50 protein-coding genes, 1 tRNA gene and 2 pseudogenes (1 of these 53 running past the window's edge) are annotated in these 57,263 nt (G+C 69.1%); 24 read left to right on the top strand and 29 right to left on the bottom strand.

Annotated features, from left to right (window positions below; translation table 11 throughout):
• The 3 genes and pseudogenes from VED21_RS14505 to VED21_RS14495 all read right to left on the bottom strand — a co-directional run.
• On the bottom strand, nt 1-2,767 hold the 5' portion of the coding sequence (locus tag VED21_RS14505; RefSeq protein ID WP_324883126.1) for a PAS domain-containing protein. It extends 1,589 nt beyond the left edge of the window; only the first 2,767 of its 4,356 coding nucleotides appear in the window; it begins with the start codon at nt 2,765-2,767; its stop codon lies beyond the left edge, outside the window.
• Nucleotides 2,768-2,927: 160 nt separating this feature from the next.
• Nucleotides 2,928-3,320, bottom strand: a complete 393-nt coding sequence (locus VED21_RS14500; protein WP_324883125.1) for a response regulator — start codon at nt 3,318-3,320, stop codon at nt 2,928-2,930.
• A pseudogene (locus VED21_RS14495) lies at nt 3,290-3,511 on the bottom strand (transposase domain-containing protein); the annotation flags it as partial. The pseudogene VED21_RS14495 and the gene VED21_RS14500, both read right to left, overlap by 31 nt.
• A 306-nt stretch (nt 3,512-3,817) precedes the next feature.
• Here VED21_RS14495 and VED21_RS14490 point away from each other — a divergent pair.
• The 5 genes and pseudogenes from VED21_RS14490 (at nt 3,818) to VED21_RS14470 (ending at nt 7,140) form a co-directional block, all read left to right on the top strand.
• Entirely contained in the window at nt 3,818-4,003 is a 186-nt protein-coding gene (locus VED21_RS14490; protein WP_324883123.1) for a hypothetical protein, read from the top strand.
• Entirely contained in the window at nt 3,987-6,062 is a 2,076-nt protein-coding gene (locus VED21_RS14485; RefSeq protein ID WP_324883121.1) for a recombinase family protein, read from the top strand. The genes VED21_RS14490 and VED21_RS14485 overlap by 17 nt, the downstream gene beginning before the upstream one ends.
• Nucleotides 6,063-6,081: 19 nt before the next feature.
• Nucleotides 6,082-6,312, top strand: a pseudogene (locus tag VED21_RS14480) (transposase domain-containing protein); the annotation flags it as partial.
• Between the two features lie 6 nt (nt 6,313-6,318).
• Complete coding sequence (locus VED21_RS14475) at nt 6,319-6,531, top strand: hypothetical protein (protein WP_324883119.1); 213 nt, start codon at nt 6,319-6,321, stop codon at nt 6,529-6,531.
• Between the two features lie 42 nt (nt 6,532-6,573).
• Nucleotides 6,574-7,140, top strand: coding sequence for a site-specific integrase (locus VED21_RS14470; RefSeq protein ID WP_324883117.1), 567 nt, complete (start codon nt 6,574-6,576; stop codon nt 7,138-7,140).
• 9 nt (nt 7,141-7,149) lie between these two features.
• On the opposite strand, the gene VED21_RS14465 is transcribed toward VED21_RS14470, so the two are convergent.
• The 11 genes from VED21_RS14465 to VED21_RS14415 all read right to left on the bottom strand — a co-directional run bounded on the left by VED21_RS14465 (nt 7,150) and on the right by VED21_RS14415 (nt 18,624).
• A complete protein-coding gene (locus VED21_RS14465; protein WP_324883134.1) occupies nt 7,150-8,049 on the bottom strand; it encodes a restriction endonuclease in 900 nt (299 codons plus the stop codon).
• Between the two features lie 73 nt (nt 8,050-8,122).
• A complete protein-coding gene (locus VED21_RS14460) occupies nt 8,123-8,743 on the bottom strand; it encodes a hypothetical protein (RefSeq protein WP_324883115.1) in 621 nt (206 codons plus the stop codon).
• 130 nt (nt 8,744-8,873) lie between these two features.
• Nucleotides 8,874-9,614: a SprT family zinc-dependent metalloprotease gene (locus tag VED21_RS14455; protein WP_324883114.1), complete on the bottom strand. Its 741-nt coding sequence runs from the start codon at nt 9,612-9,614 to the stop codon at nt 8,874-8,876.
• Nucleotides 9,615-9,618: 4 nt separating this feature from the next.
• Nucleotides 9,619-12,642, bottom strand: a complete 3,024-nt coding sequence (locus tag VED21_RS14450; RefSeq protein WP_324883112.1) for a type I restriction endonuclease subunit R — start codon at nt 12,640-12,642, stop codon at nt 9,619-9,621.
• Between the two features lie 24 nt (nt 12,643-12,666).
• Complete coding sequence (locus VED21_RS14445) at nt 12,667-13,923, bottom strand: restriction endonuclease subunit S (RefSeq protein ID WP_324883110.1); 1,257 nt, start codon at nt 13,921-13,923, stop codon at nt 12,667-12,669.
• A complete protein-coding gene (locus VED21_RS14440; protein ID WP_324883108.1) occupies nt 13,920-14,942 on the bottom strand; it encodes a virulence RhuM family protein in 1,023 nt (340 codons plus the stop codon). The genes VED21_RS14445 and VED21_RS14440 overlap by 4 nt, the downstream gene beginning before the upstream one ends.
• A gap of 7 nt (nt 14,943-14,949) precedes the next feature.
• Nucleotides 14,950-16,449 carry a type I restriction-modification system subunit M gene (locus VED21_RS14435; RefSeq protein WP_324883106.1) on the bottom strand — a complete coding sequence of 500 codons (1,500 nt, stop codon included), beginning with the start codon at nt 16,447-16,449 and terminating at the stop codon, nt 14,950-14,952.
• Between the two features lie 109 nt (nt 16,450-16,558).
• On the bottom strand, nt 16,559-17,008 hold the full coding sequence (locus VED21_RS14430) for an IS1096 element passenger TnpR family protein (RefSeq protein WP_324883104.1): 450 nt from the start codon (nt 17,006-17,008) through the stop codon (nt 16,559-16,561).
• A 36-nt stretch (nt 17,009-17,044) separates the two neighbouring features.
• Nucleotides 17,045-17,914, bottom strand: a complete 870-nt coding sequence (locus VED21_RS14425) for a hypothetical protein (protein ID WP_324883102.1) — start codon at nt 17,912-17,914, stop codon at nt 17,045-17,047.
• A 46-nt stretch (nt 17,915-17,960) separates the two neighbouring features.
• Complete coding sequence (locus VED21_RS14420) at nt 17,961-18,371, bottom strand: DUF6538 domain-containing protein (RefSeq protein ID WP_324883100.1); 411 nt, start codon at nt 18,369-18,371, stop codon at nt 17,961-17,963.
• Nucleotides 18,372-18,548: 177 nt separating this feature from the next.
• A tRNA-Ala gene (locus VED21_RS14415) sits at nt 18,549-18,624 on the bottom strand.
• 185 nt (nt 18,625-18,809) lie between these two features.
• Here VED21_RS14415 and VED21_RS14410 point away from each other — a divergent pair.
• The 5 genes from VED21_RS14410 (at nt 18,810) to VED21_RS14390 (ending at nt 22,801) form a co-directional block, all read left to right on the top strand.
• On the top strand, nt 18,810-19,106 hold the full coding sequence (locus VED21_RS14410; protein WP_324883098.1) for a YggT family protein: 297 nt from the start codon (nt 18,810-18,812) through the stop codon (nt 19,104-19,106).
• Nucleotides 19,103-19,420 (top strand): DUF167 domain-containing protein, encoded by a 318-nt coding sequence (locus VED21_RS14405; protein WP_324883096.1) that lies wholly within the window; start codon nt 19,103-19,105, stop codon nt 19,418-19,420. Before VED21_RS14410 ends, VED21_RS14405 begins: the two co-directional genes overlap by 4 nt.
• An 8-nt stretch (nt 19,421-19,428) precedes the next feature.
• On the top strand, nt 19,429-20,331 hold the full coding sequence (gene folD, locus VED21_RS14400) for a bifunctional methylenetetrahydrofolate dehydrogenase/methenyltetrahydrofolate cyclohydrolase FolD (RefSeq protein WP_324883094.1): 903 nt from the start codon (nt 19,429-19,431) through the stop codon (nt 20,329-20,331).
• A gap of 25 nt (nt 20,332-20,356) precedes the next feature.
• Nucleotides 20,357-21,346: a magnesium transporter CorA family protein gene (locus VED21_RS14395; protein WP_324883092.1), complete on the top strand. Its 990-nt coding sequence runs from the start codon at nt 20,357-20,359 to the stop codon at nt 21,344-21,346.
• A gap of 69 nt (nt 21,347-21,415) precedes the next feature.
• Nucleotides 21,416-22,801 carry an ATP-binding protein gene (locus VED21_RS14390; protein ID WP_324883090.1) on the top strand — a complete coding sequence of 462 codons (1,386 nt, stop codon included), beginning with the start codon at nt 21,416-21,418 and terminating at the stop codon, nt 22,799-22,801.
• 2 nt (nt 22,802-22,803) lie between these two features.
• On the opposite strand, the gene VED21_RS14385 is transcribed toward VED21_RS14390, so the two are convergent.
• Nucleotides 22,804-23,106: a 4a-hydroxytetrahydrobiopterin dehydratase gene (locus VED21_RS14385; RefSeq protein ID WP_324883088.1), complete on the bottom strand. Its 303-nt coding sequence runs from the start codon at nt 23,104-23,106 to the stop codon at nt 22,804-22,806.
• Nucleotides 23,107-23,193: 87 nt separating this feature from the next.
• Between VED21_RS14385 and VED21_RS14380 the strand changes: the two genes are divergently transcribed.
• From VED21_RS14380 to VED21_RS14365, 4 genes are all read left to right on the top strand, one after another.
• Entirely contained in the window at nt 23,194-23,610 is a 417-nt protein-coding gene (locus VED21_RS14380) for a metallopeptidase family protein (RefSeq protein WP_324883086.1), read from the top strand.
• 18 nt (nt 23,611-23,628) lie between these two features.
• Entirely contained in the window at nt 23,629-24,384 is a 756-nt protein-coding gene (locus VED21_RS14375; protein ID WP_324883132.1) for a class I SAM-dependent methyltransferase, read from the top strand.
• Between the two features lie 69 nt (nt 24,385-24,453).
• Nucleotides 24,454-24,687, top strand: a complete 234-nt coding sequence (locus VED21_RS14370; RefSeq protein WP_324883084.1) for a hypothetical protein — start codon at nt 24,454-24,456, stop codon at nt 24,685-24,687.
• Nucleotides 24,688-24,900: 213 nt separating this feature from the next.
• Nucleotides 24,901-26,448: an HD domain-containing phosphohydrolase gene (locus VED21_RS14365; RefSeq protein ID WP_324883082.1), complete on the top strand. Its 1,548-nt coding sequence runs from the start codon at nt 24,901-24,903 to the stop codon at nt 26,446-26,448.
• Here VED21_RS14365 and VED21_RS14360 read toward each other — a convergent pair.
• Together VED21_RS14360 and cobB are read right to left on the bottom strand one after the other, a co-directional pair.
• Entirely contained in the window at nt 26,445-27,023 is a 579-nt protein-coding gene (locus tag VED21_RS14360) for a uracil-DNA glycosylase family protein (RefSeq protein WP_324883080.1), read from the bottom strand. The genes VED21_RS14365 and VED21_RS14360 overlap by 4 nt on opposite strands.
• Nucleotides 27,024-27,032: 9 nt before the next feature.
• Nucleotides 27,033-27,764, bottom strand: coding sequence for a Sir2 family NAD+-dependent deacetylase (gene cobB / locus VED21_RS14355; protein WP_324883078.1), 732 nt, complete (start codon nt 27,762-27,764; stop codon nt 27,033-27,035).
• A gap of 85 nt (nt 27,765-27,849) precedes the next feature.
• On the opposite strand from cobB, the gene VED21_RS14350 reads away from it, so the two are divergent.
• The 3 genes from VED21_RS14350 to VED21_RS14340 all read left to right on the top strand — a co-directional run bounded on the left by VED21_RS14350 (nt 27,850) and on the right by VED21_RS14340 (nt 30,434).
• Entirely contained in the window at nt 27,850-28,323 is a 474-nt protein-coding gene (locus VED21_RS14350; RefSeq protein WP_324883076.1) for a low molecular weight protein-tyrosine-phosphatase, read from the top strand.
• Nucleotides 28,320-29,168 (top strand): fructosamine kinase family protein, encoded by an 849-nt coding sequence (locus tag VED21_RS14345; protein ID WP_324883074.1) that lies wholly within the window; start codon nt 28,320-28,322, stop codon nt 29,166-29,168. Before VED21_RS14350 ends, VED21_RS14345 begins: the two co-directional genes overlap by 4 nt.
• A gap of 81 nt (nt 29,169-29,249) precedes the next feature.
• Complete coding sequence (locus VED21_RS14340) at nt 29,250-30,434, top strand: sensor histidine kinase (protein WP_324883072.1); 1,185 nt, start codon at nt 29,250-29,252, stop codon at nt 30,432-30,434.
• A gap of 65 nt (nt 30,435-30,499) precedes the next feature.
• Here the strand turns inward: VED21_RS14340 and trxA are convergent, their stop codons facing one another.
• The 7 genes from trxA to VED21_RS14305 form a co-directional block, all read right to left on the bottom strand.
• The gene (trxA, locus tag VED21_RS14335) at nt 30,500-30,823 is read right to left on the bottom strand and encodes a thioredoxin TrxA (protein WP_324883070.1); all 324 of its coding nucleotides are present in this window, start codon (nt 30,821-30,823) and stop codon (nt 30,500-30,502) included.
• Between the two features lie 118 nt (nt 30,824-30,941).
• Nucleotides 30,942-34,442: a double-strand break repair helicase AddA gene (gene addA / locus VED21_RS14330; RefSeq protein ID WP_324883068.1), complete on the bottom strand. Its 3,501-nt coding sequence runs from the start codon at nt 34,440-34,442 to the stop codon at nt 30,942-30,944.
• A complete protein-coding gene (gene addB / locus VED21_RS14325) occupies nt 34,439-37,435 on the bottom strand; it encodes a double-strand break repair protein AddB (protein WP_324883066.1) in 2,997 nt (998 codons plus the stop codon). The genes addA and addB overlap by 4 nt, the downstream gene beginning before the upstream one ends.
• Entirely contained in the window at nt 37,432-38,175 is a 744-nt protein-coding gene (locus tag VED21_RS14320) for a nucleotidyltransferase family protein (RefSeq protein ID WP_324883064.1), read from the bottom strand. Before VED21_RS14320 ends, addB begins: the two co-directional genes overlap by 4 nt.
• Entirely contained in the window at nt 38,175-39,206 is a 1,032-nt protein-coding gene (locus VED21_RS14315; RefSeq protein ID WP_324883062.1) for an aminoglycoside phosphotransferase family protein, read from the bottom strand. The genes VED21_RS14320 and VED21_RS14315 overlap by 1 nt, the downstream gene beginning before the upstream one ends.
• Nucleotides 39,203-39,691, bottom strand: coding sequence for a tRNA (adenosine(37)-N6)-threonylcarbamoyltransferase complex ATPase subunit type 1 TsaE (gene tsaE / locus VED21_RS14310; RefSeq protein WP_324883060.1), 489 nt, complete (start codon nt 39,689-39,691; stop codon nt 39,203-39,205). Before tsaE ends, VED21_RS14315 begins: the two co-directional genes overlap by 4 nt.
• 65 nt (nt 39,692-39,756) lie before the next feature.
• Nucleotides 39,757-40,158, bottom strand: coding sequence for a hypothetical protein (locus VED21_RS14305; RefSeq protein ID WP_324883058.1), 402 nt, complete (start codon nt 40,156-40,158; stop codon nt 39,757-39,759).
• A 232-nt stretch (nt 40,159-40,390) separates the two neighbouring features.
• Here VED21_RS14305 and VED21_RS14300 point away from each other — a divergent pair, with 232 nt between their 5' ends.
• Entirely contained in the window at nt 40,391-41,410 is a 1,020-nt protein-coding gene (locus tag VED21_RS14300) for an NAD(P)/FAD-dependent oxidoreductase (RefSeq protein WP_324883056.1), read from the top strand.
• 6 nt (nt 41,411-41,416) lie between these two features.
• On the opposite strand, the gene VED21_RS14295 is transcribed toward VED21_RS14300, so the two are convergent.
• Together VED21_RS14295 and VED21_RS14290 are read right to left on the bottom strand one after the other, a co-directional pair.
• Nucleotides 41,417-41,839: a C40 family peptidase gene (locus tag VED21_RS14295; RefSeq protein WP_324883053.1), complete on the bottom strand. Its 423-nt coding sequence runs from the start codon at nt 41,837-41,839 to the stop codon at nt 41,417-41,419.
• A 175-nt stretch (nt 41,840-42,014) separates the two neighbouring features.
• Complete coding sequence (locus VED21_RS14290; protein ID WP_324883051.1) at nt 42,015-42,587, bottom strand: Spy/CpxP family protein refolding chaperone; 573 nt, start codon at nt 42,585-42,587, stop codon at nt 42,015-42,017.
• A gap of 201 nt (nt 42,588-42,788) precedes the next feature.
• Between VED21_RS14290 and VED21_RS14285 the strand changes: the two genes are divergently transcribed.
• Both VED21_RS14285 and VED21_RS14280 read left to right on the top strand, forming a co-directional pair.
• Nucleotides 42,789-43,520: a response regulator gene (locus VED21_RS14285; RefSeq protein ID WP_324883049.1), complete on the top strand. Its 732-nt coding sequence runs from the start codon at nt 42,789-42,791 to the stop codon at nt 43,518-43,520.
• Nucleotides 43,520-44,881, top strand: coding sequence for an ATP-binding protein (locus VED21_RS14280; protein WP_324883047.1), 1,362 nt, complete (start codon nt 43,520-43,522; stop codon nt 44,879-44,881). The genes VED21_RS14285 and VED21_RS14280 overlap by 1 nt, the downstream gene beginning before the upstream one ends.
• 157 nt (nt 44,882-45,038) lie before the next feature.
• Here the strand turns inward: VED21_RS14280 and VED21_RS14275 are convergent, their stop codons facing one another.
• Both VED21_RS14275 and VED21_RS14270 read right to left on the bottom strand, forming a co-directional pair.
• On the bottom strand, nt 45,039-47,417 hold the full coding sequence (locus tag VED21_RS14275) for a PAS-domain containing protein (RefSeq protein WP_324883045.1): 2,379 nt from the start codon (nt 47,415-47,417) through the stop codon (nt 45,039-45,041).
• Between the two features lie 108 nt (nt 47,418-47,525).
• The gene (locus VED21_RS14270; protein ID WP_324883043.1) at nt 47,526-51,056 is read right to left on the bottom strand and encodes a response regulator; all 3,531 of its coding nucleotides are present in this window, start codon (nt 51,054-51,056) and stop codon (nt 47,526-47,528) included.
• A 172-nt stretch (nt 51,057-51,228) separates the two neighbouring features.
• On the opposite strand from VED21_RS14270, the gene VED21_RS14265 reads away from it, so the two are divergent.
• On the top strand, nt 51,229-52,254 hold the full coding sequence (locus VED21_RS14265; RefSeq protein WP_324883041.1) for an amino acid ABC transporter substrate-binding protein: 1,026 nt from the start codon (nt 51,229-51,231) through the stop codon (nt 52,252-52,254).
• 7 nt (nt 52,255-52,261) lie between these two features.
• On the opposite strand, the gene VED21_RS14260 is transcribed toward VED21_RS14265, so the two are convergent.
• Nucleotides 52,262-53,917 (bottom strand): sensor domain-containing diguanylate cyclase, encoded by a 1,656-nt coding sequence (locus tag VED21_RS14260; protein WP_324883039.1) that lies wholly within the window; start codon nt 53,915-53,917, stop codon nt 52,262-52,264.
• Nucleotides 53,918-54,336: 419 nt separating this feature from the next.
• Here VED21_RS14260 and trpB point away from each other — a divergent pair, with 419 nt between their 5' ends.
• The 3 genes from trpB to accD all read left to right on the top strand — a co-directional run.
• Nucleotides 54,337-55,548, top strand: coding sequence for a tryptophan synthase subunit beta (gene trpB / locus VED21_RS14255; RefSeq protein WP_324883130.1), 1,212 nt, complete (start codon nt 54,337-54,339; stop codon nt 55,546-55,548).
• Nucleotides 55,545-56,387, top strand: coding sequence for a tryptophan synthase subunit alpha (gene trpA, locus VED21_RS14250; protein WP_324883037.1), 843 nt, complete (start codon nt 55,545-55,547; stop codon nt 56,385-56,387). Before trpB ends, trpA begins: the two co-directional genes overlap by 4 nt.
• An 18-nt stretch (nt 56,388-56,405) precedes the next feature.
• The coding region (accD, locus tag VED21_RS14245; RefSeq protein ID WP_324883035.1) for an acetyl-CoA carboxylase, carboxyltransferase subunit beta at nt 56,406-57,263 on the top strand (858 nt) is incomplete at its 3' end.

Genomic DNA, 57,263 nt, shown 5'->3' with positions numbered 1-57,263 from the left:
GCTCGCCATAGGTGATCCGGCCCATGGCCATGGCCCAGCGCACCCGGCCGCCCGGATGAACGACGCGGTACTCGGACTGGAAATCTGACCGGTGCGCGGCAAAGTCAGCATGTCTCTTGTTGATCAGCCGCTCCCGGTCCTCGGGATGAACAATGCTCAGCCAAGTCTCGTAGCTGGCTTTGTGGCGCTGGGGATCAAGTCCGAAGATGCGGTAGCTCTCCTCCGACCATGTCACGGTCCCCGAGCGCATGTCCCAGTCGAAGGTTCCAGCCCGCGCCGAGGCGAGGGCGAGGCTCAAGTTCTCTTCGCTCCGGCGCAGCGCCTCCTCCATGCGCTTGCGCGCGGTGATGTCGAGGCTGACGCCGGTCAACCGCAGCGGTGCACCACCGCGGTCGCGCAAGACCCGGCCGACGCCCATCAGCCACCGCTCGCCCCGCTGCGGATGAAAGATTCGATGCTCGATCCTGTACTCGTCGCTTGTCGAGGCCAGAGCCGAGAGCACGGTGTTCTGCACGCGCTCGCGGTCGTCCGGGTGAACGAAGGGCAACCAAGATTCGTAGCTCGGTGTGAAGCGCTCCGGTGAGAGGCCGTGCAGCGCATACATCCCTCCGCACCAGGTCAGGTCACCGCTTGGGACGTCCCAGTCCCAGGTGCCCGCACTGGCCGACTTCAAGGCAAAGTTCAGCCGTTCCTCGCTTCGGCGCAGAGCCTCTTCGGCCGTCTTGCGCGCGGAAATATCGAGATACAGACCGCTCGCCCGGATCGGCGTCCCATCGTCTCCAAAGACAAAGCGCCCTCGCACCGCGACCCAGACGGCGCGGCCGTTCGGTCGAAGCACGCGATGCTCGACATCATAGCGGGGATCTACCTCGCGCAGGATTCGCTCCCGTTCGGCCAGAACGCGGTCCCGGTCATCGGGATGGATCAGGCCAAACCAGGTGTCCAGGCTGATGCCCTCTTCTCCCGGTTCCATGCCAAACAGACGGAAGCTTTCCTCGGACCAGAGGATTCTGCCGGTCCGCAGATCGGTATCGAAGGTTCCGGCCTGTGCCGATGCGAGGGCGAAGGCTAGGCGCTCCTCGCTCTGGCGCAGCGCCTCGTCCATGCGCTTGCGCTCGGTGATGTCATGGAAGATGGCGACCGCCATTACCGTGCGCCCATTCGAGTCCTGCACCGGTGCCGAACTCACGGCGAAGGTGGTCAAGGTCCCGTCGCCACGACGGTAGAGCATCTCCTCCTGGACCACGGTTTCGCCGTGCAACAGCGCGCGCGCCAGCGGGTACTCCCCAGGCTTGTACGGGGAACCATCCGGATGGATCGCGCCATGCGCAGCGTAGTCGCCGATGCTGAAAGTGGTGCCGACGGGATGGCGGACGAGACGTTCAGCCGCCGTGTTGTGCAGCAGGAAACGACCGTCCGGCGCGGCGACCGCGAACACGCCCGAGGGCAGATGCGCGAGCACGCCCTTGAGCAGCGTCCGCTCCTTGTCCAACTCCCGGGTCAGCCGCTCGCGTTCCTGTTCGGCCAGCTTGCGCACGGTGACGTCCTGGAAAAAGACGGCCAAGCCATCCTTGGAGGGGAACGCTCGTGCGGCGTAGCAGCGTCCCGACCACGGTCCGATCACCTCGAACTCACAGGCATCCTGGGCGTCCATGGCCTGCTGGCAGCAGGACCATGCCTCGGTGCCGACCAGTTCAGGATACGCCTCCCAAAACACTTGGCCCAGCAGGTTGCCGTGGTGTGCCAGGATGGACTTGGCGCGCTCGTTCACGAAGGTTACCCGCCAGTCACGGTCCACCTCCATCACGGCGTCGTTCGTGCTCTCCAACACCGTGGCCATCTTCAGGGCGGCCCGGACCGTCTCCTCGCGCAGTTGGGCCACGTGTCTCACGGCCCAGACGGTCACCAGCACCGCCAAGCCGAGCAGCCCGACGAACACCGCCAGTGTACGCCACATGGCCCGCTCTACTGGCCGCATGGCGTGGTCCTTGCCTAAGCCGACCCAGACCATCAGGTCAGCCACATCGGCCCGCACCGGCGAGTACGCCACCACGCGCTCGATGCCGTCAATCCCCACCACCTCGGCGATACCCCGTTGCGTGCCTTCCAACATGAAGCGGTACTGCTGGGGTAGCGGCTGGCCGACCAACCCCGGCATCTCGGGCACGCGGGCGAGGGTTGTGCCATCCCGGTCGGCCAGCACGATCGCCGCCTCGGGCGGCATGGGTTTGCGGGCCAAGTAGTCCTTCAGCCAACGCACGTCGAGCAGCGCGGTGAGCACTCCGGCGGTTTGCCCGTCCGGGCCGGTGTAGGGCAGGCCGAAGGTGAAAATGGTGTGACCAACACCCTGCGCGATGCTGTAGCCGCCCACCGCGAAGGCTCCGGTGGCGAGCGCCCGCTGCACGTTGGCGCGGTCGCCGATAAAGGCACCCAAGGCCCGGCTGTTGGTGCTGCATCGCACGATGCCCTGCTGGTCGGCAAACTGGACGATCAGGTGGTCGGGCAGGTGCGGCTTCATGCGTTCGAAGGCCGCTTGGCAGCCCGGAGCGCCAAGCTCGGCGCCTCCGACCGATGCGACGGTGCCAAGGACATGACGGATGTCCTCGACCAGACGCAGCTGTTCAGAAGCCACGAGGTCCAACAGGCGCATGGCCTCTTGGCGGGCCTCCACTGCCCGCGTGTCACGCAGGCCAACCTGTGTGGCGCCCTCGAACACGAGCAGCGGCAGCACCGCTAAGGAGAGGAGAAGGAAGAAGCGGCTGGGCATCACTTGGTATATGGGGTTTACCTGTTATGGCAGAAAACATGAAAAGCACCCGATATCCTACTTTTTGTGTGTACCTAACCCTTCTTTGCGCCTTTCGGCGTGGCGGCAGATTGGTATCTGAAACGCTACCATAATCTGCCTTTCAAGGAATTGAACGCCCTTAGGAATGGAGGGATGAAAGTGCGTCGGCGACAACTTTGGTCAACTCGGCCGCAGTGTACGGCTTGGTCAGATAGCCGACGGGATTGATTGCCATTGCTTTTGCCCGTGTCGCGCTGTCGGCTTGGGCCGTAACGAAGACAATGGGCATGTTATAGAGCTCCTTCAGACGGGCGGCCGTCTCAATGCCGTTCATTGCGCTGCGGATGTTGATGTCCATGAGCGCCATGTCGGCACTGTGCTGCTCGGCGAGATGCAAAGCGCGCTCAGCGGTGGCGGCGACCCCGACGACCTCATGCCCTTGGCTGAGGAGAACGGTCTTGATGCCAAGAGCGACCGTAAGCGGAGCGTGATTGCACCGGATCAGGAGTTGACGGCCGGCTTCCAACTCCACGGGAGCAACTCGGCGACGCGGTTGGCGGGATAGCCGTTCACCATGCGCTCCAGGATATCGCGGAGATAGGCGAAGGGTTCGACGCCGTTGAGCTTGCAGGTTTCCACCAGCGAGGCGATCACCGCCCAGCGGTGGCCGCCGCCTTCGGAGCCCGCGAACAGGCTGTTTTTCCGGCCCAAAGCCATCGCCCGTCCATTCTGCCCATGTCGGGCAGGATGTTGACATCCATTACCGCTGGCATCCGCTGCATGGCCGTCGCGTCCGGGTGAAGTGGAGCGAGGCGCGCGCCACCGGCCGCCTCGTTTTTGTCGAGGCGGCGCCCGGCATCATCACGGTGCTGCCCGATTGGATGCTGGACCCGATCGTCTGCGCCGGCATGGAACTCGGCGCACCGCGGGTTACGGCGGAAGCGCTCATCAGCCTTCAGCGTCAGCTGAGCGACGGCGGATTCAGGCGAAGCTCCCCGGACGATGCGATCATCGTTCGGGAGGAGCGACATGAAGATGCCGTCAGCATCAATACGGCGGGCCAGGGCCCGGCGCCAGCTCAGCATGGCCTTCGACACCACAAGGCTGCGGACGATCAGCCCGGCCGATCGCGCCGAGGCGGTGGTGCAGCTGGCTCTTCTCCTGATGGAAGCCGCGGGTGCCGGAACCGGGGAGCTTGATGATGGCGAACACTGATCTCCTGCCGCCGTCGGTCCTCAAGCGCAAGGCCGTGGTCTACGTCCGCCAGTCCTCCCCGGCGCAGGTCCAGACCAACCTGGAGAGCAAGCGGCGGCAGTACGAACTCGTCGATGCGGCCAAGCGCCGTGGGTTCCGTCGGGTCGAGGTGATCGACGACGATCTCGGGCGCTCCGCCAGCGGCACCATGGCGCGCCCCGGGTTCGAGCGGCTGGTGGCGTCGCTCTGTGCCGGCGAGATCGGCGCCGTGCTGTGCCTCGACGCCTCCCGGCTCGCCCGCAACGGACGGGACTGGCACCACCTGCTCGAACTCTGCGGGCTCGTCGAGGCCAGGGTCATCGACCTGGACGGCGTCTACGATCCAGGGCGGCCGAACGACCGGCTGCTGCTGGGCATGAAGGGCAGCATGAGCGAGTTCGAACTGGGAGTGCTGCGCACCCGGATGCTCGATGCCGCCCGCAGCAAGGCGCGGCGGGGCGAACTGCGCATCAGCGTGCCGATCGGCTACATCTGGCACCGTGAGGTCGGCCTGGGCTTCGATCCGGATCTGCGGGTGCAGGAGGTGATCCGCCTGATCTTCGCCCGCTTCCGGGAACTGGGCAGCGCGCGCCAGGTCCTGCTGTCTCTGGCGGCGGAAGGGGTCTGCTTCCCGCGGCCGTCCGACGGCAAGAGACTGATCAGCTTCGACTGGACGCCGATCCGCTACCGCAACGTCATCAGCGTGCTCAAGAACCCCTTCTACGCCGGCGCCTACGTCTACGGGAAGAGCGAGAAGCGCACCGCAATCGTCGAAGGGCGGGCGCGGAAGAGCTATGGCCACGGCAAGCCGCTTGAAGAGTGGGAGGTTCTGCTGAAGGATCACCACGAGGCCTACGTGGACTGGGACGAGTTCGAGCGTAACCAGACGCTGCTCGCCGCCAACGCCTACGGCCGGGTCGGCGGCGCGAAGTCGGGGCGCGGCGGGCGCGCCTTGCTGGTCGGCGTCCTGAGCTGTGCGCGGTGCGGGCGGCGCCTGACGGTGTCCTACCGTGGCCGCAGCCCGAGCCAGGCCGGCTATCGCTGCGACCGCCCGAACCAGATGCTCGGACTGCCACGATGCCTCGGGTTCGGAAGTTCCCGGGTGGACGAGGCGGTCGCCGGCGAACTTCTTCGGGCCGTCGAGCCGATGGCGATCGAGGCCGCGCTGGAAGCTGAGCGGAGGCATATGGAGCACCAGACCGAACGACGGCGGATGGCGGAGCTGGACCTTCAGAAGGCGCGCTACGAGGCGGCGCTGGCGGAACGGCGCTATGCCGCCTGCGATCCCGACAACCGGCTGATCGCCGCGCAGTTGGAAAAGAACTGGGAGGCGGCGCTTCAGCGTGTCGAGGCGTGCGAGGCGCGGGTCGCGTCCGTGTCGGCTCCCGTTCCGGCTGCCGTGGTGCCGGACTTCGCCGGGCTGGCGGACGACCTGCAGGCCGCCTGGAACGCGCCGGGGGTGACCACCAGGGCGCGTCAACGGCTGCTGCGGACGTTGATCGTCAACATCATCGCCGACGTCGACGAGGCGGCGCGCGAGGTCATCCTCACCATCCACTGGCGCGGGGGCCAGCACTCGCAGCTGCGTTTCACCAAACCGCAAACCGGGGAGCACGGCTGTCGGACGCCGGAGGAAGCGATGGCGGTGATCCGCAGCATGGCGACGCGCTGGTCGGATGCGGACATCGCCGCGCAGCTGAACCGGATGGGCATGCGCACCGGGCAGGGGAAATCCTGGACCGGGCACCGTGTCAGCTCGTTGCGCCGGGTCCATGGCATCCGGGCTTATCGGTCGGCCGAGAAGGATGGCGAATGGCTGACCCAGTACGAGGCCGCCGCGGCGCTCGGCATCTCGCGCCACCGACTTCGGCGCCTTATGGATGCCGGCCTGATCGTCGCCGAGCAGGTCGTGCCCGGCGCTCCCTACCAGATCCGCGCCTCCGACCTTCGGGAGCAACGGGTTCTTGCCGCCATCGGGCGGAAGGGAGAACCGTGCCGCCTCGCTTCCGAGGGTCAACTTTCAATGTTTCCAGACACTTGAAGAAGAGGGGCGCAATGAACGCACCATCGCCCTCGGCAGGAAAGCGTGGCTGTTCTGCGGATCGGATCGCGGCGGACAGCGCGCTGCCGCGATGTACAGCCTGATCGTGACCGCCAAGATGAACGACATCGATCCCCAGGCGTGGCTGGCCGACGTCCTGGCCCGCATCAACGATCTGCCGCAGACCAGGCTGCACGAGTTGTTGCCCTGGGAATGGAAGCGGTTGCACGACACAACCACAGCGACCTGACGGACCATGGCCAGAACCCGCAACCTCGTGACCATGGAGCGTGTCGCTGAGACCCTTGGCGAAGACGTCGATTGGCTGATCGACATCGCCATCGAGTTGGAGCCGGAGGACGGTTGCCTGACCGTGTTCGGCCCAGGCGAGCAGTGGTTCTACGCCCTGACCGAGGACGGCGTCGAGAACCTCAAGGAACTGATCCAAATCCACCGAACGCGACGCTGACCGCTTCGATCCGCATCCGCGTCACTCACCGGATGCGTACGCTTGTTCTCGGGCATGCGGCTCAACGAGATCTGCCAGATGAACACCGAGGATGTCCGGGTAATCGACGGCACTCTGTGCTTCGTCGTCACGGCCGAGGCGATCAAGGGGACCGACGATAAGCGGCTCAAGACCGGCAGCAGCGAGCGGGTCATCCCGGTCCATCCGACGCTGCTCGCGGCGGGATTCGAGGAATACGTCAGCGAGCAGCGGCGAAAGAGGAACGCCAAACTGTTTCCGGAACTACTTCCGGCAAAAACCGGATATTACTCCGACGTATTCTCGAAGTGGTTTCGTCGCTTCCTTCAGAAAGCAGGAGCATCGGCGGGCCGGACTTGCTTCCATAGCTTCCGCCACAATTTCCGCGATGCTCTCCGGGAGGCTCGGGTTGAACGCGAGCTTGCACTGGCTCTTGGCGGTTGGGCCGGTGACAACGGCGATATGGGCTCGGAAAGTGCCGAGTTCTACGGCCGGGGGTTCCGGGCATCCACCCTTCTGGAGGCGATCTCCAAAGTCGGCTACCCGGAACTGGACCTTGGCCACCTGATGCTCGCCCCGTTCCCGGCGTAGGCCCGGCTGCTACTCGAAGAAGTCCTCGTCCACCCTCTTGATGTGCAGGGTCTCCTCGATCCTGCATCCGACCTCGTGCCGGATCATGAGCTTGGCCAGTTGGATTCCGTCGATCAGCACGATGCGGGTGCCCAACCGGTCGGCCGTCTCCCTTGCCGACGCGGTGAAGGCCGAGGTGGTGACGAACAGCCCCTTGGTCGCCTTGAACAGGTTCAGGCTGCCGAAGAAGTCGCGGATCGCTCCCGCCCCGACGGTGTTGCCGTCGGCGTACCGCTTGGCCTGAACATAGACCCGGTCCAACCCGAGCGGGTCCTGGTCGATGACGCCGTCCACGCCGTCGTCGCCAGACTTCCCGACCAGAGCCTTGTCGAGTTCCGTGACCGAACCGCCATAGCCCATGGTGATCAGCAGGTGGACCACGGTCTTCTCGAAGAAGGCAGGCGTGCCGGATCGCACCCGCTGGAGGATCTCCTCCGCCAGCGACTCCTCGATCCGCAGATGGGCCTGCCGCATCACCTCATCGGGGGTCAAGGGACTCTCGGCGACCGGCAGCACGACCTCGGCACTCTGAGCAGCCTCAGCCGTTTCCGCCTCGCCGTCGCGGAAGCCCTTGAAGCTTGGGAATTGCTCCAGGAAGCGGATGGTGATCCGCTCCGGCGGCGAGTTCAGCACGTCCCGGCCTGCCGGCGTGATGCGGAAATGTGCCCGCCGGGTGAGGTCCACCAGCCCGGCTTTGGTCAAGTAGCTCTTCGCCCAGTGGACCCGGTTGGCGAAGGTCGTCTGCCGCCCCGACGGCAGAAGCTGGGCTCGTTCCTCGTCGGTTAAGGCGAACACGTCGGCAAGCTGGTCCACCACATCGCCGATGCGAACCTCGCCACCCCCGGCGGTGGTCTTCAGCACGGGGAGCATCAGGGCCTGGAAGTCAGGAATAGGCACAGATTTAGTCCTTCAACCCGATTGTCTCTCGCCAACGAAAACACTACTAGAAGTAACATTGCTCTTCATGCTCAGCATCTGCCAAAATCTGACGAATTCTTATTTGAGTGTCGATGGGAAGCCTTTCAAAGGCAGCCGCCGCTTCTTGCCGGAATTCTTCATCGTTTCGCCCATAGTAACTCGGGTGCATCAGACGGATGACCGGTATCCCATGAAAGACCGCGGGATGCTCGGCAATCCAATTTCGGACAGCTTCTCCAAGCGGAATTACCGCAAGCGGCTGCCATTCCCGAATTTCGCGAGTCAGATGCAGTTCTACACAACGATCCACCGTTTGTGGCGAGGCCATCCCGTCACCCGGTGTAGTACACTTAAAAAGCTCCGTAAAAACGGCGAACCTCATAGCGACTTCAGTCGGTACATTGAGGAAGGCGGAAACCTGTAATTTCAGCTTACGATGGAAGCCTCGTCTCGGTCTGTTAAATTGCTCATCTAGAAAAGCACGATGAACGTCGAGAACATTACGAGGATGATTCACTGCGTAATACCCAGGCGGTTCGAGTAACCCACCCCTCCCGCCTCCAGGATTCATCGCCAAGAACATCAACACTGGCTCTCCTGGCTGAGCATCTGAATAAAAGCCACGGGGAATGTAGCGGTCGTCCACTCTCGGGTTGGTATTGGCATTAAGAACATCGTTGCAGGGAGCCCGACACGAGACGCAAGGCTCATAGAGATCCTCGAACGGGGGCATCGCTTGCTCTCCTATAGCGGTACGCAATTGTCGGGAATGGCCATCAGGTCGGCTCCACGCGTCGCAACGTCAGGAAATGCTCGTTCTGGTCCAGCCAAGCCTTCCTGGCCTCCCAGTCCGGCAGGATGGTTCCGACCAGCCCCCAGAAGGAGCGGTCATGATTGCGGTGCCGCAGATGGCAGAGTTCATGGACCACCGCGTATTCCAGCACCGTCCGGGGGGCGAAGACCAACTGCCAGTTCAGGTTCACGACGCGGTCGATCCCGCAGCTTCCCCAGACGTGCTTCTGGTCCTTGACCAGGACATCCTTCGGCTTCAGCCCGTTCGGCTCGCCGTGCCGGCGGACGAGGTCGGCGACATCCTGGCGGAGCCGCTTCCTCAGCCACAGCCGCAACGCCGACTCGATCAGGTCATCGTGGAAGGAAGGAGCGACAGACTGCGGGCAGCCGACCAGGAAGCCGTTGCGGTAGGCGACGCTCACCAGCGTGTCGTCGCTCGGCTCGACCCGCAGCCGCATAAGCCGGCCGCGGTAGGGGATCTTGGCCCCGCTGACGAACCGCCGGACGGCGTTGGAGTGGGCCATCCGCTCGGCCATGTTGCGGGTCTGCTCGTACAGCCATGCCCGGCGGCGATGGAGCACGCCGGCAATCTCGTCCTCGGTGGCGGCAGTGGGCACGACCACCTCGACGCTGTCCGGGGTGACGGTGATGCGTGCCCGCGTCGCCGCGTCGGAGCGACGCAGGACATAGGGGATCTCGACGCTGCCGACCGTCAGCATGGGCATGGGATCAGACCTTGGCGAACTGCTTGAGGGCGAATTCCTCGACCTGCTCGGAAACCTCCTTGAGGTTCCCCAGGCCGAATTCGTGGGCCAAGCCGCGGACCTGCTGCCGCAGCGACCTCCGCAGCCCCTCCTTCTCCTGCCACAGCCGCGGGGCGGTCGCATCATCCTCGTAGAGGGCGGCGATCCGCTCCGCCAGCCCATCCGCTCCTTCACCGGCATTGAAGGCCAGGAGGATCTGGAGGATGCCGTAAGCCCCCTGCGACATCCCGGCGTCCTCATGGGCGGTCGCCTCGGCCTCCAGATCCTTGGCGAGGTCCTCCGCCATCTTCAGGGTGTCGGCCCAGGAAAGCTGGGCACCCTCCAGCTTCTCCAGCAACTCCCGCAGCCGGTCGGAGAATTTGCCGTATTGGTGGGCGTTCTGGCCCAGCCGCTCGTAGACGACCTTGCGGAGTTCGGTGGTCTTGCGGATCGCCGCAGTCTTGAGGTCGTCCTCCGTCTTGCCCTCGACCTTGAAGTCCTCCCAGAACTCCGGGTCGGTGATGTGGCGGAGCTTCACCGTGACGCTCAACCCGGTGGCGTCGAGGTGGCGTTCCAGCATGTCGCGGATCTTGCGGCTGTAGGACCGCTGGTCGAACGCCTCCCGCTTCTCGATGGCCTGGGTGGCGTACTGGAGGAACAGGGCCACCCACTTCAGATCAGCGGTGAACTCCAGCACGCAGGGGTCCGGGCTGACAGCCTCGTACAGGCCGATGAACTCGCGGGCCGCCTTGCGGAAATCGATCCACAGTTTCTCGTCGGGTTTCAACCGGGCGACAAGCTGGTCGAACTCGGCCTTCAGGCTGTCCTTGTCGATCCGCCCGCCGGCCCGCTTCACCCCCTTCATCATGTGGAGCACGGCGGCGTGGGCGGCCCGAAGCTGGTTGCGGAGGTCGTCCAGATCCCGCATGGCGTTGCGGACATCGTCGGCCCGGTAGGAGGCCAGAGCCTTGTCCAGATGGGCCGATACGCCGATGTAGTCGACGATCAGCCCGTTCCGTTTGCGGGCGTCGGCGACCCGGTTGGTGCGGGCGATGGCCTGGAGCAGGCCGTGCTCCTTCAGCGGCTTGTCGAGATACATGACGGATTCGACAGGGGCGTCGAACCCGGTCAGCAGCTTGTCGCAGACGATCAGAAAGTCCGGCCGAACGCCCTTCTTGCCGAACGCCTTCTTCACGTCGATCTCGGCCTTGTCGTCCAGATAATGGGCCACAAGGTCGTCGCGGATCGACTGCGTGTACGCGTCCTCGCTCGGCTTCGCGTCCTCCTGCGATGACGAGTAGACACAGGCCGACATGTCCGCCGCCATCGCCTGGGCGTCCTCGGCGGGCATGCCCTCGGCCACCAGATCGGCGGCGATGACCGCATCCAAGGCCCGCTTGTAGAGGATGACCGCCTCGCGGTCGAAGGCGACGATCTGGGCCTTGAAGCCGTCGGGGCGGGCATATTCCTTGAAGTGGGTCCAGATGTCGTAGGCGATCAGGGCGATCCGCTTCGGATGCTTGACCAGATCGGCGACCGTCACGCCCCGCTTCTTCAGTTCAGCCAGCTTGTCGTCCGGCAGGTCGGCGAACCACTGGTCGAACAGGATGTCGATTTTGGCCTCGTCGATATGCCAGTCGGTCTTGCGGCCGGTGTAGTAGATCGGCACCGTCGCCCCGTCGGCCACGGCGTCGTCGATGCCGTACTTGTCGAGATAGCCCTCGCCGACCACGCCGAAGTTGGCGTAGGTGTCCTTGTCGTCCTTCTTGATCGGCGTGCCGGTGAAGCCGAAGAAGCGGGCGTCGGGCAGCGTCTTCCGCAAAAAGGCCCCGAGGTCCTTTTCCTGGGTGCGGTGGGCCTCGTCCACCATGACGATCCAGGTGGCGGAGTTCGCGACCGCCTCTTCTGATCCCTGGAACTTGAAGATGGTCGAGAGGGCCATCAACCCGTCGGTCCGACCGTCCATCAACGTCCGCAGATCGCGGATGCTCTCGACCGGCGTCGGGTTCGGCAGGCCGCAGGCGGTGAAGGTGGTGGTGATCTGGGTGTGCAGGTCCACCCGGTCGGTCAGCACCAGGATGTTGGGGTTGGTCAGTTCGGGCGACTCCACCGTCCGGTGGGTCTTCAGCTTCAGGGCGGCGAAGACCATGGTCAGCGACTTGCCCGACCCCTGGGTGTGCCAGACCAGTCCCCGACGGTGCCGGTTCTCCACCACCCGCTCGACGATCTTGTTGACCGCCCGGAACTGCTGGTAGCGGCACATCTTCTTGACGATGCCCTCCTCGGTCTTCTCGAACACCACGAAGTGGGCGATCAGGTCGAGCAGGCGGGACGGCTCCAGCAGGCACCACAGCCCCTTGGACAATTCGTCGGTGAAATCGGACGCCAAGCGGGGCCACGGGTCCCGCCACGCCGCGAAGAACTTCGACGGGCTGCCGGTGGAGCCGTAGAGGCAGTTGGTGCCGTCGGTGACGATGTTGAAGACGTTGGACAGGAACAGCCGGGGGATGTCCCGCTCATACTGCCGGATCTGGTCGAACGCCTCGCCGGTCTTGTCCTTATGGTTGATCGGGCTTTTGCACTCGATCACCACCACCGGGAAGCCGTTCAGGTGGATCACCACGTCGGGAATCCGGGTCCGTTCGGCCTTGACGCGGAACTGGTGGGTGACGGTCAGCCGGTTGTTGGCCGGGTTGGCGAAATCGACCACCCGCAGGGTCCGCCGCGTCGCCTCCCCCTGCACCGGCCGGCTGAAATCGCCGCGGAGCTTTTTGAGCCACACTTCGTTGTCGGTGACCGACACGAGGTCGGCATAGGCGGCCTGGGCGTCGGCCAGGGAGACGCCGTTGATCCGCTGGATGGCCTCGACGAGGTGGGGGCGGAACAGCACCTGATTCTCGCCGTCCCGCAGCCCGGCATGCTCCTCCGGCGGGACGAAGTAGTAACCCATGGCCTCAAGGCAGGCGATGGTAGGTTGCTCGGCGAGGTGCCATTCCATGCCCTGAGCCACGGTGCTGCTCCCTGTGGTCGTTGGTTATAAAGCGGGAGATAAGGCGTCGGCGGAGACCCGCTTACGGCCGGTCAGGAGGTTGGACATGAGGGCGGCTTTGGTCTGTTCCAGTTGAGCCAATGCGTCCGAAGCCGACCGTTCCGCGAGGGCGTGTGCGGCGACCTGTTGTACGATTCTTTCCTGCTCTTCCTTCCCAGGCAACAGAACCGGGAAATCCTTTACCTGCGTGGAGTTGATCGAAGCCAAATTCGTGGTTTGCTTCGCACAACTCAGGAAATAGCTCTTCCCATGTGCTGATGCGGTCAACGCGGCCAGAAACTCTGAAACAAGGAGTTCCTGATCGGGACGAACCGCAAAGACATGGTTCTGATGCAGACAGACAGGCACTTGGCCTTTCCATACATCACCTCGGCCGAGCTTGTCGAAATCCCCGCCTTCGGTCATCAGCACGTCTCCGGGGCGGAGACTGTACCGCTCCACCTGTGATGCCGAGACCGTGATGGTCTTCAACTCCGTAAGATCAATATGGCCGTCCTGGACATTTGCGACCCTCAGATAGGGAAGTTCGACCGGGTCCTGGATGTCCTTTTTGCCTTTGGCGACTCCGGTCTGGACGTGGGCCACGGTCCTGAGGGGCACAACTTCCCATTTTTCGGGGATCAAACCGAACTCGGTCTGTTTGAAGTGGCCATGCCCCATGCCCCTAGTCAGCAGGCGATTCAGAACACCCTGTTTGACCTTGCCGGACTGCTCGATGACCGCCCGCGTGGTTTCAATGGCTTCGTCTATGCTGGATAGAATTTCCGCAATACGCCTTTGTTCGCGAAGAGGCGGAAGACAAAGTGGAAGCTTCAGGAATTCCTTCTGACCAAGCGTCTTGTTCCGACCAGCACCACCGGGCGAGGCGAGAGCAAGCAACTCCCTTCCCCGCTCAGTCTTGAAGAAATGCAGGACGTAATCAACATCCGCCAAACCACTTTTGGGCCGGTACATTGGGAACCGATGGGAAGCTATCTTCCCAACATCTTCAACTGTCGTGCGACCGACAGCACGCTCCCAGGCGAAGACGATGTTGAGGATGAAACAGTCAGGCTGAATCCAGAAAACCCGCTTCTCGCCGAGAACGGCCCCCGACACCGGTTCCTTGTCGAACAAGCCCTTCCCATGGGACCGGATGCCGATCTCTTGGTAGATTTTGGACGGGTCAACAACTACAGGATCTGCCACCCGCTCAAGAACCTCACCAACGGTCGTTTGGGTCCACTCCTCCTGCACCCTCATCGCCCGCTTCCCTTCCGGGCCTTCGACACCTCGACCTCGATGGCCTTCAGTTCCTCCAGGTCCGCGGCGTCGGCGGCGATGGCATCCTGCTGCTTCCGCTGCCGGTCGAACTCGTCGTAGCGGTCGTAGGCGATGCGTTTCATGGCGTCATGGCTGATCCGGCCGTTCCCGTTGAGGAGCGGTCGTTCGTTGAAGGTGATGAAGCGGTCCACATAGGCCCGCCAGTCGTCCAGGGTCAGGTGCTTCCGCTGGCTCACCCGGTCCTCGGCATAGTCGAGGAACATGGTGACGATGCGGTTCAGTTCGGTGATCTCCCCGGCGGAGAGATAGTTCTTCGCCACGATCACGTCGGCCTTGCGGACTCGGGCACCGGTCCAGCTTTGCAGGTTCATGTTGGGCTTGCCGGGATCGGACCGGGCCACCACCAGTTCGGCGGCGGTGTGGCCGGTGACGGCGTGCAGCAGCTTGTTCTGAACCTCGGCGAAGAACAGGGCCGCCGCTCCCTGGTCGTCGCGGTAGTCCTGCGACAGGGCGAACAGGTCGCGGATCTTCTGGTAGAACCGCTTCTCCGACGCCCGGATGTCGCGGATGCGTTCGAGCAGTTCGTCGAAATAGTCCCAGCCGCTGGGGTTCTTCAGGCGTTCGTCGTTCATGACGAAGCCCTTGACCAGATACTCGGCCAGCGTCGCCGTCGCCCATTGCCGGAACTGGACGCCCCGCGGCGAGCGGACGCGGTAGCCGACGGCCAGGATCATGTCCAGGCGGTACAGCTTGATGGTCCGGGAGACCTGCCGCCGCCCCTCGGTTTGAACTGTCAAATTATCTTTGACAGTTGCCTCCGCCGCCACCTCGCCCTCGGCGAGAATGTTGCGGATGTGGTGGCTAATGGCCTGTTTCGAGGTCTGGTAAAGCTCCGCGATCTCGATCTGATTCATCCAGACGGTGCCGTCCAGCTTGGTCAGCCGGAACTCGGCGGAACCATCGTCGGTCCGGTAGAGAATGACTTCGCCTTCCGACATGGCGTTCTCAAGCCCCGCCCGGCAGGTAGCCGAGTTCCCGCAAGAACCCCATCATCCGGGCCTCTGCGGCGTCCCGCTGCTCCCGCAGTTCCAGGAGCTTCTGGACCTCCTCGGCCACGTCCAGGTCCTCCTCCTCCTCGGTCAGGTGCACATAGCGGCTGATGTTGAGGTTGTGGTCGTTGCCGGCGATCTCCGCCATCGGCACCACGCGGGCAAGCCGGTCCACGTCGGCGTAATCGTGATACGCCTTGGCGAGCGTGGCGACGTTGGCGTCGGACAGGTAGTTCTGGGCCTTGCCTTCGATGAACTGTTCGGCCCCATTGACGAACAGCACCTTCCCCCGGCGGTCCTTCGGCTTGGACTTGCGGACGATCAGGATGCAGGCGGGAATTCCGGCCCCGTAGAACAAGTTGGGGGCGAGGCCGATCACCGCCTCGATCAGGTCGTCCTTCAACAGGCCCTCGCGGATGCGGCCCTCCGCCCCGCCACGGAACAGGATGCCGTGCGGCAGCACCACCCCCAGCATGCCGTCCTGCTTCAGACTGGCGATCATATGCTGAACGAAGGCGAGGTCGGCGTAGGACTTGGGCGGGCAGCCGTAGCGGTCGCGGCCGAACTTGTCGCCCTTGCTCCAGACCTCGTGCCCCCAGGCTTTCAGGGAAAAGGGCGGATTCGCCAACACCCGGTCGAACGTGCGGATCGCCTTGGTGCCGTCGCCGGTCAGATGTTTCGGGTCGAGCAGCGTGTCGCCACGGGCGATATTGAAGTCCTGAATGTCATGCAGAAACAGGTTCATCTGGGCGATGGCCCAGGTGTTCAGGTTCTTTTCTTGCCCGAACAGGGTCAGGCTGCGGGCGTTCTTACCCTGCCGCTCCAGATGGTGGACGGCTTCCAGCAGCATGCCGCCCGATCCACAGGTGGGGTCGTAGATCGTCATGCCCTCCTCGGGCCGCAGGCACTCCACCAGCAGCCGCACCACCATCTTGGGGGTGTAGAACTCGCCGCCCTTCTTGCCGGAATCGTCGGCGAACCGCTCGATCAGGTATTCGTACGCCTGCCCCAGAACGTCCGGCTCCACGTCGGCGTTGCGGAGACGATGCTTCTCGAAATGCTGGAGCAGCTTCTCAAGTGAAGCGTCGGGGAACCGTTCCTTGTTGTTGAAGTCCACATCCTGGAAAACGCCCCGCAGGCGATGGTTGGCGTCTTCGACGGCGTGGAACGCGGCGTTCAGTTGCTCGCCGATGTTGGTCGTGTGCGTCCGCACGTCCTTCCAGAACCGTCCCTCGGGGATGTGGAAGCGATGCTCGTCCGGGTCGGCGGCCAGAGCGGCGTCGCCGTACTTGGCCATCCGCTCCTCGTACTCCTCCTCCCACACGTCGCAGAGCCGCTTGTAGAACAGCAACCCGAAGATGTAGTGCTTGTAGTCCGCCGAATCGACGGAGCCCCGCAGGATGTCGGCGGCCTTCCACAGGTGGGATTCAAGCTGGTCCAGGGTCAGAACGGCCATCGCAAGCCCAACGTCTCTTCAAAAGTGTGCAAAACGGCGGTACTCTATCAGACCGGGTGCGGCAGGCAACGGCGTTGACCGGGAGCGGGGCTGCGGCGAGGTAGCCGGCTCAGTCCTCCTCGTCGAAGTCGTCGTCGGGGTCCGGGTACTGGGGCGGGGCCTTGCCGACCGACGCGACCACCCTTGGGTAGCGTTTGCGTGGCTCCCGCTCGCCGAGGGCCAGGACCTCGACCCGGAACCGCCACTCGTCCCCGTAGTCGAACAGGAACGTCATCGCCTTTCCAACCTTCGGAAACGCCTGGGCCACCGTCGTCTGCTTGACGCTGAGGGAGTCGCCGCCCTCGCCCATGTCGGCGAAGAGTTCGTATCGGGGCTTGGCGTCGTAGATGTTGCCGGTGAGCTTGGGGAAGAACCCGAAGGCGTGGTCCAGGTCAAAGGCGTAGGCCCGGACGATGGCCTCGGCGAGGTCGTAGAGGGAGCGGTCGCTCGGGATTTCGATGTCCCGGTAGAGCTTGGGCCGAAGGGCGGCCCGGATGATATGGGTGGCGGCTTCGGCCATGGCGTTACTCTCCTGTCGGTGCAGCGGCCCGCCGCGTCACGCTTGCGGCAGGCTTTCCCGGATATCGGGGACGCCGGCCAGGAAGATGGCGTCGGGCTGGTGGTTGACGTAGGCGAGGAAGATGTACTCGTTCCAGTGGTTGGCGGTCGGGCCGAACTTCAGCAGGGCTTCGGCGTCCACGGCTTTCCGGCCGCCGGCCGCGGTCATCCGGGCGACCTCGCGGGCGATGTAGTCCAGGAACCGCTGCTCCGTCCCGTCCAGCACCACGTAGGGCGTGGTGACCGCCACATGGTGGCCGATGTCCGGGACCGGCGGGGGCAGCAGGCGGATGTACCAGAGTTGGCCCGGTTCCCCGAGATACCCCGCCACCGGATGGCACCGCAGGACTTGGCCGGTTACGATGTCCTTCAATAGCACCAGCGGGCCGTCCAGGCCCATGTGGACGTAGAACCCCATGCGGGACTCCTGCATCGGCCGGACGATGTCGGCGATCCAGGCCGGCATGCCGGTGGTCTCCGCCACCCGCAGGATGCAGGTTCCCATGGTTTCCCGGCTGGCCCCGAACTGAAGGTCGAAGAAGGCCCACATATTGAAATAGCTTGCCGTGAGCGGGCTGATCGGCGGCCCGTCCGGCACGTACTCGTCCTCGGCCTTCGCCACCGCCTTGGCGTACGCCTTCGCCTCGGGCATGGCGGAGATCGCCTCGGCGAACATCGACACCAGCGTCAGCCCCTGTGCGTAGAAGGCGGGGTCGTAGCCCTGCTCGACGAGGTCCTTGAACCGACTGCCGTCGAGACCGGCCTCAAGGGCACGCTCCCGGCTCGCCCGAAACGCGGACAGGTCGATGACGTTCGACCGGATCTGCGTCGCCACCTTCCGGGCGATCTTATCGGCGACGCTTCCCATGAGGGCTCCTGCTTCCCGATCTCGTGACCACGGAACGTAGGGATGCCTATCGGTCGGTGCTATGTCCAGACAGACAGGCCGGCACCACCGCCTCCGCGGCGACTGGTTGGGCGGCGTGGAGTTTTTCGGCGATGCGGCTTGCCAGCAGGTCGAGGTCGATGTGGATGGCTGGGCCGGTGGGATCGGGCAGGACGGTGTTGGCCGTCACCGAGGGGGCGGCGGGCGGCGGGCAGGCCCTGTCGCACGCGGCGTGGGCCGGGTCGCTTCCGGTGCCCCCGCGAGCCGCATCGAACAGGCCCTCGATCTCGAAGGCCACCTTGCGGGCCGCCCGGATGGCGTCGGGGTAGTTGCTGGTCCTGAGGGAGCGATTGATGTGCGTCCGGCCCAGAACCGCCTGGAGGTCGGCCGGGACGCGGGTTCGGAATTGCCAGACGGCTCCCCGCAGCCACAGCCCCAAGGGACGCCGCTTGGGCGACAGGGATGTGCGACACCCAGGACGGGCTGAAACGGTGAATTTTGAAGGGGATGGAGGCGATTCGGCCAACGCCGCGTGCGACAGGGCGGTGTCACACCGCGGGGAATTCCGCCGCTTCCGGGCGAATTCCTGTGTCGCATCAATGCCTTGAGGAGGAATTGGTGGAGCCGAGGAGGATCGAACTCCCGACCTACGCATTGCGAACGCGTCGCTCTCCCAGCTGAGCTACGGCCCCACCGCACCGTGTTCCGGCGTGGGCGGGATAATGGTCATCCGACCTGCCCGTGTCAAGCACCGAAAATCGCATTCGCGACGAAGCCCGTTCCGCCTTGAACGCGGCCGTGCGGCGGCCCACTTGCCAGCGTCCGGGAGGGCGTTTAGGGTGCGCCGCGTACCGCACAGGTGGAGGCCGGGCCGATCATGCAGCCGCTCATCGTCACGCTTTTCGAACTCCTCTACATCATCCTCGACCTGTTCAAGTGGGTGCTGCTGATTGGCATCGTCATCAGCTGGCTGATCGCCTTCAACGTGATCAACACCCGCAACCGCTTCGTCTACATGGTGATGGACTTCTTCGAGCGGGTGACGGAGCCGGTGCTGCGGCCGATCCGCAACGTCATGCCGAACCTGGGCGGCATCGACATCTCGCCGATCATCGCGCTCTTGGGCGTGTGGTTCCTGCAGAGCCTGATCGTGCGCTATGGGATGATGATGTGAGCGCTTCGCCGTTCGAGGCCGTGGCGGACGGCGTGCGGGTGACGCTGCGGGTGACGCCGAAGGCGTCGCGCAACGCGGTGTCCGGGCTGGCCGACACGGCGGCGGGCGGCAAGGCGCTGAAGGTTTCCGTCACCGCCGTGCCGGAAGACGGCAAGGCCAACGACGCTGTCATAAAACTGTTGTCGAAGCTGTGGCATGTACCGAAGACGGCGATCACCGTCGCCGCCGGCGCCACCGACCGCAACAAGATCCTGCACGTGGCCGGCGACCCGGCCGATCTCCTGCGCCGCATGGGCGCATCCCTGGACGAGTGAGGTTTCCCATGGCTGAGGCGAAGATCATCGACGGCAAGGCCTTCGCGGCGGGGCTGCGCGCCCGCGTGGCGCAGGGCGTGGCCGACCTGAAGGCCAGCCATGGCGTCACCCCCGGCTTGGCCGTGGTGCTGGTGGGCGAGGATCCGGCCAGCCAAGTCTACGTCCGCTCCAAGGAGAAGGCGCTGGTCGAGCTGGGCATGAACTCCTTCGACCACCACCAGCCGGCGGACATGAGCGAGGCCGACCTGCTGGCGCTGATCGACCGGCTGAACGCCGATCCGGCGGTGCACGGCATCCTCGTCCAGCTGCCGCTGCCCAAACACATGGACACCCAGAAGGTGCTGGGCCGGATCGCGCCGGAGAAGGACGCCGACGGCTTCCACGTGGTGAACGCCGGCCTGCTGGCCACCGGCCAGAAGGGGGCCACCATCCCCTGCACGCCGCTGGGCTGCCTGCTGCTGATCCGCGACGTGCTGGGGCGCGACCTGTCGGGCAAGCGGGCGCTGGTCATCGGCCGCTCCAACATCGTCGGCAAGCCGATGGCGCAGCTGCTGCTCCAGGCCGACTGCACGGTGACCATGGCGCATTCGCGCACCAAGGATCTGGCCGAGGAATGCCGGCGCGCCGACATCGTCGTGGCCGCCGTGGGCCGGGCGGAGATGGTGCGCGGCGACTGGATCAAGCCGGGCGCCGTCGTCATCGACGTCGGCATGAACCGCATCGCGGCCGGCGAGGGCAAGACGAAGCTGGTCGGCGACGTGGCCTACGACGAGGCGAAGCGGGTGGCCGGTGCCATCACGCCGGTGCCGGGTGGTGTGGGTCCGATGACCATCGCCTGCCTGATGCTGAACACGCTGACCTCCGCCTGCCGCGCCGCCGGCGCGCCGATCCCGGCCGAGGCGGCCCTGTGACAGCCGTGCCGCCGGAGGCGGCGTCATGATCACGACGTACGCCCGTTCGGGCGGGCGGGTCGTCGAACAGCCGTTCGTGATCGGCGACCCGCTGCCCGAGGGCACGGTGTGGATCGACCTGCTGCGCCCGAGCGAGGCGGAGCGCGCCGCCGTCGGCGCGCTGACCGGCTGCGACCTCCCCACCCGCGAGGAGATGAAGGAGATCGAGGCCTCCAGCCAGCTCTACGTGGAGGGCGAGGCGGTCTACCTGACCACGCCGGTCATCGCGCGGGCCGACACGCCGCACCCGGAGCAGGGCGAGCTGACCTTCGTGCTGACGCCGCGGCACATGATCACGTTGCGCTACACCGAGCCGCGTTCGGTCGCCACCTTCGCCGCCCGCACCGGCCGCCAGCCGGAACTGCTGGCGAGTGCGGAGGACGCGCTTCTGGGCATCCTCGACGCCGTCATCGACCGCGTGGCCGACGTGCTGGAGCTGATCGGCGGGCGCATCGACACGCTGTCCACCCGCATCTTCGACGAATCGCTGGACGCCCGTCCCGCCGGCCGCGCGAAGAAGCCGGCGGAGCTGCAGGACGTGCTGCGCGGCATCGGGCGCGCCGGCGACCTGACGCACAAGGTGCGCGACAGCCTCGCCGGCCTCGACCGCCTCGTGGCGTTCCTGACCTCGGTCGCCGCCGGGCGGTTGAGCAAGGAGCAGAAGGTGGCGCTGAAGACGCTGACGCGCGACCTGCGCTCGCTGAACGAGCACGCCGGGTTCCTGGCGCACGAGGCCAACTTCCTGCTCGACGCCACGCTGGGCCTGATCAACATCGAGCAGAACAACATCATCAAGATCTTCTCGGTCGTCGCCGTCGCCTTCCTGCCGCCGACGCTGATCGCGTCCGCCTACGGCATGAACTTCGAGTTCATGCCCGAGCTGCATTGGCAGTACGGCTATCCCATGGCGATCGCGCTGATGGTGCTCTCCGGCCTGCTGCCGCTCTGGTACTTCAAGCGGCGGGGCTGGCTGTAGCGGGCGTTGCGCTGCCTATCCCTTCGGGATACAATTAAGATCACTCTGTTGATCTTTTCTTTGGGCGGCATGCGAACCCTCGACGAGGCCGATGGTCTGGCGCGTCTGGCGCTGGACAATCCGTGGTGGCGGACCGGCGCGGTCGAGGCCGATGTCGCGGCGCTGCCGCGCCGGGCCTTCTTCGAGGCGTTCTTCAGCCGGGTGAACCGGCCGGGCGGCGGGGTGCCGCTGCGGCTCGCCGGGCCGCGGCGGGTGGGCAAGAGCGTGCTGATCCGCCAGACCATCGCCCGCCTGCTCGACGCCGGGACCGACCCGCGCGCCATCGTCTACGTGCCGCTGGACGCCCCGACGCTGCACGTCCTGCCGCTCGGCCGGTTGGCGGACGCTGTGGAGGGGGCTGGCTTCCTGTTCCTCGACGGTCTGCACCACCTGCGCGACGGGGAGGCGGCGGCGGTGGCGCTGGCCGCCGCGCGGCCATCCTTACGAGTTGTCGCCAGCGTGGCCGGCGGGGCGGCACCGCGCCCGCGTGATGCCAACCTGTTCATCCTGCCGCCGCTGACCTTCTGTGAATACCTGCGTTTCACCGGCGCCGAGCGCGACCTGATCGAACCGATGTTCTTCGGCAAGGGCACGCCCATGTACGTGGTGCGCGACATGGCGGCGCTGAACGAGCGCTTCGTGCACTACGTCAACGGCGGGGGCTTTCCGGAGGCGGTGCTGCTGCGCCCAGTGCCCGGCGACGCAGCGCGCCACCTGCGCGACGGCGTGCTGACGGCGCTGCTGCACCAGGACCTGCCGGGCCTGACCGGCATCGCCAGCACGCCGGAGCTGAATGCGCTGTTCGCCCTGCTGGCCCGCAACACCGGGCGGGAGGTGTCGATCGAGGCGATCGCGGAGCGCGCGGGCATCGCCAAGAACACGGTGCGCCGCTACCTCGATTACCTGGAGGCGTCGTTCCTCATCATCCGCATGGGGCGTGTCCATCCGGAGGGCGGTCGGTTCCAGCGCATGCGCACCTTCAAGGTGCACCTGACCGCCCCCTGCCTCTACGCCGCGCTGTTCGGGCCGGTGACCGCCGACGACCCGCTGTTCCCGGCGCTGGCCGAGAGCGCCATCATCGGCCAGTGGCTGGCCTCGGCCGACCTGCCGAACATCGTCTACGCCCGCCTGCCCGAAGGCTCCGTCGACCTTGTGGCGCTGGCGCCCGACACCGGGCGCCCGGCCTGGGCCTGCGCGCTGCCGGGAACGGACGAATCCGTGGCTGGCGACGCTACGATCAACGGGCTGATCCAATTTTCCCGGCGCAACGCGCCGCTGCGCTGGATCGGCGCCACCACGCGCACGCAGGCGGCGCTGAAGGCGCACGACGGCGTCGAGGTTTGGCACCGCCCGGCCAGCCAGTATTGCTACGAGGTTGGCCGGAGGGTATCTGAGGAAGTAGGATCTCTTACCTGATCTTACCGGTCGTGCTGCGGGGCGATCTGGTCCAGGCGGTGGGCGAAGTCCACGTCCTTCTGCGTCACGCCGTCGAAGGCACGGGTGTAGAGGATCACCTCGACGCGGCCCTCGTCGTTGAACCATTCCGGGCAGTGGTCGCGCTTCACGGCCAGCAGCGCCACCTGGCTCATGAAGCCCCAGGCGGTCGGGAAGTCCGGGAAATGGTAGGTCTTGCGGATGGCGTCGCGCTCCAGGACCTCCGACCAACCGTGCAGTTCCTTCAGCGCCGTCTGCCGCTTGGCGCCGACCAGCTTCTCGGCCATCGGGGGTCTCCTTCCATCGCGTTTCTTAAGGGGATCCCGACTTACCCGCGCTTGGCCCGGGGGTCAAGCTCCGCTAGGCTGCGCGGCATGAGCCAGACCCGTGCCCGCCCCTTCACCGTCCCGCCGTCGCTGGCCGATTTCGAGGCGATGGCCGCCGAGGCGTTCGACACCATCCCGCCGGAACTGCGCGCGCCCGTCGGCGACGTGCTGATCCGCATCGAGGAGTTCCCCGACGAGGAGACCGAGGCGGAGATGGAATTGGAAAGCCCGTTCGACCTGCTGGGTCTCTATCGCGGCGTCGATCTGCTGCGGCAGAGCGTGGCGGACGTGCGCACCCGCCCCGACGCCATCTTTCTCTACCGCCGGCCGATCCTGGATTACTGGTGCGAGACCGGCGAGGACCTCTTCCACGTCATCCGCCACGTCCTGATCCACGAGATCGGCCACCATTTCGGCTTCTCCGACGACGACATGGACCGGATCGAACAGAGCCTGCCGGATTAAGGACCAAGGGTGACCACCATGGACATGGACCGCTTCTTCACCCTGCACGACGGCCTGCCGCGCCAGGCGCCCGGTTCCGACGCGATCACGCAGGACGCGCTGCGCCGCCTGCGCCCCTACGGCCTGCCGGACGATCCGGTGGTGCTGGACATCGGCTGCGGTCCCGGCCGCTCGCTGATGATGCTGGCGCGGGTCACCGGCGGGCGCGTCACCGGCATCGACGTGCACCCGCCCTTCCTGGCCGAGGCGCAGCGGCGCATCAACGAGGCCGGCCTGGGCCGGCGCGTGTGGGCCGAGCGCTGCTCGATGACCGACCTGGGCGGCTACCCGCCCGGCATGTTCGACCTGCTGTGGGGCGAGGGCTCCATCTACATCGTCGGCTTCGCCGAGGGGCTGGAGCGCTGGCGCCACCTGCTGAAGCCCGGCGGGCTGGCCGCCTTCACCGAGCTGACGTGGCTGACCGAGAACCCGCCGGCCGACGCGCGGGCATTCTGGGCCGATGCCTATCCCCGCATGGCGACCGAGGCCGCCAACCGCGCGGCCGCGGAGCGCGCCGGATACCGCGTGCTGGACACCTTCACCCTGCCGGCGTCGGCGTGGTGGGACGAGTACTACGGCCCGCTGGAAGCCCGCATCGGGGAGTTCCGCGAGCGCTACGCGCACGACGAGGCGTGGACGGCGGTGCTCGACGCGTCGCAGGCGGAAATCGACCTCTACCGCCGTTTCGGCGCCAGCTACGGCTACGTCTTCTACCTGTTGCAGCGCGGGGGCTGAGTCCGGGGCCGGGCACAATCGGCGGTGCCGGCCGTTTCCTTCCTGATCGAAGGCAACGAGGATGGATCGATGACCCGAGTGCACCGGATGGCCGCCGTGGCCGCGCTGCTGCTTCTGCCCGCGCTGGCGGCGTGCGACGACCAGCAGACCGCCGAGAAGACCGGGCAGGAGATCGGCCGCGCCGTCGACCAGACGGCCGAGCGCGCGGGCGAGGTGGCGGGCGACGCGGCGCGCGAAGCCGGCCGCTGGCTGCAGGACGCCGGCCGCTCCCTGGAACGCGAGGCGAAGGGCGCCAAGGAGTAACGTGTCGCCGTGAGAGACGATGGCGGACACGGATTCAGGAGATGAACTTTTAATCCGTGTCCATCCGTGCAAAATCCGTGTGCATCCGTGTCTCAAAACCCGTCCCCGAGCGCGGCTGTCCGGGAAAGGGTTTCAGGGGTGCGGCGGTGTGGGCGTACCCGGCGGCGGGCGTTTGTGGGATAATGGCCGTCCGGTCTCTCGCCGGAGGGTCCCGTGTCCCCGCTTCCCGCCGCTCCAGCCGCCCCCGTCATCGCGTCCGACGGTGAACTCCTGCACCGGCTGTTCGACAGTCTGCCGGTGCTGGTCGCCTACATGGACGCCGACTTCACGTTCCTGAAGGTCAACCGGCTGTACGCCGAAGCGGACGGGCGGGCGGAGGACTTCTTCCCCGGCCGCAACCACTTCGACCTCTACCCCGACGCCGAGAACGAGCGGATATTCCGCCGTGTCGTCGCGACCGGCGAGCCGTATCGCGCCTACGCCAAGCCCTTCGAGTACGCCGGCCATCCGGAGCGCGGCACCAGCTGGTGGGACTGGATCCTCCAGCCCGTGCGCGATCCGGACGGGCGTGTCGGCGGCGTGGTCTTCAGCCTGATCGACGTCACGCCCCGCGTGCGCGCCGAACGGGCCGCCGCCGAGGCCGCGGCGGCGTACGAGGCCGAGCGGCGGGCCGCCGACGGCCGGCTGCGCCGCCTGCTGCGCGCCCACCGGGCGCTCAGCGGCTGCAACCAGACGATCATCCACGCCACGGACGAGGATTCGCTGCTGCGCGACATGTGCCGCGTGCTGGTGGAGGCCGGCGGCTACCCGCAGGTCTGCGTGGCCACCGACGGCGACGGCCTGCCGGACGAGCGGGACGCCCTGGTCTGCTGGGGCGAGCGGCCGGACGCCGCAATCGGCGCCGCGGTGGCTTGGGAACAGCGCGACGGCCTGCCGCTGCTGAAGGGGCGCCCGTTGCGGCTTGCGCGGCTCACCGGCGCGGACGGCGCGCCGGCTGGCACGGCCGCCGCCCTGCCGCTGGCCGGCGAGCGGGGTGAGCTGTTCGGCCATCTGTTCATCTGGGGCATGGCGGAGGACGGCTTCACGCCGGAGGAGCTGGACCTGCTGAGCGAACTGGCCGCCGACCTTGCCTTCGGCCTGTCGGTGCTGCGCCTGCGCGCCGACCAGCGCCGCTCGGCCGAGCGGCAGGAGCAGGCGCTGGAGCAGACCATCCAGGCGGTCGCCGCCACCGTGGAGATGCGCGATCCTTACACGGCCGGGCACCAGCGCCGCGTCGCCCTGCTGGCGCGTGCCATCGCCGAGGCGCTGCACCTGCCGGACGAGGAGGTGAAGGGGATCGCCATGGCCGGTGCCGTGCACGACATCGGCAAGGTCTGCGTCCCGGCGGAGATCCTGACCCGCTCCGGCCGGCTGACGCCGGCGGAATACCGGCTGATCCAGTCGCACGCCGAGGCCGGGTGGGAGATCCTGCGGCCGGTGGACGCGCCTTGGCCGCTGGCCGCCCTGGTGCGCCAGCACCACGAGCGCTGGAACGGCACCGGCTACCCGCAGGGTCTGGCGGGGGAGGAGATCCTTCTGGGTGCGCGCATCATCGCCGTGGCCGACGTGGTGGAGGCGATGGCCTGCCACCGCCCCTACCGCCCGGCGCTGGGCATCGACGCCGCCCTGCAGGAGATCGCGAAGAACCGCGGCACCTTCTACGACCCGCACGTCGTCGACGCCTGCCTCGCCGTGTTCCGCGAGGGGCGGGTGGTGCTTTAAAGCGCCGCCACCCGCCGCCGCAGTTCGGGCACCAATTCCGCCTCGAACCACGGGTTTCGCCTCAGCCACGCCGTGTTCCGCCAGCTTGGATGCGGAAGCGGAATGAACTCCGGCGCGTAGTCCCGCCATGCCGCCACGGTGTCGGTCATCGTGCGCTTGCGGCGCTCGCCCAGGTAGTGCGCTTGCGCGTAGCTGCCGATCAGCAGCATCAGCCGCACCCCGGCGAAGGCCGGGCGCAGCCGCGGGTGCCACAGCGGGCCGCATTCCGGGCGCGGCGGATAGTCGCCGCCCTTCGGATTGGTGCCGGGGAAGCACAGACCCATGGGCAGCACGGCGATGCGGGATTCGTCGTAGAACCGCTCCCGGTCCATGTCCAGCCATTGGCGCAGCCGGTCGCCGGACGGGTCGTTCCACGGGATGCCGGTGGCGTGCACGCGGGCACCCGGCGCCTGCCCGACGATCAGAAGCCGTGCGGCGGGGCTGCCGCGCAGCACCGGCCGGCAGCCGTGCGGCAAGTGCGCCGCGCACAGCCGGCAGGCGCGCGCCTCCTCCATCAAGCTATAAAGTTCCGTCATCGAAACGATTTAGGCACCGAGCTGCGCGTCGTCCAGCAGGCGGCGGACGAAGGCCGGGATCACGGTGCTGGCGGGGCCGTGGATGGCCTCGGCGAACTGGGTGGCGCCGGCCGAGGGTTCCAAGTTCAGCTCCACTGTATGGGCGCCGCCGTGGCGCGCCTCGGCCACGAAGCCGGCGGCCGGGTAGACGTTGCCCGATGTACCGATCGACACGAACAGGTCGCAGTCGGCCAGCGCGGCCTGGATCCGCTCCATGTGGTAGGGCATCTCGCCGAACCAGACTACGTCCGGGCGCAGGCCGCCCTTGCGCGTGCAGTGCAGGCAGACATCGTCCACCGACAGGTCGTGCCGGCAGTCCTGCACCGTGCGGCAGTGGGCGCAGACGGCCTTCAGCAGCTCGCCGTGCATGTGCACGAGGTTGCGGCTGCCGGCGCGCTCGTGCAGGTCGTCGATGTTCTGCGTCACCACCATCACCGCGCCGCGCCAGCGCCGCTCCAGCTCGGCCAGGGCGGCGTGCGCGGGGTTCGGCTGGATCGCCGGGTCGAGCAGGCCGCGGCGGCGGGCGTTGTAGAAGTCGTGCACGCGCTTCGGGTTGCGGGCGAAGGCCTCGGGCGTCGCTACGTCCTCGATGCGCACGGTGGCCCAGATGCCGTCGGCGTCGCGGAAGGTGTGCAGCCCGGATTCGCGGGAGATCCCGGCGCCGGTGAGCACGACGATGGAGGAATTGGGCAGCAGGCGCATCGGGGGTCCCGCGGGTTGGCGGCTGGCGGTCGGGCGAGAAAGCCTGTTACATCGGTGCGGGGGAAGCCAAATCCAAGGAGGGGGGATGGTCAAGGTCCTGTTCGTCTGCACAGGCAACATCTGCCGCTCGCCGACGGCGGAGGGCGTGTTCCGCGCCATGGTGCGCGACGCCGGGCTGGACGGCCGTATCGCCACGGATTCCGCCGGCACGCACGGCTATCACGTGGGCGAGGCGCCCGACCGCCGCAGCCAGGCGGCGGCGAAACGCCGCGGGGTCGACCTGTCCGACCTGCGCGCGCGCCGCGTGAGCGTGGAGGACTTCCGCCGCTTCGACTACATGCTGGCCATGGACCAGGGCCATCTGGCGGAGCTGAAGCGCCTTGCGCCGCCGGACTCGGCGGCCGAGGTGCGCCTGTTCATGGACTACGCCCCCGACGCGCCGAAGCGCGAGGTGCCGGACCCGTACTATGGCGAAGGCAGCCACTTCGACGAGGTGCTCGACCTCGTGGAAGCCGCCTCGCGGGGCCTGCTGGAGCACATCCGGCGGGAGAGGCTGTGATCCCGGCGGCCGTCCGCTCCCTCATCGAATCCGTCACCGGCCAGCCGGTCACCGTCGTGCGGCCGCTGTCGTCCGGGCACAACGCCAGCGTGCACACGGTCACGCTGGGCGACGGGCGGCGGCTGGTCGCCAAGGTGGGGCGGGGGCTGGAGCCGGAGGGCTTCATGCTGCGCTACCTTGCCGAACACTCGCGCCTGCCGGTGCCGGCCGTGCATTACGGCGACGACGCGCTGCTGCTGATGGACCACGTCGAAGGCGGCGGCACCCTCACCGCGGCGGCGGAGGAGCATGCGGCGGAGCTGGTGGCCGAATTGCATGGCATCAAGGCACCCCGCTACGGCTTCGCGCGCGACACGCTGATCGGACCGCTGCCGCAGCCGAATGCGGAAAGCGACGACTGGATCGCCTTCTTCCGCGAACGGCGCCTGCTGCACATGGCGCGCGCGGCGCTGGAGGAGGGGCGCATCGACATCGGCTTGATGGCGGGGATCGAACGGCTGGCGGCGCGCCTGCCGGAGCTGATCGGCGAGCCGGCCCCACCGTCCCTGATCCACGGCGACCTGTGGGGCGGCAACATCCTGGCGTCCGGCGGGCGCATCGCCGGCTTCATCGATCCGGCGCTGTACCACGCCGACCCGGAGGTGGAGCTGGCCTTCACCACGCTGTTCGGCACCTTCGGCGAGGCGTTCTTCCGCCGCTACGGCGCGCTCCGCCCGTTGCGTCCGGGCTTCTTCGAGGTGCGGCGGGACCTGTACAACCTGTATCCGCTGCTGGTGCATGTGCGCCTTTTCGGCGGCTCCTACGCCGGCGCGGTGGCACGCACGGTCCGCCGCTTCGCCGGCTAGACGGGAGGCATGCGAACAACCCAGGGTGACACGCCGCGCGGATGCGCTATGGTGTCCGGTGACCAGCCACGGAGCCCCGGCTTGAGCGCGCAGACCCCGCCCGGCGTCCTCGACGGCGTCGCCCTTTTCGACGAGTTCACGCCCGCCGAGCGCGAGGCGCTGGCGTCGCGCGGGCGCGTCGTGACCGTCGAGCCGGGCACCGTCCTGGTGCACGAGGGCGAAGAGGCCGACGCGCTCTACGTCATCCTGGAGGGCGAGGTCCGCGTGCTGCGCCGCGACCCGGCCGGCAACCGGGTGGAGCTGGCGCGTCGCCGCACCGGCCAATGCTTCGGCGAGATGGCGCTGATCGACGGCGGCCTGCGTTCCGCCACCATCGAGACGGCGACCTTCTGCCGGCTGTTCGCGCTGCAGCGCGACGTGTTCCTGGAGGTGGTCTCGCCGGCACCGCACCTGCTGCGCAAGCTGCTGCGCGACCTTAGTTTCAAGATCCGCGACTCCTCCGAACGGCTGGTGCGGGAGGACCTGGAGGGGCGCATGCGCGCGGCGGAGGCCGAACTGGCCCGCCACCGCGCCATCGTCCAGGCGGTCACCGGCTTGGCGCACGAGCTGAACACGCCGCTGGGCGTCTGCGTCACCGCCGCCAGCCACATCGAGGCGATGGCCAGCTCCGGCGACGGCGCGCTGGCCGAGCCGGCGACGCTGTTGCGCGACAACCTTGCCCGCGCCGTGGCGCTGGTGGAGGCCTTCACCGCCATCGCCGCCAGCCACCACGCCGGCCCGCCGGAGGACGTGGACCTTGCCGAGGTGTGCGAACACGCCGCAGCGCTGTTCGCCATGGAACGGCCGGACGCCGGCTTGACCGTCGCCGTGCGCACCGGTGCCGCCCGGCCCTGGCGCGGCCACCGCGACCACCTGGAATGCGTGCTGGCCGAGCTGTTCGCCAACGCCGCCGCGCACGCCTACCCGCCGGGTGCGGGCGGGCCGGTGACCATCACGGTGGGGGAGGGCACGGTGGGCGAGGGCGCCATCGGCCACCGCCCGGCCTGGACCATCGCCGTGCGCGACGAGGGCGCCGGCATCGCGGCGGAGGCGCTGCCGAAGCTGTTCGACGCCTTCTACACCACGGCGCGCGGGCGTGGGCACAAGGGGCTGGGCCTGACGGTGGCCTACAACACGCTGACCGGCCCGCTGGCTGGCCGCATCCGCGTCGACGCCACGCCGGGCGCCGGCACGACGGTGACGCTGACCGTGCCGCGGGTGGTATAGGCCCGAAAAACGAAAACCCCGCCCACCGGGCAGGGTTCTCAGGGCGGCGGCGGTGGGGTTCGTCCTTACAGGACCGACTCGATCCACTGCTTCAGCGCACCCTTCGGCATGGCGCCGATCTTGGTGGCGGCGACGTTGCCGTCCTTGAACACCATCAGCGTCGGGATGCCGCGCACGCCGTACTTGGTCGGCGTGTTCTGGTTCTCATCGATGTTCAGCTTGGCGATGGTCAGCTTGCCCTCCAGCTCCCCGGCGATCTCGTCGAGCGCGGGGGCGATCATCTTGCAGGGGCCGCACCACTCCGCCCAGAAATCGACCAGGACGGGACCGGGCGCCTTGAGGACGTCCGCGTCGAAGCTAGCGTCGGTGACCTTGATGGTGCTGCTCATGGTGCCTCTTGCGTAAATCGGGGGCGTGGCCGCTTCACCGGGCCAATCGTCCCGGCCACCCCCGACGTGGGGAACGCGAAAATTTATGGCGTTCGCATGGCGGTGGTCAAGCCGCCGGTCACGCCCTCTCGTCCGGGACGGAAACCCATGGGCCGTCCATGAGTTCCACCGGCAGCTCCATCAGGAACGGTCCATCCGTCCAAAGCAGCACGCACCGCACCGTTCGGCCGGGGTAGACGGCCTGCAGCGCCGCCCGGTAGGCCGCCATCTGACGGAGATAAACCGTGGGCACGGCGGACAACTCGCGCGGGGGCGGACGGTTGGTCTTGTAGTCGACGATCCACACCGTGTCCCCGGCGACCGTCAGCCGGTCGATCTGGCCGGACAGGGCCCGGCCATTGACGACGCCCACCACCGGCACCTCGGCCCGGCTGCCCGGCGCGAACAGCGCGGCGAACGCCGGGCTTTCCAGCACGGCCATCGTTTCGCGGGCGATCTCGTCCTGCTGCTCGGGCGTCAGCGCGTGCGCAGGGCGGGCCAGGAAGTGGCGGCAGGCCGCCCCGCGCGCCTCCGGCCGCAGCTCCGGCAGGGTCTGAAGCAGGCGGTGCACGAGGATGCCGCGCTTGAACCGCGCGCCGTCGTCCTCGCCCAGCGGCGAGCGCACCGCGGGCTCCGCCCCTTCCGGCCGGGACGGGGTGAGCGGGCGCGAGGGCTCCGGCTCCACCGGAGCCGGCGTGGTGCCCCAGGGCGGCAGCGCGTGCACGGCGCCGCCCTGCTCCAGCGCGGCGCCGTCGTCGCGCGCCAGCACCGTCTGCACGTCGGCCAGCCGCCAGCCCTCGCCGCTCCAGCCGTCGGGGCAGAGCGGCGTGAAGTCGAAGTCGTGCGGCGCGGCGATGTCCTTCATCGCCTCCTCGACCAGGCGGTACCAGCAGCCCTGCCCGGGTTCCTTGCGGCCCTGCCAGCCGCAGACGTACAGGCGGTCCTCGGCGCGGGTCAGCGCCACGTAGAGGAGGCGGCGGTATTCCTGGTCGCGCCGCCGGTTGGCGCGGGCGCGCGCCTCGGCGCACAGCGCGTCCTCCTGCGTGCGGCGGGGGGCGAACAGCGGCACCGTGGCGGCGCCGTCCGGCCACAGGATGGGCGGGCTCTGTGTCGGCGTGCCCATGGTGTCGGGCAGGAAGACAATGGGCGCCTGCAACCCCTTGGAGCCGTGCACCGTCATGATGCGTACGGAGCCGCCGCCCTGCTCCAACTCGCGCTTGATCTCCGCCTCGCTGGCGGCGAGCCAGGCGAGGAAGCGCTGCATCGACGGCGCCTCGGTCTTTTCGAAGGCGAGACAGACGGCCAGGAATTCGTCCAGCGGGTCCTGCGCGTCGGGACCCAGGCGGCGCAGCACGGCGCGCCGGCCGCTGCGCCGGTCGGCCGGGCAGGGGGAGCTGAGGATCCCTGCGAACAGCTCGTACGGTGCCACGAAATCGGTGCGCGCCAGCAACTCGCCCAGATAGGCGCGGGCCGGGCGGTAGGCCGCGTCCTCCTCCGCCTTCGCCAGCAGGGCGCGCCAAAGCGTGCCGCGCCGGCCGTGGGCCAGGGCGAACAGCTCGTCCTCGGTTAGGCCGATCAGCGGACCCTTCAGGACGGTGGCCAGCGTCAGGTCGTCTTCCGGCAGCAGCAGGAAGTCGGCCAGCGCCATCAGGTCCATGACGGCCAGCTGCTCGGTCAGCACCATGCGGTCGACGCCGGCCACCGGCACGGCGCGGTCCTTCAGCGCCCGCACCAGCTCCGTAACGAAGCCCGTGCGGCGGCGCACCAGCACCATGACGTCGCCCGGCTGGATGGCACGGCCGCGGGCCGGCAGCACCTCGCCGCGTGCCAGCCAGTCGCGGATGGTGTCGGCAATCACCGACGCCAACCGGGCCGAGGGCGAATCGGCGGCCTCGCGCGCCACCGGCGGTGCCCAGGCGGGCGGGTCGGCGGCCTCCACCGGCTTCACCGGCGGCCACAGCTCGACCAGGCCGGCGTGTCCGCGGCGGAAGGCGCGGTGGCGGATCACCGGGTTCGTTTCGGAAGCGACGCCATCCTTGGCCGTATCGCGCTGGAACACCGCGTCGACGGCCTGCAGAACGGCGGCGGTGGAGCGGAAGGAGATGTCCAGGTCGACGGGCACCCAGGTTTTCTCGGCGGCGTCCGCGCGCGCCTGGAAGTGGCGGCGCATGCGCGCGAACTCGGCCGGGTCGGCGCGCTGGAAGCTGAAGATCGACTGCTTCTCGTCGCCGACGGCGAAGACGGTGCGGGTGACGCCCTGCGCCTCGCGCGCACCCAGCCCGGCGAAGAACTCCTCGGCGATGGCGGAGACCACCTGCCACTGCTCGGGGTTGGTGTCCTGCGCCTCGTCGATCAGGATGTGGTCCAGGCCGCCGTCCAGCTTGAACAGCACCCAGGGCACCCGCCCCTCGCCCTTCAACAGCTCGTGGGCGAACAGGATGAGGTCCTCGTAGTCCAGCAGCGCCCGCGCCCGCTTGCGCGCCTCATAGGCCGTCAGCAGCGCGTCGGCCAGGGTCAGCAGCGCGGTGGTGGAGGCCGCGACGCCCGCCGCCTTCACCCGTTCCATCAACGTAACGAGCCTCGACGCCTCTTCCTCCAACGCTCTCAGCGCGTGGGGGAAGGATGTGGCCGGCTTCTTGGTCATCAGCGTCTTGCGCGGTGTCCCCTCGGCGGTGAGGAACAGGCGAACGTAGGCGTGGAAGGCGGTGACGCGCGACTCGGCGGCGTCCAGCCACTGCTGGATGCCGATGCCGCGTTCCTGGTCGGTGGCGGTACCGCCGCTCAAGACCCGGCACGCCTCGCGCAGCGTCGGGAGATCCAGCGCGTGGTCGGCGCAGGCCTCCTTCAGGATGCTCGCTTCGGTCTCGCCGGGCGGTATGCTTAGCGCCTCGTGCACGGCGGCGATGGTGGCGTGCAGTCCGCCATGCTCGTGCAGGATGCGGACGATGCGCCCGCGCTCGGCCGCCAGTTCGGCCATCAGGGCGGCGAACTCCTCGGCGTTCAGCTCGGCCGTCAGGCGGGCCAGCGCCTTGCCCAGCGTTTCGTTGTCGGAACGGCCGGCGTGCAGCACGGCGTCGCGCGCCTCCACCAGCAGGCCGGCGGCCGTGCGGTCGTCCATCACCTCGAAGTGCGGGACCAGCCCGGCCTCGATGGGGAAGCGGCGCAGCAGCGACTGGCAGAAGGCGTGGATGGTCTGGATCTTCATGCCGCCGGGGCAGTCCACCACGCGGGCGAACAGCCGGCGCGCCGCCGTGCGCGTTTCCGGCGCCGGCATGCCGCCGCACAGGTCGTACAGCGCGTCGGTCAGCGCGTCGTCGGGCAGCGTCGCCCAGCGGCCCAGCGTGCGGTTGATGCGGATGGACATCTCCGCCGCCGCCGCCTTGGTGAAGGTCAGGCACAGGATGCGCGCGGGCGGCGTGCCGGCCAGCATCAGGCGCAGCACGCGGTCGGTCAGCACCTTGGTCTTGCCGGAGCCCGCCGAGGCGCCGACCCACACCGACGCCTCCGGGTCCGAGGCGCGCCGTTGCAAAACGTTCGGGTCAAGCGGGCGGTCGGGGGATGGGAAATCCACGAGGCTCATTCGCCACCTCCGCCCCCACCCGCTGACCATTCCTGGACGCGGGCGAGGTGCGCGTAGTCGGTGTAGCGCGGCGCCATGGCCGGGCGCGGGCAGGAGCGGTAGGGCGTCGCCGGGTCGTCGAAGGCGCGGATCAGCTCCTCCAGGCCGGCGCGGGCCTCGGCCGCCAGGGTGGCGACGTCGCCCTTCACCGGCTTCTCCTCGCCGGCCGGGTCGCCGCCGGACAGGCGCCAGAAGGCGAGGCCGGACACTGCGCCAGCCGTTACGTCTGGGAAACCACCGGCCTCGGCAATGGCGGCCTCCAGGGGAAGCTGCGGGGCGAATCCCAACTCGATCTCGCGGGCCGACGGTGGCGTGCCGGTCTTGTAGTCAATGATCACCAGCCCGTTCTCTTTGGCGTCACGATCGATGCGGTCGGCGGTGGCGGTCAGCGTGAAGGGGCCGGCCGGCCCTTGCAGCTCCAGCGTGCCGGTCACCTCGGTGGCCAGCGGCTTGACGGTGTGTCGGCGCTCGCGCTCCAGCGCCACGAACCACGCGGCGATGCGCTCGAACCGCGGCCACCAGAAGGCGCGCACGTCCGGGTGCGTGTCCAGCAACGGCCCGAAGCTCTGCCGGCCCAGTTCCAGCAGTTCCGCCACCGCGTTTTCCGGCAGCAGGTTGGGGTGCAGTTTTACGAAGGCGTCCAGCGCCTGGTGGATGAACTGGCCGCGTTCGGCGGCACCGGGGTCGGCGGCGATGGGATCGAGCTTGCTGAGGCGCAGGATATGCCGGGCGTAGATCGCGTAAGGATCGCGCATCCACGTCTCCACGCGGGTGACGGACAGGCGGCGCGGACGGGCGACAACCGGCGGGCGCGGCTCGGGCGGCGCCACCGGCTGCACGGCGTCCGGCTCGTCCAGGGAACGCGCCCAGGCCAGCCAGGGTTCCCCTTCCAGGTCGATCCGCCCTTCCAGACGCAGCGCCTTGAGAACGGTTTCCAGGCGGAGCAGCCAGCGCGACGGGACCGTGGGGGTGCCGTCCACACGCTCCGCGCGCGTCAGCACCACCTCCGGCGCGCCGCAGGCCTGGGCGAAGTCGTGCGCCGACAGGCCGACCTGCCGTTCCGGGCTGGGCAGGCCGAAGGCCTTGCGCATGGGGCGGGACATCCACGGGTCGGCGGCCGGCTCGGGCGGCCACGTGCCCTCGTTCAGCCCGCCGAGGATCATGCGGTCGTAGTGCTGCAGGCGCGCTTCCAGCGGCCCCAGGATGGCAAGGCGCGGGTGCAGGCCGAAGCGCGGGCGCACCGCGCGACCGGCCATCAGCGCCTCGAACAATGCTGGATATTCCGGACCCGGAACGGGCGGGAACTCGTCGGCTGCCCGGCGCAGCTCGTCGATGAAGGATGCTGCCGCCTCGCCGTCGTCGTGGCGCCACAGGCGGGCGTCGCCCCATTCCTCGGACGTGCGGGCAAGCGCCTCGGCGAAGCGGACGTGCGCGTCCACAAGGTCCTTCAGCGGCGCGGTGCCGGCCAGCAGCTCCAGGAAGGGGCGGGCCAGCGTGCCCAGATCCTCGACCCAACCGATCAGGTAATCGCGCTGCTCAGCGAACGGAAAGCGCTCCGGGTCGGCGGCCTTCAGCGCGGCGACCAGCCCGTCGAATCCCTCGGCCGGGCGGGGACCGCGCAGCACGGCGCGCTCCAGCGCGCGGGCGTCGGTGCGGAAGGTGGCCGGATCCCGGCCGCCGGCCGCCAGCGGGTGCTTGGCCAGCGCCAGCAGGTCCAGCGGGTGGGCGCGCCGCGCCGCCAGTTCGGCCGTCAGGCGCAGGTAGGTGCCAGCGGCGGTGTCGGCCAGCGGCCGGCCGGCGGAATCATTCACCTCCACGTCCCAGCGTTTCAGCGCCATGGCGACGCGCCGGGCCAGCGCGCGGTCGGGCGTGACCAGCGCCGCCGTCTTTTCCGGCGTCTCCAGCGTGTGGCGCATCAGCAGCGCGATGGCATTCGCCTCCTCCTCCGGGTGCGGCGCGTCGATGCGCGTCAGCCCGGCGAGCGCGGTGTCGTCCAGCCCTTCCAGCGCCCGCCAGCTTTCCGTGGTGGCGGCCGGGCGCATCGCCTCGCCGATCAGGCGGGCGCGCGCGGCGCGCGGGTCCTCCGCCTCGTTCCACGGGCGGACCGCCCGGCGGTCGAGGTCCAGCTTCTTCAGCAGCAGCGCCAGACCGTGCTGGGGGTGCGCCTCGTCGTGCAGGATGGCGTCCCAGGTCTCGTCGTCGCAGTCGCGGTCCAGGCCGGGCAGCACCAGGGCGCCGTTCGGCATGCGGGCGACCACCGCCAGCAGGTCGGCCGTGGCGGGGATGGAGCCGGTGGAGCCGGCGGCGATCACCGGCCCGGCCGGCGGCTGCTGCGCCCACACCCTGGCCTGCGTCTCCAGCACGGCGTTGCGGTGGGCAGCCGGGTCGATGGCGTGCGCCTCCTGCTCCAGGATGGCGGGCCACAGGGTGGTGACGATCTTCAGGAAATCCAGCGTCTTCTGCCAGTGGCCGGCGTAGTCGTCCGGCACCAGCGCCTTCAGCCCGGCGAAGTCCAGCCGTTCGGTCTGCACCTGGTCGACGAGGCGCCCGAGGTCGGCGCCCAGCCGCACCGACTGCGGCAGCGTCGCCGCGAACTCCCCGCCCGCCGCCAGGATCACCTTGGCGAGCAGCAGTTGCCGGCGCAGCCCCGACACGGCTTCCGGCAGGTCGAGGGCACCGGCCAGCCCCGGCAGTTCCTCGGCGGTCAGGGACAGCGCGTCGGCGTCGATGTCGCCCAGCGGGCTGAGTCGCGGCAGCAGCATCGGCTGCCCGCCGGAGCGGCGCAGGAACGCCTCCCGCAACGACCGGCAGGCGCGCCGGGTGGGCAGCAGCACGGTGGCGGCGGCAAGCGCCAGCGGGTCGTCGCCCAGGCGCGCGGCGATGCCGGCGGCCAGCGTGTCGACGAACGGCACGCCGGCCGGGATCGTGTAGACGTTCAGCGCCACCCCGCTCACGACCAGATCGAGCGGGCGCCGCCCAGCGCCAGCAACTCCTCCGCCTCCTGCAACGCCTCGGGGGTGCCGACGTGGAACCACGGCCCGTCGTGCGCCAGACCCCACAGGCGCCCGGCTTCCTGCGCGCGATCCCACAGGATGTTGGTGGAGAAGGCGCCGTCCGGCGACCCCGCCCACAGCTCGGGCTTGACGATCTGCACCCCGGCGAAGACGAAGGGGGCAATCTCCCCCTCCCCCCGGCGGGTCAGGCGGCCCAGCGGGTCCATGTGGTAGTCGCCGCGCCCGTCGTAGCCCACCGCCCGCGTCGTCGCCATCAGCAGCAGCAGCGCGTCCATCTCCTCCGGCCGCCAGTGCGCGGCGAGGCGGCGCAGCGCCGGGCTCGGCCCGTTCAGCCACAGGATGTCGGCGTTCACCACGTAGAACGGCTCAGGTCCCAGGTGCGGCAGCGCCTTCTTCACGCCGCCGCCGGTCTCCAGCAGCGTGTCCTCCGGTGACAGGACGATCTTCGGCTTCCTGCGGCCCTTCAGGTGGGTGGCGATCATCTCGCCCTTGTAATGGGCGTTGACCACGGCGGTGTCGACGCCGGCCTCGGCCAGCCGGTCCAGCGCGTGGTCCAGCATCGGCTTGCCGCCCACCGACAGCAGGGGCTTCGGCATGTGCAGGGTGAGCGGGCGCATGCGCAGGCCAAGGCCCGCGGCCAGCACCATCGCCCGGTTCGGCGTATCGGTCTTCTTCGGCATCAATCCGGCTCCGGAATGACAAAATCGGCGCGGGTGCCCGGCGGCAGGTGGTGGTCGAACCACGCCCGCACGGGGGCCAGCGCCGGCTTGGCGAGCTGCGCCTCCAGAAGGCGCCAGACCCGCGGCAGGTGGATGAGGTAGCCGCGCCGCCGCTCCTGCAGCGCCAGGCGGGCGAAGACGGCGACGATGCGCGTATGCCGCACCGCGCCCAGCACGGCGTAGGAGCGGCGGAACGCGTCGGCGTCCAGGTCCGGGAACGCGGCCAGATAGCGTGCGACCATGCGCTCCGCCCGCTCCGCAGGAACGTCGCGCCGGGCGTCTTCCAGCAGGGAGACGAGGTCGTAGGCGACCGGCCCCAGCCCGGCGTTCTGGAAATCCAGCAGCCCGCCGGCCGCCACGCCCGGACGCGGCAGGCGCATCAGGTTGTCGACGTGGTAGTCGCGCAGCAGCAGCGATTGTGGCCCAGCGCAGGCGTCGGGGATCACCGCCTCCCATGCCGCCTGCAGGGCGGAACGGTCGGCGTCGGCCAACGGCTTGCCGGTGGCGACCGGGACGTAGACGTCGGCGAACAGCATGACCTGCTCGGCGAACAGCCGCGCGTCGTAGACCGGCAGCTCCAGCGCCGCCGCCCGTTCGGGGCGGAAGCGGCGGTGCAGTTGGACCAGCACGTCGGTGGCCAGTTCGTACAGCGCGTCCGCGTCCTCGCCGTCGGCCAGCAAGCGGGAGAAGGTTCCGTCGCCGAAATCCTCCAGCAGGGCCAGCCCGGCCTCCGCGTCGGCGGCGACCACTTCCGGGACGGACAGGCCCAGGTCGGCGAGATCGCCGCCGATGGCCATGAAGGGGATCAGGTCGTGGCCGGGCACCGGCGTGTCCATCAGGATCAGCCGCGTGCCGTCCGCCCTGACGATGCGCTCGTACCGGCGGGCCGAGGCGTCACCGGCCAGCGGCGCCCGCGCCGCCTCGCCCAGGCCGTGGTGGGCGAGGAAGGCGGTGATCTGCGCATTGCGGCCAATTGTATCGGGTTGGCTCACGGCAGCTCCATCGCGGCCAGGCGTGCCGCCCAGGTTCCGTATCCGGTCAGCGCGGCGCGCCGGGCGTCCGCCGTGCCGGCCATGCGCAGCGCCACCTCCAGCCGGTCGGGCGGGGTGAGCGGGCCCAACCGTTCCGGCCACTCAACGAGGGCGATGCCGCCGGCTGCCTCCTCCCATCCCAGCTCGGTCACCTCGTCGGGGCCGGACAGGCGGTAGAGGTCGAAGTGCCAGACGGTCGCGTTGCCGGTGTCGTAGGTCTGCACCAGCGTGAAGGTCGGCGATGGGACTTCCACCTCCTCCCCGCTCAGGGCGCGGATGACGGCGCGGGCGAAGGCGGTCTTGCCGGCGCCCAGGTCGCCCAGCAGCGTCACCACGTCGCCGCGCCGCAGGTGCGGCGCGAGGCGGCGGGCGAGGGCCGCGGTGGCGGCCTCGTCAGGGAGGGCAAGGGTGCGTTGCGTTGTGGTGTGCGTCGGGGGCTGTGCCATGGGCCGGATTGTGGGCGAACGCCGGGGCGCCCCGCAAGCCGGGAATGGGTGACAACTGGTTCGGCCTACACCGCCATGCGCATCATGCGGGGGGAGCGCGGCGAGGGCGTGTCGTCGTGATGCTCGGTCACCAGCCGGGGAGGCTTGTTGAAGTTCATGGTGATCATCAGCGTCAGCGCGCCGTTGATCAGGTGTAGGCACTTGTCGGACTCGACGGGCAGCGGGATCTTGCGGCCCATGCAGTGGCCGACCAGGGCGGCCGCCACCTCCGCCTCGCTCAACCTCATCGACTGGTCTTCGCCGTAGTCGTCCACGACCTTGATGGTGGTGTGCACCCCGTCATGGTCGTCGTAGCTCACGCCGCGCACCGTGCCCTGCGGCAGCGGCTCGCGCCGCTTGCGGCGGCGGTCCAGCACGGCGCGGACAACCTCCTGTTCGGTGAAGACGAGGCAGCGCAGTTCTTTCATGGCGGGATCCCCGGGACCGGTGCGGCGGAGGCACGGCCCGTCGCAACTCCATTATCTATACGGCCAATCGGCAGAGCCAAGACAAATATTGCGAAAAATTTAGACAATTTGTCACAGCTTGGGCACGAGGCTGCGGGGGAGGGTTGTCGCGCTTGGGGTTGATCGGGCGCGCAAAACCGGACATCAAGGGGCCTTCAATCCCGCGCCCACACCAGACAGCACCGGAGTTCCCATGTCGGCCACCCCCCACCGCACCGACGTCGCCATCATCGGGGCCGGCCCCGTCGGCCTGTTCGCCGTCTTCGAATGCGGCATGCTGAAGATGAGCTGCCACGTCGTCGACGCGCTCGACATGGTGGGCGGCCAGTGCGCAGCGCTCTATCCGGAAAAGCCGATCTACGACATCCCCGGCCACCCCGCCATCGACGGGGCCGACCTGATCGACCGGCTGGCCCAGCAGGCCGCCCCCTTCGCGCCGACCTACCATCTGGCGCAGCAGGTCGAGAAGATGACCCGCACGGACGAGGGCCGGTGGCTCCTGGAGACGAACATCGGCACGAAGATCGACGCGCAGGCGGTGATCATCGCCGCCGGCGCCGGCGCCTTCGGCCCGAACCGCCCGCCGCTGGACGGGCTGGAGAAGTTCGAGGGCACCTCGGTCTTCTACATGGTGCGCCGCCGGCAGGACTTCGCCGGCAAGCGCGTGGTGATCGCCGGCGGCGGCGACTCGGCGGTGGACTGGACGCTGTCGCTGGCCGACATCGCCGAGAAGGTCTACGTCGTGCACCGCCGGCCGAAGTTCCGCGCCGCGCCGGAAAGCGTGGCGCGCATGGAGGCGCTGGTGCGCGACGGCCGGGTGGAGATGGTGGTGCCCTACCAGCTGTCCGGCCTGGACGGCGCCGATGGCCAGCTCACCGCCGTACGCGTCGCCACGCTGGAGGGCGAGGAGAAGGCGCTGCCGGCCGACGCGCTGCTGGCCTTCTTCGGCCTGTCCATGAACCTCGGCCCGATCGCCGAGTGGGGGCTGGGCCTGGAGCGCAACCACATCACGGTGACGCCGCCGACCTACGCCACCAGCGCGCCGGGCGTCTATGCCATCGGCGACATCGCGACGTATCCGGGCAAGCTGAAGCTGATCCTCTGCGGCTTCGCCGAGGCGGCGCAGGCCGCGCACGCCGTGCACCCGCTGGTCCATCCGGGCGAGGCGCTGCACTTCGAGTATTCCACCAGCAAGGGCGTTCCGGGGGCGTAACGTCCCCTACGCCAGTTCCGCGCAGCGGCGGAACAGGCGGACGGGCCGTTCCGCCCACCAGCCCCGGCGGTAGGAGGCGAGCGCCACGCCGGTGGCGCTCTGCGCGCCGATGAAGCCGTCGCCGTCGACGACGATGGCGACGTGGGCCGGGGTGTGCTGGTCCTGCGGGAACAGCACGAGGTCGCCGGGCAGCGGCTCCGCCACCGGTTCGAACAGGCCACCGTCCATCAGGGATTCGGCGTCCAGCGCCATGAAGCGCGCCCGGCGGTCGGGCAGGGCGGACGCGTAGACGACGGAGACGAAGCCGGTGCCGTCCATGCCCCGGCGGGTGCGTCCGCCCCAGCGGTAGGGGACGCCCAGGTAGCTGCGCGCCAGCGCCACGATCCGCGCGCGCGTGTTCCCGTCGTGTCCGTGCAGCCCGTCGAACATGGACGCCTCCGTCCGCCGACATCCTCATCGTGAGCCCGTGCAGCGTGCGCCGTCAACGCGCCGAAGGTCGCAGATCCTTATCGGACGAAAAAAGCGGGGTCGGACGAAAAAAGCGGGCCGCCGAAGCGGCCCGCGAAGGCGAGGAAGTGGAGGCTTGCGGGAGCGAAACGACGGATCAGCCGCCGCGCGGGCCCTGGCCCTGGCCCTGGCCCGGACCACCCTGGCCTTGGCCGGGGCCGCCCATCATGCCGCCGGGGCCGAAGCCGCGGCCGCGGTGCTGCATGAACTCGTCGGCCACCTTCTTCTGCTCGGGCGAGAACTGGTTGTAGAGGTCGACGACCAGCGGGCGGAGCTGCTGGAACTGCGTCACGCGGGCCGACATCATGGCGTCCATGCGCTCCAGCCGTTCGGGCAGGGTGGTCGGCAGCGGCTGGTCCTTGTACTTGGCGCACAGCGCCTCCAGCGGCTTCTGGCTCTCCTGCGCGGTGGTGGCGAGCTTGGTCCAGGCCGGCTTCTGGGCGTCGGTGATCTTCAGGCGCTTCTCGGCGTAGGCCAGCATGCCGGCCAGCCGGGCGTCCTGGTTCTCGCACATGCGGCCGAAGTTCATCGGCCCGCCCATCGGGCCGCCGTGCATGCGGTGCATGCCGAAGCCGCGGCCTTCGCCGGGGCCGAACTGCTGCGCAACGACCGGCGCGGTCACGGCCAAGCCGGCGACCGCAACGGCGGTGAGGATCAGAGCGCGTTTCATGGAGGATCTCCTTACAGGGTTCGGTACGTGTGTTCCGATGGCCCCAAGGTGCGCCCCCAGCTTTGCCGCTTTATGTCCGGCGAGGGGGTGTTTGGTAACGCTGTGTAACAGCGGCCGGGCCGGTAACGCGCCGTAACACTTTTCCCCTTAACCGGCGGGCCGCCGCGTCGGATCATGGGGGCGAAGGGGGATCAGATCAGCATGGACCGCACGCCGCATCTTCTGGTGGTCGACGACGACCGGGAAATCCGCAACCTCACGTCCCAGTTCCTGACCAGGCACGGCTACCGCGTCTCCACCGCCCGCGACGGGGCGGAGATGCTGAAGACGCTGGAGGTGGGGCGGGTCGACCTCATCGTCCTCGACCTCATGCTGCCGGGGGAGGACGGGTTGAGCCTGTGCCGCCGGCTGCGCGCCGGTTCGGCCACCGCTTCCATCCCCATCGTCATGCTGACGGCGATGGGGGAGGAGACCGACCGCATCATCGGGCTGGAGATGGGGGCCGACGACTATCTGGCGAAGCCCTTCAGCCCGCGCGAGCTGCTGGCCCGCATCAAGGCGGTGCTGCGCCGCGCCGGCGCGCCGCAGGCGGTGGGCGGCGAGACGGCGGCCAAGGTGCTGCGCTTCGAGGGCTGGTCGCTGGACGTCGCCAAGCGCGAGCTGCGCTCCCCCGACGGGGTGCTGGTGCAGCTCTCGGCCGGCGAATACGACCTGCTGGTCGCCTTCGTCGAGCATCCGCAGCGCGTGCTGACCCGCGACCAGCTGCTCGACCTCGCGCGCGGGCGCGCCGCGGTGCCCTTCGACCGCTCCATCGACGTGCAGGTCAGCCGCCTGCGCCGCAAGATCGAGCCCGACCCGGCCGATCCTACGCTGATCAAGACGGTGCGCGGCGGCGGCTATTTGTTCACGGCCCAGGTGACGGTGGGGACGTGATGCTGCTGCGCCGCTTCCTGCCCGACAGCATCGCCGCGCGCACCGCGCTGACCGTGGTGCTGGCCCTGCTGCTGACCCAGGCGATCAGCGCCCTGGTCTACGTCACGGACCGGCACGAGGGGCCGCCGGTGCACGGGCCGCGCGTGCTGATCGAGCGCGTCACGGCCATCGTCCAGCTGGTGGAGAGCACGCCGCCGCGTGAGCGGCCGCGCGTGGTGCGTGCCCTGGACGATCCCGTGCTGGGTGTCACGTGGAGCGAGACGCAGCCGCGCATGGGGGACCTGAAGGACGGCTTCCCAGTGGAGGCGCTGCGCCGCCGCCTGCGCCAAGCACTGGCCGACCCGCGCCGTCCGGTCTTCATCGAGGTGCGCCGGCCGCTGGTCGGGCCACAGCCGGGGCCGCTGCCGATGCCGGAGGAGATGCACTGGTCCGCGCGCATGCGCCTGACCGTGCAGCTCACCGACGGCACGTGGCTCAGCTTCACCGGCGGCGACCCGGCGGAAGGGCCGTTCCGGCTGGTGCGCTTCGTGCTGTGGATGGTCGCCATCGGTGGCGTCATCGCCATCCTGTCGCTGTGGGCGGCGCGCCGGCTCACCGCACCGCTGGCCCGCTTCGCCGGCGCGGCGGAGCGGCTGGGCGTCGATGGCGAGTCGGATCCCCTGCCGGAGGCGGGGCCGAAGGAACTGCGCGCCGCCACCCGCGCCTTCAACCGCATGCAGGAGCGGCTGCGCCGCTTCGTCGCCGACCGCACGCAGATGCTGGCCGCCATCAGCCACGATTTGCGCACGCCACTCACCCGCCTGCGCCTGCGCGCCGAGCTGGTGGACGACCCGGAGATGCAGCGCAAGATGCTGGCCGACCTCGACGAGATGGAGGCGATGATCACCGCCACGCTGGCCTTCGCGCGCGAGGACGCGCAACGCGAGCCGCGCGGCCCGCTGGACCTTGCCGACCTGCTGCAGAGCCTGTGCGACGACCGTGTGGACACCGGGCACGACGCCACCTACCGGGGGCCGGCGCACCTCGCCGTGGACGGCCGCCCGGTGGCGCTGCGCCGCGCCTTCGCCAACCTGATGGACAACGCGATTGCCTACGGGGGTGCGTGCCGCGTGCGTCTGGCGCCGGAGGACGGGCAGGTAAGGATACAGATCGACGACGACGGCCCCGGCATCCCGGAAGCCGAGTTCGAGAAGGTCTTCGCGCCGTTCTACCGGCTGGAGCGCTCGCGCTCCCGCGACACCGGCGGGGTGGGGCTGGGCCTGTCCACCGCGCGCAGCATCGTCCGCGGCCATGGTGGCGACGTCATGTTGGCCAACCGGGCGGAAGGGGGATTGCGGGTGACGGTGGTGTTGCCGGTGTGAGGAAGTGCTTGCGTCGGGGACTCTTGCCCCCACCCCGACCCTCCCCCGCAAGCAGGGGAGGGAGAAACGGCCGACGAACCCTCCCCTGCTTTAGCGGGGGAGGGTGGCCGAGCGGAGCGATGGCCGGGTGGGGGCAATACCTTCCCAACACCCCGACCTATCCCTCCACCCGTGCTCCTTCCGGCAGGATGCAGCGCACGCGCAGGCCCTGGGACGCCGTCTCGTCCATCTCCATGCGGCCGCCGTGCAGTTCGATCACGTTCTTCACCAGCGACAGGCTGAGCGCCACGTTGGACCGTGCGTCGGCGCGGTCGAAACGGCCGGGGGCGTGGGCGTCGTCGGGCGACGCCGTGCCGTCGCCCACGCTCAGCACCACCGAACCGTTGCTGCGGTGCGCCGCCAGTACGATGCGCCCGCCTTGCGGCGGCGAGCGGATGGCGCTGACCACCAGGTTGAACAGCGCCTGCTTCAGCCGCTTCTCGTCACCCTCGATGGTGCCGAGGCCGGCGGGCGACGCCACCTCCAGCTTCAGGCCCTCCCGCCGCGCCCACTCGCGCGTCAGGCCGGCCACCGAATCCAGCAGGTCCGCCACGTCCACCGGCGCGTGCTCCAGCGTCTGCACGCCGGCACCGATGCTGGTCAGGTCGACCACGTCGTCGATCAGCGACAACAGGCGCTCGCCGGCCGACAGCACGCCCTTCACATACTCCAGCTGGCGTGGGGTGAGCGGGCCGAAGTACTGGTTGGCCAGCACCTCCGCGAAGCCGATGATGCCGTTCAGGGGCGTGCGCAGGTGGTGCGAGACGTTGGCGATGAACTCGCTCTTCAGCTCGTCCGCCGCCTCCAGCGCCGCGTTGGAGGCACGCAGCGCCTGCTCCAGCCGGGCGCTGTCGGTGACGTCCAGGTAGCTGTTCAGCACCGCCCCGTCCGGCAGCGGCACGGTGGAGAACTCCACCACCGAGCCATCCACGCGCTCCAGCCGGCCGGACCGTACGGCGCGTTCCAGCGTGGCGCCGATCATCTCCTCCTTCAGCGATTCCCAGTCGCCGCCGTCGTCCAGGAAGGGGCGCATCTTCTCGAAGGCGTCGGCGATGTGCGGCTCGCCCTGAAGGTCCTCGTCGTGCAGGTCCCAGATGCGGGCGAAGGCGGGGTTGGACAGCTTCAGCCTTCCGTCGCCGCCGAACACGGCGATGCCCTCGGCCAGGTTGTCCAGCGTCTCCTGCTGCACGGCGATCAGCGTGTTGTAGGAGGACTCCAGCGCCAGCGTGTTGGTCACGTCCTCCATGATGGTGATGATGCCGCCCATCGGGTTGGGCGCCGCCAGCACGCGCAGCGTCGTGCCGTCGGGCAGGTGCATCATCTCCTCCAGCGGCTCCATCAGGTGGGCGTAGCGGGTCAGCCGCTCGCGCTTGAAGCTCTGGAAGTCGGCGTATTCCGGCAGCTTGCGGCGCGCCCGCAGCTCCTCCAGCAGTTCGGAGTGGGTGGGCTCGGCGCGCAGGAACGCCTCGTCCAGTTCCCACAGGCGGACGTAGGCCTGGTTGAAGAAGCTGATGCGCTGGTCGGGGCCGAACATGGCGATGGCGGTGCCCAGCCGCTCCAGCACCTCGGCGTGCGCGGCCTGGTGGCGCTTCAGGTCGGTGCGCAGCGTCTCCAGCCCGGTGAGGTCGAGGGCGTAGCCGACCATCAGCGTGCCGCCCTCCACCGGCAGCGGCGCCTCGGTCAGCTCCAGCACGTGGCGCTCGCTGCCGATCACCACCGGGCAGACCTGCGACTGCGCGAAGCCGCCGCTGCGCGCCCGGCCGGCAAGTTCCGGCCCCGCCTCGCCGGGGCACAGCTCGCTCTGCCGGGAGACCGCCTGGTCGGGCGTGGCGTCCACGGCGCGGGCGTAGGCGCGGTTGCACCACGCCAGCCGCAGCTTGCCGTCGCGGATCCACACCGGCGTGGGCAGCGCGTCCAGGGCGGCGCGCAACTCGGCGAGCGCCCCTTCGGCGGCTGTCTTGGCGGCCAGTTCGGCGGCGGCGGCGCGGTGGCCGGTGCTGACGTCGCGCAGCCACAGCACGTCCTGCGGCGCCTCGCCGTCGGCCGCCGTACCCCGCCGTCCGCTGAGCATAAGGCGCCGGCCGTCCGCCGTGCCGATCTCCAGCGTGAACGGGCGGCCGTCGGCGCGCATGCGCTCCAGCGCCGCCAGGAAGGCCTTGCCGTCGCCCTCGGCCAGCGCCGCGGCGATGTCCTCCGGCCGTTCGATGGGGCCGTCGTTGAGCAGCGCGGTGAATTCGGGAGAAGCGGTGCGGACCCCGGCCGCGTCCCAGCCGCACCACGGCTGGGGCGAGGCGGCGAGCACCGCTTCCAGCCGCTCCACTTCGGCGGCCAGCCGGTCGGCACGTCGGCGCTGGCCGTCGGCGTACCAGCCCAAGGCGCCCAGCGCGGCAGCGCCCAGCACGCCGGCCGCGCCGGCGGCCAGCGGCGACGCCGCGTCCATGGACAGGCCGACCCCGAGCGCAAGGCCGACGGCCGCCAGGGCCGGTGTGTATTTCATGGTAAACGCACTCACGCCGGTGAGACTAGAGCACGTCCTTCCGCCCGACAACCCAGCCGGAAGCACAAGCTGTATTTGTATCCCGTCGATCCCATGCCCACCCCGCCCTCATCCCGCCGCCGCCGGCGCCGGCGCCAGGGCGCGGATCGCCGCGGCCAAGGGCGGGAAGCGCTCCGCCATGGCCTTCCGGCTGCGCTCCATGGCCTCCGCGTCGCCCTGGTGGATCGCCAGTTCGAGGTCCGAGCAGGCGGCGGCGAAGGCCTTGGCCCCGGCGGTGCGCGCCGCCCCCGCGGCGGCGTGCGCGGCGGAGCGGGCAGCCTCCAGGTCGCCGCGCGCCAGCGCGGCCGACGCCTCGTCCAGCAGCGGCTGCGTCGTCTCGATGAAGAAGCCCAGCATGTCCACCGCGTTCGCGTCCAGCGCCCCGAAGGTGGCGCGCACGTGGTCCAGGTCGAGGACCGGCGCCTCCGGTTCGAACAGGACGGCGGGCGTCTCGGCCGGGGCGGTGGCCGACCCCTCGCCCAGCCAGCGGTTGAGCGCCGCGGCCAGTTGCTTCAGCGTCACCGGCTTGGCGATGTAGTCGTCCATGCCGGCCGCGACGCAGCGCTCCATCTCGCCGGCCAGCGCGTTGGCGGTCATGGCGATGATGGGAATGTGGCCGGCGCCGGCCTCCCGCTCGGCCGCGCGGACCTGGCGCGACAGTTCGTAGCCGTCCAGGCGCGGCATGTGGCAGTCGGTGATCAGCAGCCGGTAGGGGCGGGCGCGCCACGCCGACAGCGCCTCCATGCCGTCGGCGGCGAGGTCCGCCTCGAACCCCAGCTGGCGGAGCTGGCGCAGCACCACCTGCTGGTTGGTCGGATGGTCCTCCGCCACCAGGATGGCGGCGCCGATGGGAGCCGCGGCGCAACGCGGTGCCTGCGCCGGGCGGGGCTCGGCCGGGCGCTGGGCGGTCTCCGGCGCGGCGCGCCCGGACAGCACGGCGATCTTGCGGTACAGCGCGTCGCGGTGCAGCGGCCGGGTCAGCGTCTCTGCGGTGCCCGGCGGCTCGCGTCCGTCCACCAGCAGCAGGGCCGGCGGCGGCGTCTCGCCGGTTTCGGCGATGCGGGCCAGAAGCTCATCGGCCGTGGCGTCGGGCAGGCGGGAAGCCAGGACCAGGATGTCGGGTGGTGCGAGTTCGATGAACTCCATCACCTCCTCGGCGGTGATGGCGTCGGCCACCGCCGCCTTCTTGTCGGCGAGGTAGCGGACGATGACGGCGCGCTCGGCCGGTTCGCCGTCGGCGACGACGATGGACAGGCCGGCGAGGTCGGTGTCGTCCGGCTCGGCCGCGCGCGCGTCGCTGAGCGGGAGGTCGACGGTGAACCAGAAGGTGGAACCGTGTCCGGGCGACGACTGCACGCCGATCCGCCCGCCCATCATCTCGACCATGCGCGTGCAGATGGCCAGCCCCAGCCCGGTGCCGCCGAAGCGCCGGGTGGTGGAGCTGTCGGCTTGGCTGAACGGCTGGAACAGACGGGCCTGCCCCTCCTCGCTGATGCCGATGCCGGTGTCCTCCACCTCGAAGCGCAGGCGCACGCGGCCCGGCGGGGCGCCGTTCACCGGCAGCGTGCGGATGAGGACGCGGCCCTGCTCGGTGAACTTGATGGCATTGCCGGCGAGGTTGAACAGGATCTGCCGCAGCCGGCCGGGGTCGCCGCGCACCATGGCCGGCACCGCCGGATCGACGTGGCAGATCAGCGCAAGATCCTTCTGGTGCGCCTGCGGGGCCAGCAGGTCGGCCACCCCCTCCACCAGCTCCAGCGGCGACAGGTCCAGCTCCTCCAGGTCCAGCTTGCCGGCTTCGATCTTGGAGAGGTCGAGGATGTCGTCGATGATGCGCAGCAGCGCGGTGGCGCTGTCGCGCACGGTGGTGACCAGGGTGCGCTGCTCGCCGTTCAGCGGGGTGAGCGCGATCAGTTCCAGCATGCCCAGCACGCCGTTCATGGGCGTGCGGATCTCGTGGCTCATGGTCGCCAGGAACTCGGACTTGGAGCGGGCCGCGACCTCCGCCTGCTCCTTGGCGTGGCGCAACGCCTCCTCGGCGGCCTTGCGCTCGGTGATGTCGTAGCTCCAGGCGAGGATGGCCGGGCGTCCCTCGAACTCCGTGCGCTGAAGGGTTTGCAGCGCCCACACCCGGCCGCCGTCCGGGCGGTCCACCGCCACCTCCACGTCGCGGGCGACGACGCCGGCCTCGCTGTCCGGAGCCGGCGGCAGGCCGGGCAGGGCCAGCGTGTGGCGGCGGCCGACGAAGCGGTCCAGCGGCACGCCGGCCAGTTCGGCGGCGCGGGCGTTGGCGAAGGCCACGGTGCCGTCGGCACGGGCGATCGACACGCCGACGGGGCTCTGCTCCAGGATGGCGCGCAGGCGCCGCTCGCCCTGGCGCAGGTCGTGCTCGCGCGCCTTGATGGTGGTGACGAAGAACTGCAGCGCGCGGGCCATGTCGCCGATCTCGTCCCGTCCGCGGGTGGGGATGGCCACGGCGTGGCCGCTCTCGTGCGCGACCATGGCCGCCTGAAGCACGCGCAGCCGGCGCACCACGTTGCGGTCGATGTACATGAAGATGCCGGCCGCACCCAGGATGGAGAACAGCGCCATCGCGATGATCGCGCTCTCCCCTTCGCGGATGACGCGCTCGAACTCGGCGGAGCGGCGGGTGACGTCCTGCTCGATGGCGAGGAAATAGTCGGACACGGCGGCGACCAGCCGGTCCGAGACGTTCTGGTTGCGGGTCACCGCCCCCTTGATGGCGCGCTGGAGCGTGATCTCGCTCATCCGGCTGGCGAACAGGTTGACCTCGCCCAGGCCCAGCGACGACAGCTCGCGATGCAGCGGCTCCAGCCGCCGGACCACCGGGGCCGGCAGCATGGTCAGCGTCACCGCCGCGCGGTCGAGGGAGTCGCGGAAGTCGCGGCGCATGCGCTCGACCTTCGCCTCATGGTCGGCGCGCGCGGCGGCCAGCATGACGGTGAGCGCGTGGCCGGCGTGATCGTTCCAGCGCTGCACCGCGTGCTCCAGGCGCCGCACCGCCTCCGCCTCGGCCTGCGGGTCGGCGGAGGCGGCCGGGGCCGACATCAGCGCGGCGGCCAGAGTGGCGATGGTGTCGCCGTCCATCAGTTCGGCGTGGGTGCGGCGCATGCGCTCGGCCAGATCGGTCAGCCGGCCGATGAGCGCGCTGGTCTCCGCCGTCACCGCCAGTTGCTTTTCCACCTGGTCGTTCAGCGCGCGCAGGTTGTCGACCAGCTCGTTCTTGCGGCGGTCCAGTTCGGCCAGGTCGGCCGCCTCGCCACCGCGGGCGCGCAGGCGGCCCATCAGGTCTTCCAGCAGCAGGATCTGGTCGCCGATGCGCGCCATCACCGCGTCGCGCACCGACTGGCTCTGCACGGCCACCAGGGCGGGGGCGTTGGCGGCGATGGTGCCGCTCTGCTGCGCCAGCTGAGAGGCGCTGACCAGCCCCGGCACCTTGGACGTGGCGATCTGCTCGAACCCGTCGTGGAAGCGCGCGAACAAGGAGACGGCGACCACGCCCGTGGCGGCGGTCAGGCCGCCGATCACCGTCAAACCCGCAAGGATGCGGAACGCCACACCCAACCGAGGAAAGGGCAAGAGGACGTGCTCCCCAGGCGGCGGCCGCGGGGCCGCGGCCGATCGATCCGGACGGAATAGCACGTCCGGCCGATGCGGCGCAATTCGCCACACCCCCGCCGCGTCGCCATGGGCGGCTTGACCGCGGCCGGTTGCCCGGTCGATCCTGCGTCGGGGGCGAGGGGGAGAAGCGATGCGCCGGCTGGGTATGCTGATCCTGATGGTGGCCGCGTGGGCGCTGGCCGGGGGATCGGCGCAGGCGGGCGGCACGCTGGAGCGGGTGAAGCAGGCCGGCGTCCTGCGCTGCGGTGTCGCCACCAGCGGCACCGGGCTGGCCGCCGTCGACGACCACGGGCGCTGGCAGGGCTTCTTCGTCGACATGTGCCGCGCCGTGGCCGCCGCCGTGACCGGCACCGCCGACGCCATCGAGTTCATCGAGATCAGCTCGCAGAATCGCTTCGCCGTGCTGCGCGAGGGCGGCGTGGACGTGGTGATGGACGGCGCCACCTGGACGCTGCACCGCGACGCGGCGCTGGGCGTGGAGTTCCCTGCCGTCTACCAGTTCGACGGGCAGGGGTTCATGGCGCACCGCTCGCTGGGCGCCATGCGGCTGGCGGACCTGCGCGAGGGGACGGTGTGCGTGATCCGCGGCACCACCACCGAGCGCAACCTGGAGCACTGGATCGCCGCCACCGGCCGCAAGCTGGCGGTGAAGACGGTGAACTCGACGGAAGGGGCGCTCAGCGCGTTCTTCAACCACCATTGCGACGTGCTGACCAACGACCGCGTCAGCCTGTTCGCCCAGCGCCTGCTGAATGCGCCGCACACCAACGACTACGTCATCTTCCCCGAGGTCATCGCGAAGGAGCCGCTGAGCCCGATGATCAAGTCCGGCGACGTCGGCTGGTACAAGGTGGTGCGCTGGGTCATCCTCGCCACCATCCTGGCGGAGGAGAAGGGCATTACCGCCGCCGACGCCGCGGCCTTGAACCACAGTCCGGACCCGGAGGTGAACCGCCTGCTGGGCCTGATGCCGGGCGTGGGGGCCGGGCTTGGGCTGGACGACCAGTGGGCTCACCGGGTGATCGTGCGGATCGGCAACTACGGCGAGATCTATGATCGCCACCTCGGCCGCAGTTCGCCGCTGGGCATCGAGCGCGGGCTGAACGCGCTGTGGAACCGCGGCGGCCTGATGTACGCGCCGCCCTTGGGCGGGTGACCGGCAATCAGAGGGAAAGCGCCGCCGCAGGCTCTTCCGATGCCCCGTCGCCGATGCCGACGGCGCGGTTCCGGCCCGCCCGCTTCGCGGCATAGAGGGCTTGGTCGGCCTTTTCCAGGACGTGCATCAGGGTGGCGCCGTGCTCCGGCCAGGAGGCCATGCCGATGCTGCACCCCACGCGCGCCACGCGCCCGGAGACCAGCACGGGTTCGTTGACCGCCTCGATCAGGCGCTGGGCGATCTCCTCCACGCGCGGCGCCTTCTTGCCCGGCACGGGGTTGATGACGATCACGAACTCGTCGCCGCCGAGGCGCGCCACCACGTCCTCGGCGCGCAGGCACGAGGCGAGGCGGGCGCCGACCTGGCGCAGCACGGCGTCGCCCGCCTGATGGCCCAGGCTGTCGTTCACCGGCTTGAAGCCGTCGAGGTCGAGGCACAGGACGGTGAAGGGCTGGGTGCCCGGACGGTTCGCCAGCGCCTCCGCGTACTGCTCGAAGAAGCGGCGGTTGGGCAGGCCGGTCAAGCGGTCCTGGTAGGCCGCGTCCTCCATCCTGGACAAGGCGTGCTGGGTGTCGCTCAGCGAGGCGACCAGGGCGCGCAGCGAGCGCGACAGGTCGACCACCTCGGCGGCCCCCGTCACTTCCGGGATCTCGACGCCCGGTTCGCCCCGGCGCAGGCGGATGGCGGCGTCGGCGATGGCGCGCAGCGGGCGGGCGATCCAGCCGGCGGCGAACCACGCCGCGGCGCTGAACAGGACGGCGAACGCCGCCCCCCACAGAAGGATCTCCCGCCGCAGGGCGGTGGCGTCCGCGTAGGCGGTCTCCACCGGCTGGCGGGCGAGCACGGTCCAGCCCAGGCCCGGGTAGTCGGCGTGGCCGGGGCTGTTGGCGTAGCCGGTGACGTAGGCCTTGCCGTCGGGCCAGGTCTCGACCGCCCAGCCGGTGCCGGCCGTCCGTGCGTCCGCGACGCTCTTCAGGGACAGCGGGTGCCCCTGGGCGCCTTCCGGTCCCAGCAGCACCGTGTTGTCGGCGCTGACGATGAACGTTTCCAGGCTGCGGCGGTCGCGCATCGGCCGCAGCAGAGTCTGCTGGACCTCGCGCGCCCAGTTCCAGGAGAAGTGCGTGGCGAACACCCCGACCGTGTTGCCGTTCTCGTCGCGCAGGGGGGTGGCGACGTCGACGAACTTCATGGGTTCGCCGGTCGGGTTCGGCAGCAGCTTGGCCAGCATCACCGCGTCGTGCACGTCGCCGACGAAGTGCCCCTTGACGCCGTTCTGGAAGACCGGACGCGACGAGGCGTTCGCGCCCAGCAGGATGCCGCCGCTGGACGCCATGACCCGGCCGTCCTTGTCCAGCGCGCCGACCCAGGCCAGCGTGTGGTCTTTCGCCTTCAGCTCGTCGACCACCTTCTGCGCCACCGCCCAGTCGCGCACGGCGTCGATCTTCGCCAGCACGCTCACCTGGTTGGAGCGCGCCCACATGTCGGTGTCGAGCTTTTCGGCCATCTGGAAGGCCGCCTCGGAAAGCGAGCGGCCGATCTCCCGTTCCAGCTGCCCTTCCGAACGGGAGCCGACGACGGCGCTCATCAGCGCGGTCACGCCGACGACAAGGGCGGCGCCGGAGACGGCGACGACGCTGCGCAACTCCTTTGGCTTCCACGCCATCGTCCGGCTCCGCTCAAAAAACATGCCGCTGCCCAGTAGAGAGGTCAGTGGAACAAGCTGAATCAAATGTACTGTAATCAATTTATCGCGACAGTGAGCAAATAGCGACAAGAAGCCGCGCATGCGTCCGTGTTTTTTCTCGGTCGGGCGCGAAGGCGTCCATGATCGGGTTGGCGCAGCTGAGCGCTGTGGTATTTTGTTACTTGCCGCAGACACCCCGGTTCTTTGGTTTTTAGTCGAAACCGTTTGCATGCGTCCGATCGGCCGGACCATCCGGCATGCCGGCCATCTTCCGTGCGGCCATCGTCAAGCGCTTCAAATCGCCGCCGCTCATCGCTATGGTGGCGCCTCCACGGGTGCACGCCCGTTCCAGCGGCCCGTTCTTCAGCGCCCCGTTCCAGCGAGTGTCCGATCCCGCGATGACCAGACCCAACACCTACCGCGCCGGGCCCGACGAGCACGGCCACTTCGGCATCTTCGGCGGACGCTACGTCGCCGAGACGCTGATGCCGCTCATCCTCGAGGTGGAGAAGGCCTACGAGGAGGCCAAGACCGACGAGGCTTTCCAGGCCGAGTTCCGCGAACGCCTCGCCCAGTACGTCGGCCGGCCGAACCCGCTCTACTACGCGGAGCGGCTGACCGGGCAGCTCGGCGGCGCCAAGGTGTATTTCAAGCGGGAAGAGCTGAACCACACGGGTGCGCACAAGATCAACAACTGCATCGGCCAGATCCTGCTGGCCAAGCGGATGGGCAAGACGCGCATCATCGCCGAAACCGGCGCCGGCCAGCACGGCGTGGCGACGGCGACGGTCTGTGCGCTCTACAACATGCCCTGCGTCATCTACATGGGTGAGGTGGATATCGCCCGGCAGCAGCCGAACGTCTTCCGCATGCGCCTGCTGGGGGCCGAGGTGCGCTCCGTCACCTCCGGCTCCAAGACGCTGAAGGACGCGATGAACGAGGCGCTGCGCGACTGGGTCACCAACGTCGCCGACACCTATTACCTGATCGGCACGGTCGCCGGCCCGCATCCTTACCCGGCGATGGTCCGCGACTTCCAGTCGGTCATCGGCGACGAGGTGCGCACGCAGATGCAGGCCCTGGAAGGGCGCCTGCCGGATTCGCTGGTCGCCTGCGTGGGCGGCGGCTCCAACGCCATGGGGCTGTTCCACCCGTTCCTGGACGATCCGGACGTCAAGATGGTGGGCGTCGAGGCGGCCGGGCACGGGGTGGACACCGGCATGCACGCCGCCTCGCTGACCGGCGGCCGGCCGGGCGTGCTGCACGGCAACCGCACCTACCTGCTCCAGGACGAGGACGGCCAGATCACCGAGGCGCACTCGATCTCCGCCGGCCTGGACTACCCCGGCATCGGGCCGGAGCATTCCTGGCTGCACGACATCGGCCGCATCGAGTACGTCAGCGTCACCGACCAACAGGCATTGGACGCCTTCCAGATGTGCGCCAAGGTCGAGGGCATCATCCCGGCGCTGGAGTCGGCGCACGCCATCGCCGAGGTGGTGCGGCGCGCGCCCACCCTGCCGAAGGAGCACCTGATGGTGCTGTGCCTGTCCGGCCGCGGCGACAAGGACATCTTCACCGTCGCCGAGCACCTGGGAGTGAAGCTGTGAGCGCTTCGGACAACACGGGCCGGATCGCCCGCCGCTTCACCGCCCTGAAGGCCGAAGGGCGCGCCGGGCTGGTCACCTTCATCATGGCCGGCGACCCGGACCACGACACCTGCGCGGCCTTGCTGGCCGGCCTGCCGGAGGCCGGCGCCGACCTGATCGAGCTGGGCATGCCCTTCACCGATCCGATGGCCGACGGCCCGGCGATCCAGGCGGCCGGCCTGCGGGCACTCGCGGCGGGCGGGCGCATGACGCGCACGCTGGACCTCGTGCGTGGTTTCCGCGCCAAGGACGGCGACACGCCGATCATCCTGATGGGCTACTACAACCCCATCCACGCTTACGGTGTCGAGCGTTTCCTGACCGACGCCAAGGCGGCCGGGGTGGACGGCCTGATCGTCGTCGACCTGCCGCCGGAGGAGGACGCCGAGCTGTGCCTGCCGGCGCTGAAGGCGGACGTCAACTTCATCCGCCTCGCCACGCCCACCACCGACGACAAGCGCCTACCGGCGGTTCTGAAGAACACCTCGGGCTTCGTCTACTATGTGTCGGTCGCCGGCATCACGGGGGCGGCGTCCGCCACGGACGACGCCATCGTCGAGGCGGTAACCCGGCTGAAGCGCCACACCGACCTGCCGGTGGCGGTCGGCTTCGGCATCAAGACGCCGGACCAGGCGGCGGCGGTGGCCCGCGTGGCCGACGCCTCCGTCGTCGGCTCCGCCATCGTTTCGCGCATCGCCGCCAACCTCGACGCCGACGGCAAGGCCAAGCCGGGCCTTGCGGAAGACGCGCTCGCCTTCGTGCGCGAGCTGGCGGCGGGCGTGCGCGGCGCGCGTTCCTAACAGGAGTTCCGGTCAGCGATGAACTGGCTTACCAACTACGTCCGTCCGAAGATCCGCGCGCTGGTCACCCGCAAGGAGGTGCCGGACAACCTCTGGCACAAGTGCCCGAACTGCGAGGCGATGCTGCACCACCGCGACCTGGAGGAGAACCTCTCGGTCTGCCATCACTGCGGCTTCCACATGCGGCTCGACCCCGTGAAGCGGCTGGGCATGCTGTTCGACGAGGGCAAGTACACGCTCGTCGAGCTGCCGAAGTCCATCGTCGACCCGCTGAAGTTCCGCGACCAGAAGCGCTACACCGACCGCCTGAAGGAGGCCCAGGGCAAGACCGGCCGGCAGGACGCGGTGCTGGTCGCGCACGGCCCCATGGACGGGCTGCCGGTGGTGGTGGCCGCTTTCGACTTCGGCTTCATGGGCGGCTCCATGGGCATCGCCGTGGGCGAGGCGCTGGTGACGGCGGCCAAGACGGCGCTGGCGCACAAGGCGCCGCTGGTCGTCGTGCCGGCGTCGGGCGGGGCGCGCATGCAGGAGGGCATCCTGTCCCTCATGCAGATGCCGCGCACCACGATCGCCGTGGAGATGGTCAAGGAGGCCGGCCTGCCCTACGTGGTGGTGCTGACCGACCCGACGACGGGCGGCGTCACGGCCTCCTTCGCCATGCTGGGCGACATCCACATCGCCGAGAAGGGCGCGCAGATCGGCTTCGCCGGTGCCCGCGTCATCGAGAGCACGATCCGCGAGACGCTGCCGGAGGGCTTCCAGCGCTCCGAATACCTGCTGGAGCACGGCATGGTGGACATGGTCGTCCACCGCAAGGACCTGCGCGCCACGCTGATCCGCACGCTGGACCTGCTGATGCGCCCGCTGACGCTGGCG

It is taken from the genome of Azospirillum sp. (genome assembly GCF_035627195.1).
GTDB lineage: Bacteria > Pseudomonadota > Alphaproteobacteria > Azospirillales > Azospirillaceae > Azospirillum.
Note: the sequence above shows the minus strand (reverse complement) of the source record. Positions and strands in the feature narration are given on the sequence as shown.

Excerpts from the sequence above, each read along its gene's own strand:
- VED21_RS14435 (WP_324883106.1), bottom strand. The coding sequence starts at position 16,449 with ATGGCCGTTCTGACCCTGGACCAGCTTGAATCCCACCTGTGGAAGGCC.
- VED21_RS14380 (WP_324883086.1), top strand. The coding sequence starts at position 23,194 with ATGAGCCAGACCCGTGCCCGCCCCTTCACCGTCCCGCCGTCGCTGGCC.
- VED21_RS14295 (WP_324883053.1), bottom strand. The coding sequence starts at position 41,839 with ATGTTCGACGGGCTGCACGGACACGACGGGAACACGCGCGCGCGGATC.
- VED21_RS14455 (WP_324883114.1), bottom strand. The coding sequence starts at position 9,614 with ATGCCCATGCTGACGGTCGGCAGCGTCGAGATCCCCTATGTCCTGCGT.
- VED21_RS14280 (WP_324883047.1), top strand. The coding sequence starts at position 43,520 with ATGCTGCTGCGCCGCTTCCTGCCCGACAGCATCGCCGCGCGCACCGCG.
- tsaE (WP_324883060.1), bottom strand. The coding sequence starts at position 39,691 with ATGGCACAGCCCCCGACGCACACCACAACGCAACGCACCCTTGCCCTC.
- VED21_RS14275 (WP_324883045.1), bottom strand. The coding sequence starts at position 47,417 with ATGAAATACACACCGGCCCTGGCGGCCGTCGGCCTTGCGCTCGGGGTC.
- folD (WP_324883094.1), top strand. The coding sequence starts at position 19,429 with ATGGCTGAGGCGAAGATCATCGACGGCAAGGCCTTCGCGGCGGGGCTG.
- VED21_RS14320 (WP_324883064.1), bottom strand. The coding sequence starts at position 38,175 with ATGCCGAAGAAGACCGATACGCCGAACCGGGCGATGGTGCTGGCCGCG.
- VED21_RS14360 (WP_324883080.1), bottom strand. The coding sequence starts at position 27,023 with ATGACGGAACTTTATAGCTTGATGGAGGAGGCGCGCGCCTGCCGGCTG.
- VED21_RS14390 (WP_324883090.1), top strand. The coding sequence starts at position 21,416 with ATGCGAACCCTCGACGAGGCCGATGGTCTGGCGCGTCTGGCGCTGGAC.
- VED21_RS14410 (WP_324883098.1), top strand. The coding sequence starts at position 18,810 with ATGCAGCCGCTCATCGTCACGCTTTTCGAACTCCTCTACATCATCCTC.
- VED21_RS14490 (WP_324883123.1), top strand. The coding sequence starts at position 3,818 with ATGAAGATGCCGTCAGCATCAATACGGCGGGCCAGGGCCCGGCGCCAG.
- VED21_RS14305 (WP_324883058.1), bottom strand. The coding sequence starts at position 40,158 with ATGAAAGAACTGCGCTGCCTCGTCTTCACCGAACAGGAGGTTGTCCGC.
- VED21_RS14465 (WP_324883134.1), bottom strand. The coding sequence starts at position 8,049 with ATGCTCCCCGTGCTGAAGACCACCGCCGGGGGTGGCGAGGTTCGCATC.
- VED21_RS14385 (WP_324883088.1), bottom strand. The coding sequence starts at position 23,106 with ATGGCCGAGAAGCTGGTCGGCGCCAAGCGGCAGACGGCGCTGAAGGAA.
- VED21_RS14440 (WP_324883108.1), bottom strand. The coding sequence starts at position 14,942 with ATGTCGGAAGGCGAAGTCATTCTCTACCGGACCGACGATGGTTCCGCC.
- trpB (WP_324883130.1), top strand. The coding sequence starts at position 54,337 with ATGACCAGACCCAACACCTACCGCGCCGGGCCCGACGAGCACGGCCAC.
- VED21_RS14475 (WP_324883119.1), top strand. The coding sequence starts at position 6,319 with ATGGCCAGAACCCGCAACCTCGTGACCATGGAGCGTGTCGCTGAGACC.
- cobB (WP_324883078.1), bottom strand. The coding sequence starts at position 27,764 with ATGCGCCTGCTGCCCAATTCCTCCATCGTCGTGCTCACCGGCGCCGGG.
- VED21_RS14265 (WP_324883041.1), top strand. The coding sequence starts at position 51,229 with ATGCGCCGGCTGGGTATGCTGATCCTGATGGTGGCCGCGTGGGCGCTG.
- VED21_RS14350 (WP_324883076.1), top strand. The coding sequence starts at position 27,850 with ATGGTCAAGGTCCTGTTCGTCTGCACAGGCAACATCTGCCGCTCGCCG.
- VED21_RS14285 (WP_324883049.1), top strand. The coding sequence starts at position 42,789 with ATGGACCGCACGCCGCATCTTCTGGTGGTCGACGACGACCGGGAAATC.
- VED21_RS14395 (WP_324883092.1), top strand. The coding sequence starts at position 20,357 with ATGATCACGACGTACGCCCGTTCGGGCGGGCGGGTCGTCGAACAGCCG.
- VED21_RS14290 (WP_324883051.1), bottom strand. The coding sequence starts at position 42,587 with ATGAAACGCGCTCTGATCCTCACCGCCGTTGCGGTCGCCGGCTTGGCC.
- VED21_RS14485 (WP_324883121.1), top strand. The coding sequence starts at position 3,987 with ATGATGGCGAACACTGATCTCCTGCCGCCGTCGGTCCTCAAGCGCAAG.
- trxA (WP_324883070.1), bottom strand. The coding sequence starts at position 30,823 with ATGAGCAGCACCATCAAGGTCACCGACGCTAGCTTCGACGCGGACGTC.
- VED21_RS14300 (WP_324883056.1), top strand. The coding sequence starts at position 40,391 with ATGTCGGCCACCCCCCACCGCACCGACGTCGCCATCATCGGGGCCGGC.
- VED21_RS14260 (WP_324883039.1), bottom strand. The coding sequence starts at position 53,917 with ATGGCGTGGAAGCCAAAGGAGTTGCGCAGCGTCGTCGCCGTCTCCGGC.
- addA (WP_324883068.1), bottom strand. The coding sequence starts at position 34,442 with ATGAGCCTCGTGGATTTCCCATCCCCCGACCGCCCGCTTGACCCGAAC.
- VED21_RS14370 (WP_324883084.1), top strand. The coding sequence starts at position 24,454 with ATGACCCGAGTGCACCGGATGGCCGCCGTGGCCGCGCTGCTGCTTCTG.
- VED21_RS14425 (WP_324883102.1), bottom strand. The coding sequence starts at position 17,914 with ATGGGAAGCGTCGCCGATAAGATCGCCCGGAAGGTGGCGACGCAGATC.
- VED21_RS14445 (WP_324883110.1), bottom strand. The coding sequence starts at position 13,923 with ATGAGGGTGCAGGAGGAGTGGACCCAAACGACCGTTGGTGAGGTTCTT.
- VED21_RS14430 (WP_324883104.1), bottom strand. The coding sequence starts at position 17,008 with ATGGCCGAAGCCGCCACCCATATCATCCGGGCCGCCCTTCGGCCCAAG.
- VED21_RS14375 (WP_324883132.1), top strand. The coding sequence starts at position 23,629 with ATGGACATGGACCGCTTCTTCACCCTGCACGACGGCCTGCCGCGCCAG.